Source organism: Bacillus sp. N447-1 (assembly GCF_022701035.1).
Classification (GTDB): Bacteria; Bacillota; Bacilli; order Bacillales; family Bacillaceae_G; genus Bacillus_A; species Bacillus_A cereus.
Window position 1 is genome coordinate 4,200,325 of sequence record NZ_CP065509.1, and the last position, 57,671, is coordinate 4,257,995.

Consider the following 57,671-nt stretch of genomic DNA (forward strand, 5'->3'; position numbering starts at 1 on the left):
GAAGAGCCGTTTGTGAAGGCTTCAATTATGGTTCCGAATGACTATGTTGGAGCTGTAATGGAGATTTGCCAAGGTAAACGTGGAACGTTTATTGATATGCAATATTTAGATGAAACGCGTGTTACATTAACATATGAAATCCCGTTATCAGAAATCGTATATGACTTCTTCGATCAATTGAAATCAAATACGAAAGGGTATGCATCATTTGACTACGAGTTAATTGGCTATAAGCCATCTAAACTTGTGAAAATGGATATTCTTTTAAATAATGAACAAGTGGATGCTTTATCATTTATCGTACACCGTGATTCAGCGTATGACCGTGGTAAAGTAATCGTAGAGAAATTAAAAGAATTAATTCCGAGACAACAGTTCGAAGTGCCAATTCAGGCGACTATCGGAAATAAAGTTGTAGCACGTTCTACAATTAAAGCGATGCGTAAAAACGTACTTGCAAAATGTTACGGCGGTGACATTTCTCGTAAGCGTAAACTTCTTGATAAGCAAAAAGAAGGTAAAAAACGTATGAAGTCTGTTGGCTCTGTAGAAGTACCGCAAGAGGCATTCATGGCTGTACTGAAAATGGATGACAACTAATATTTGAAATAAAAAAGAAGTCGTTTGTGCGGCTTCTTTTTTCTGTATAATTACTTTTTAGACATCTGAGCAGCTCTCATTTACAATAATGAGAGAGCTTTTTAGTTCATATAGAGTTAGGAGATTGTTAATGTCCGAAAATATTCGAAAAGATATTCAAGATAAAATACAAAATGGTAATTTTAATTGTGAAAAGGAATTGACGCTTTCTATTATTAGTGGAAAGTGGAAAGTTGTGATACTGTGGCATCTTGGTGTGGAAGGGCCGCATCGTTTCAGTGAATTACAACGGTTATTCCCAAGCATTTCTCATAAAGTTTTGTCGAACCAATTAAAAGAGTTAATGGAAGATGGGATTGTTGATCGGACAGTATATCCCGAAATTCCTCCTCGCGTTGAGTATTATATGACGGAACTAGGCATGTCACTTTTACCGATCGTTGAAATGATGTATGATTGGGGAAAAATGCGAATGGAACAAATTCGTAATACGTTAGAGAAGTAGAGAACCCTCCGGAGTGCGGAGGTTTTCTTTTTAGAAAGGTAGGAGTTATATTTGGTACAAGCTGCATACATTCATATTCCGTTTTGTCAGCACATTTGTCACTATTGTGATTTTAATAAAGTGTTTATTGAACGCCAACCGGTTGATCAATATTTAGATTATTTAGAGAAGGAAATAATAAATACGGTTCAAAAAGTTCCATTTGATAGTATGAAAACGATTTTTGTGGGTGGGGGAACTCCGACAGCGTTAAATATGGAACAGACAAAAAAATTACTCGAGATTATTAATCGTCATTTGCGTCCGTTCGCCCCGAATTGTGAATTAACATTTGAAGCGAATCCAGGAGATTTACCGAAAGAGAAGCTAAATGTACTGCTAGAAGGTGGAGTAAATCGAATTAGTTTTGGTGTGCAAACGTTCCGTGATGAACTTCTTGAGAAGATCGGGCGCAAGCATACGAGGGAAGATGCATTCCTCGCGATTCGAGAGGCACAGGAAGTAGGCTTTAAAAATATTAATGTAGATATTATTTATGCTTTGCCAGGACAGACGATAGAAGATGTAAAAGAAACATTAGATATTGCTTTTACGCTTGGTGTACAACATTTCTCGGCATATTCATTAATTGTGGAGCCAAAAACAGTGTTTTATAACTTAATGAACAAAGGAAAATTACGTCTTCCGGGTGAAGACCATGAAGCGAAAATGTATGAAATAGTAATGGATGAAATGGAGAAACACGGTTATAACCAGTATGAAATTAGTAATTTCTCAAAAGGTGACAATAAAAGTAGACATAATCTCACATACTGGAATAATGAAGAGTATTATGGATTTGGAGCTGGAGCTCATAGTTATGTGAACGGAGAACGTATTCAAAATGTTGGTCCTCTGAAGCAATATTTTAATAAAATTGATGAAACAGGATTTCCGTATTTAGATGTTCACAAAGTGACGGAGAAAGAAAGAATGGAAGAAGAGCTGTTCTTAGGGCTTCGAAAAACAAAAGGTGTTTCTAAAACGGCGTTCCGCAATAAATTTAATGTAGAGATGGATCAAGTTTTCGCGAAGCAGTTACAAAGCAACCAAGAGCAGGGATTGCTTGAAGAGGAAGATGGACATGTGCGTTTAACGCGAAAAGGAAAATTATTAGGGAATGAAGTATTCCAATCATTTTTGATTGACTAATTAAATGTTCCATAGGCGTGAAAAAGTTTCATTATTTCGTGACGTTTCCGTTGACAATTGAATGTCAATTTTGGTAAGTTATTAATAGATTTAGCACTCAAAGACAAAGAGTGCTAACAGAGGTGATGATGAGATGCTTACGGAACGTCAGCTCTTAATTTTACAAACAATTATTGATGACTTTATTGGATCAGCGCAGCCCGTTGGGTCTAGAACGTTGGCTAAAAAAGATGAAATCACATTTAGTTCAGCTACTATTCGAAATGAAATGGCGGACTTAGAAGAATTAGGCTTTATTGAAAAAACGCACAGTTCTTCTGGACGTGTTCCTTCTGAGAAAGGCTACCGATTTTATGTAGACCATCTTTTAGCGCCGCAAAACTTACCGAACGCTGAAATTGTACAAATTAAAGATTTATTTGCTGAAAGGATTTTTGAAGCGGAAAAAATTGCACAGCAATCTGCTCAAATTTTATCAGAACTTACGAATTATACGGCAATTGTTCTTGGACCGAAGTTAAGTACAAATAAACTTAAAAATGTACAAATTGTGCCGCTTGATCGTCAAACTGCAGTCGCTATTATTGTAACCGATACAGGGCATGTACAAAGTAAAACGATTACCGTTCCGGAATCTGTTGATTTATCAGATTTAGAAAAAATGGTTAATATTTTAAATGAAAAGCTATCTGGCGTACCGATGGAAGAACTTCATAATAAAATCTTTAAGGAAATTGTTACAGTTTTACGTGGGTATGTTCATAATTACGATAGTGCAATAAAAATGTTGGATGGTACATTTCAAGTTCCGTTATCGGAAAAGATATACTTTGGAGGAAAAGCAAATATGCTTTCGCAGCCAGAGTTCCATGACATTCAAAAGGTTAGATCTTTACTTACCATGATTGATAATGAAGCCGAATTTTATGACATTTTGCGTCATAAACAAGTCGGGATTCAAGTGAAAATTGGTAGGGAAAACTCTTCGACGGCTATGGAGGATTGTAGTTTAATTTCTGCAACATATTCGATCGGCGAAGAGCAACTTGGAACAATTGCTATTTTAGGTCCTACGAGAATGCAATATTCTCGTGTAATTAGTTTGTTACAGTTATTTACGAGACAATTTACTGATGGGCTTAAAAAGTAAATGAGAGTAATACATTCGCTCAAGTGATGAAATTTTCATTGCTGTGTGTAATATATAATGCTTAGGTAATCATGCTATGCATGATACCTAATACCTTTTAAGGAGGTGAATATTGTGGAAGAGCGTAACGAACAAGTGGTAGAAGAAGTAAAAGAAGCGCAAGTTGAAGAAGCTGTCACGCCAGAAAACAGTGAAGAAACTGTAGAAGAAAAAAGTGAGGCTGCTCTTTTACAAGAAAAAGTAGATGAGTTACAAGCGAAACTAACGGAAACGGAAGGTCGCACATTACGTCTACAAGCTGATTTTGAAAATTATAAGCGCCGTGTCCAAATGGATAAACAGGCTGCTGAAAAATATAGAGCACAAAGTCTAGTTTCAGACATCTTGCCAGCTCTTGATAATTTTGAAAGAGCAATGCAAGTGGAAGCGACTGATGAGCAAACGAAATCATTGTTACAAGGTATGGAGATGGTGCATCGTCAATTGTTAGAAGCGCTGACTAAAGAAGGTGTGGAAGTGATTGAAGCTGTTGGTAAACAGTTTGATCCTAATGAACACCAAGCTATTATGCAAGTGGAAGATAGTGAATTTGAATCAAACGCGGTTGTGGAAGAATTCCAAAAAGGTTATAAATTAAAAGACCGTGTGATTCGCCCATCAATGGTAAAAGTAAATCAATAATTTACATAAAACTAGGAGGATTCGCCATGAGTAAAATTATCGGTATTGACTTAGGTACAACAAACTCTTGTGTAGCTGTTATGGAAGGTGGAGAACCAAAGGTTATCCCAAATCCAGAAGGGAACCGTACAACACCTTCTGTTGTAGCTTTCAAAAATGAAGAACGTCAAGTTGGGGAAGTTGCAAAGCGCCAAGCAATTACAAACCCAAATACAATCATGTCTGTTAAACGTCATATGGGTACAGACTACAAAGTAGAAGTTGAAGGTAAAGATTATACACCTCAAGAAATTTCTGCAATCATTTTACAAAATTTAAAAGCTTCTGCTGAAGCATACTTAGGTGAAACAGTAACGAAAGCTGTTATTACAGTACCTGCATACTTCAACGATGCAGAGCGTCAAGCAACGAAAGATGCTGGTCGTATCGCTGGTTTAGAAGTTGAGCGTATCATTAACGAGCCAACAGCAGCAGCACTTGCTTACGGTTTAGAAAAACAAGACGAAGAACAAAAAATCTTAGTATATGACTTAGGTGGCGGTACATTTGACGTATCTATCCTTGAGTTAGCAGACGGCACATTCGAAGTTATTTCAACTGCTGGTGACAACCGTCTTGGTGGCGATGACTTTGACCAAGTTATCATCGATCACTTAGTAGCTGAGTTCAAAAAAGAAAATAACATTGATTTAAGCCAAGATAAAATGGCGCTTCAACGCTTGAAAGATGCAGCTGAAAAAGCGAAAAAAGATCTTTCTGGTGTAACACAAACTCAAATTTCATTACCATTCATTAGTGCTGGAGCTGCTGGTCCATTACACTTAGAATTAACGTTAACAAGAGCGAAATTCGAAGAGCTTTCAGCAGGTCTTGTTGAAAGAACATTAGAGCCAACTCGTCGTGCATTAAAAGACGCTGGTTTTGCTCCAAGCGAATTAGATAAAGTTATTCTTGTTGGTGGATCTACTCGTATCCCAGCTGTACAAGAAGCTATTAAACGTGAAACTGGTAAAGAGCCATATAAAGGTGTAAACCCTGATGAAGTTGTAGCATTAGGTGCTGCAGTTCAAGGTGGCGTACTTACTGGTGATGTAGAAGGCGTTCTATTATTAGACGTAACTCCACTTTCTTTAGGTATTGAAACTATGGGTGGCGTGTTCACGAAATTAATCGAGCGTAACACTACAATTCCAACAAGTAAGTCACAAGTATTCTCGACAGCTGCTGATAATCAACCAGCAGTAGACATTCACGTATTACAAGGTGAGCGTCCGATGTCAGCTGACAACAAAACGTTAGGTCGTTTCCAATTAACTGACCTTCCACCAGCACCACGTGGTATTCCACAAATCGAAGTAACATTCGATATTGATGCGAACGGTATCGTTAACGTACGTGCGAAAGACTTAGGAACAAGCAAAGAGCAAGCTATTACAATCCAATCTTCTTCAGGTCTTTCTGATGAAGAAGTAGAACGTATGGTACAAGAAGCGGAAGCAAATGCTGACGCTGACCAAAAACGTAAGGAAGAAGTTGAACTTCGTAATGAAGCTGACCAACTTGTATTCCAAACAGACAAAGTTGTAAAAGATTTAGAAGGTAAAGTAGATGCAGCTGAAGTTGCAAAAGCAACAGAAGCGAAAGAAGCATTACAAGCTGCAATCGAGAAAAACGAGCTTGAAGAAATTCGTGCGAAAAAAGATGCTTTACAAGAAATCGTACAACAATTAACTGTTAAATTATACGAGCAAGCTCAAGCAGCTGCTGGTCAAGCAGAAGGTGCGCAAGGTGCACAAGACGCTGGCGCGAAGAAAGACAATGTAGTTGACGCTGAGTTTGAAGAAGTAAAAGAAGACAAGTAATTCAACTGTAAACATAATAAGTAAGATGACAAAAAGTCAAAGTCAAGCGTGCCTTGACTTTGGCTTTTTTCACGAATGAGAAGCGATGTGTGAGGATCTTAAGTTTTTCGCTTTGCATACTGTAAGTGAGGAAACTTTGTTGCAAAGCACTTTCTTTCGGTGTTAAAATTACGTTTATGTGAAAGATTCGGGGGTTGTAAATTTATGAGTAAACGAGACTATTATGAGGTCCTTGGACTTAGCAAGGGCGCTTCAACAGATGAAATAAAAAAAGCGTATCGTCGTTTGGCTAAAAAATACCATCCAGACGTAAGTAAAGAAGAAAATGCAATTGAAAAGTTTAAAGAAGTACAAGAAGCATACGAAGTGTTAAGTGATGATCAAAAGCGTGCGCAGTACGATCAATTTGGTCATGCTGGTGCAAATCAAGGATTCGGTGGATTTGGCGGCGGAGGAGACTTCGGTGGTGGCTTCGGCTTTGAAGATATATTTAGTTCTTTCTTTGGCGGTGGCGGCGGCAGACGTCGTGATCCAAATGCTCCGCGCCAAGGCGCTGACTTACAATATCAAGTCACTTTAGATTTTGAAGAAGCTATTTTTGGTAAGGAATTAAATGTAGAAATTCCAGTAGAAGATCCATGTGATACTTGTAAAGGTAGTGGAGCAAAACCAGGAACTTCAAAAGAAACATGTAAACATTGTTCAGGTTCTGGTCAAGTGAGTGTTGAACAAAACACACCGTTTGGTCGTATCGTAAACCGTCAAGCTTGTGGTCATTGTTCAGGAACTGGACAAATTATTAAAGAAAAATGTACGACATGTCACGGTTCAGGTAAAGTTCGTAAACGTAAAAAAATTAATGTTAAAATTCCAGCGGGTATTGATAATGGTCAACAAATTCGTGTGTCTGGAAAAGGTGAAGCCGGCGTAAATGGCGGACCAGCAGGAGACTTATATGTTGTTGTTCATGTAAGAAATCATGAATTCTTCGAGCGTGAAGGAGACCACATTATTTGCGAAATGCCATTAACATTTGCACAAATGGCACTTGGTGCTGAAGTGGAAGTCCCTACTGTTCATGGTAAAGTGAAGCTGAAAATCCCAGCAGGAACACAAACTGGAACAGAGTTCCGCTTAAAAGGAAAAGGTGCTCCGAACGTACGTGGATACGGTCAAGGAGATCAATATGTAGTCGTTCGTGTTGTTGTACCGACGAAATTGACTTCACAGCAAAAAGATTTATTACGTGAATTTGCAGGACAAGAAGAGCAGGATGATAGTTTATTCGGAAAGCTTAAACGTGCTTTCAAAGGGGAATAATGGAAATAAAAAATGGAGTTGGTAAATTGTGAAATGGTCAGAAATTAGTATTCATACAACAGAAGAAGCAGTAGAAGCTGTCTCTCATATTTTACATGAAGCTGGTGCTAGCGGAGTTGCGATTGAGGATCCAGCGGAGTTAACGAAAGAGCGCGAGCAACAATATGGTGAAATTTATGCATTGAATCCAGATGAATATCCGGCGGAAGGTGTATTAATAAAAGCATATTTCCCGCAAACCGATTCTTTACATGAAACGATTGCAGGTGTAAAATCATCTATTGATGTGCTTCCATCTTACGACATCGAAATTGGTACTGGAAATATTACCGTTAACGAAGTCAATGAAGAAGATTGGGCTACTGCTTGGAAAAAATATTACCATCCAGTACAAATTTCTGATACATTCACAATCGTACCGACTTGGGAAGAATATACACCATCTTCTCCTGATGAAAAAATCATTGAATTAGACCCGGGTATGGCGTTTGGTACAGGAACTCATCCAACAACAACGATGTGTATCCGTGCTTTAGAAAAAACAGTACAGCCAGGTGACGCTATTATTGATGTAGGAACAGGTTCTGGTGTACTTAGTATTGCAGCAGCAAAATTAGGTGCGTCTTCTGTTCAAGCGTATGATTTAGATCCGGTTGCGGTTGAAAGTGCAGAAATGAATGTACGTTTAAATAAAACAGATGATATCGTGTCTGTTGGACAAAATAGTCTTTTAGAAGGTATTGAAGGTCCTGTTGATTTAATCGTAGCTAACTTATTAGCAGAAATTATTCTATTATTCCCTGAAGATGCAGCAAGAGTTGTGAAGTCAGGTGGATTATTTATTACATCGGGCATTATTGCTGCGAAGGAAAAAGTAATTTCTGAGGCGCTAGAAAAAGCTGGATTTACAATTGAAGAAGTGTTACGAATGGAAGATTGGGTAGCAATTATTGCACGAAATGCGTAATATAGATTTTAGTCTATAATGAAAAGGGGAGTCTCTCACTATAAGGTGAGGGACTTGCCGTTTGTTATATGAAAAATGATAACGTTTCGTTCTTTTCGTAAGTGTTGACTTACGAAAGGAACGAAACTCTACTAAGGTGATTATATGCAACGTTATTTTGTAGAAGAGAAATATGTAAATGAGACAAGTATTCGCATTGTAGGTGATGACGTACATCATATCGCAAGAGTGATGCGTATGTCAGCTGGTGATCATATTTATTGCTGTGTAAATGGAAAAACAGCAGTATGTTCAATTGATGAAATTACCAGTGAATTTATTAATACGGCTATTGTAGAATGGGTAGAGGCGTCAAGTGAACTTCCTGTTTTCGTGACGATTGCAAGTGGACTGCCAAAAGGAGACAAGCTAGAGTTAATTTTTCAAAAAGGAACTGAGCTTGGGGCAGCTGCATTCTTACCATTTCAAGCATCTCGCTCTATCGTAAAATGGGATGCGAAAAAAGCTGATAAAAAAGTTGAGCGTTTAAGAAAAATTGTGAAAGAAGCTGCGGAACAATCACATAGAAGTGAAATTCCAGAAGTACATGCTCCAGCATCATTTAAGCAATTGCTTTCAATGAGTGGTGAGTATGATGCTTGTCTTGTTGCTTACGAAGAGGAAGCAAAACAAGGCGAGAAATCTAATTTTGCGAAAGCTTTAACGACAATGAAACCAGGTCAAAAGCTATTGATTGTATTTGGCCCAGAAGGCGGTTTAGCTGAGGAAGAGATTACAGCGCTTCGTGAACATAAATTTGTACCATGTAGTTTAGGACCAAGAATTTTAAGAACAGAAACGGCGCCGTTATACGCGTTAAGTGCTGCTTCGTATCATTTTGAATTGATGGGGTGATGATCAATGTCAACTGTTGCGTTCCATACGTTAGGTTGTAAAGTAAACCACTATGAAACAGAAGCCATTTGGCAATTGTTTAAACAAGGTGGTTATGAAAGAACAGAATATGAAAAGAAAGCTGATGTATATGTTATTAACACATGTACAGTAACGAATACTGGGGACAAAAAAAGCCGTCAAGTAATCAGACGTGCTGTGCGTCAAAATCCAGATGCAGTTATTTGTGTAACGGGATGTTATGCACAAACATCTCCAGCTGAAATTATGGCGATCCCGGGTGTGGATATTGTAGTTGGTACACAGGATCGTGAAAAGATGTTAGGTTACATCGAAGAATTCCGTAAAGAGCGTCAACCAATTAATGCTGTCCGCAATATTATGAAAACACGTGTGTACGAAGAACTTGATGTACCTTATTTCACGGATCGTACACGTGCGTCTTTAAAAATACAAGAGGGTTGCAATAACTTCTGTACATTCTGTATCATTCCTTGGGCGCGCGGTTTAATGCGTTCTCGTGATGGAAAAGAAGTTATTAAACAAGCGCAACAATTAGTGGATGCAGGCTATAAAGAAATCGTATTAACGGGTATTCATACAGGTGGATACGGCGAAGACATAAAAGATTATAACTTAGCTGGATTACTTCGTGATATGGAAGCGGAAGTAGGCGGATTAAAACGTCTTCGTATTTCTTCTATTGAAGCGAGTCAAATTTCAGATGAAGTAATTGAAGTGTTAGATAAATCTGAAGTAGTTGTACGCCACTTGCATATTCCGTTGCAATCTGGTTCTAATACTGTATTAAAACGTATGCGTCGTAAATATACGATGGAATTCTTCCAAGAGCGTTTAGATCGTTTGAAAGAAGCGTTACCAGGCCTTGCGATTACATCTGACGTAATCGTTGGTTTCCCAGGTGAAACAGAAGAAGAATTCATGGAAACATACAATTTCATTAAAGAGAACCGCTTCTCTGAGTTACATGTGTTCCCTTACTCAAAACGTACAGGAACACCTGCAGCGCGCATGGAAGATCAAGTTCCTGAAGATGTGAAGAACGATCGTGTTCATCGTTTAATTGAGCTATCTAATCAATTAGCGAAAGAGTACGCATCAGCGTTTGAAGGTGAAGTGCTTGAAATCATTCCGGAAGAGCAATTTAAAGAGGGCGACCGTGAAGGGTTATATGTAGGTTATACAGATAACTACTTGAAAATTGTATTTGAAGGATCAGAAGAATTAATTGGTAAGCTAGTGAAAGTGAAAATTACGAAAGCTGGTTATCCATATAACGAAGCGCAATTTGTTCGTGTTCTTGAAGATGATGTGAAAAAAGAATCAGCTAGCGCATAAAAAGAGCGTGCAACCGGAAACGGTTTGCATGCTTTCTTTATTTGAAGCGGTTAAGTAATAGAAGGTGGGGAGGCGTTTCATGCATCCCTGTATGAAAAAAGATGAAATGATAAAAATATAGTTGTCTTCATCAGTGAAGGATACTAGTTATTTGCATAACTTTTGAAAAGGAAATGCTTCTATTCTTCTTTTATTCTGCCAAATAGTTGACCTGAAGTGATAAAATGTATTATAATCGTAAAAGACATGCTGAAGAAGTGTTTCTTTTTGCATGCTGAAGTTAGTATGTAAGTGTGATGTTTCGGAGGGAGGGAAAGAGAATGTCAAAAACAGTCGTTCGTAAAAACGAGTCTTTGGAGGATGCACTTCGCCGTTTTAAAAGATCGGTTTCTAAAACTGGTACACTTGCTGAAGCAAGAAAGCGCGAGTTTTATGAAAAACCAAGTGTAAAACGTAAGAAGAAATCTGAAGCGGCAAGAAAGCGTAAATTCTAAGAGAGGGTGTAAGTTATGAGTCTTCTCGGTCGTTTAAACGATGATATGAAACAAGCGATGAAGAATAAACAAAAAGAAAAATTAACCGTTATTCGTATGGTTAAGGCTGCTTTACAAAATGAAGGTATTAAACTGCAACATACTCTTACTGAAGAAGAGGAAATAACAGTTTTAGCTCGTGAAGTAAAACAGTATAAGGACTCCCTCCTTGAATTTAAAAAAGCTGGTCGTGAAGACCTTGTTAATAAACTGCAAAGTGAAATTCAGATTTTAAGCGCATATTTGCCAGAGCAATTAACTGAAGAAGAACTAGTTGATGTAATCAAGCAAGTTATTTCTGAAGTTGGTGCGACTTCTAAAGCAGATATGGGTAAGGTGATGACTGCTGTTATGCCGAAAGTAAAAGGTAAAACAGACGGATCACTTGTGAATAAGCTGGTTATCCAGCTATTAGCATAAAAAAACGTCTCATTTCGTATGAGACGTTTTTTTATTGTTCTGATTAAGGAGAAACGCTATATTGCTTAAAAAGCGTTTCTGTAAGTGATAGAAACCCCTCTAGTTAAAGTTTCAATTTATTATTTCCTTGTATAATTCCGATTCTACACCTATTCTTACTTCCTTGACTAAAACTTCTTTCGCGAATAAAAGCTAAGTACCGAGCCTTCTGAAACTCAGATTGAAGTTTTATAGCTTGCTCTTCAGCATAATCCTCAAAGGTAACGAAAGAGATTCTAACTATTTTAGATTTTGCATCAGTTGCATAAAATGGCTGGATATTACTGTCGGTAACTTGTTTTATAACATTCAAAACTTCTTGACCAAAGCCGATTTCCTTTCGTATTTCCTCATTTATTAATTCATTTTTTAATGAACCCTAATATTTTTTGAAATTCATATAACAACCATCTATAAAATATTCTTACTTACAACGTAACATTCAGAGTGAAGAAATTTTCTTTTTTTTTGATTTTATCCCGCATTAACGGGTAGCCCGATTGGTGAGGATTGATTATAGTTTTACTTTATCTCAGTTGTCCAATAAATGACAACTACTTATTCTATGGTCAGTATGTCACGTCCAGAACGAATTGTAACAGGTTTTTTCAAGTTTCCCACTTCTCGCTAGGCTCAATTTCTTAATGTAACTTGTACTGATATCCTGTAGAGGCGCATATTCTTGTATTAATACTTCTATTATTAAAGGTAACATCCTCTGATCCATCATTGTCCTGACAAATATGATTTCATATAGCGACTGTTTTAATTAACATGATATGAACTCTTGCAGAATATAGTTATGTTAGTGAAGTCGTTATAACACGATAGGCACTTGTGAAGAAATACATATATATGGGATGAGAGGGGGTCTTTCGAGATGAAGAAATTAGAACAAATGAAAAATTGGTTGACAAAACAAGTAGACCTACCAGTGGATGTATTAATGGATCTACCTCGGATTACTCTTGTTGGGCAAATACATATTTATATAGAAAATCATCGGGGGTTATTAGTGTTTTCAGATAAAGAAGTGCGATTGCTTTTAAAACACGGTCAATTATTAATTAAAGGACAATCCTTTGTTATTAAAACGATTCTTCCAGAAGAGCTTTTACTCGAGGGGATAATTGAGCAAGTAACATTTTTAGAAAATGAAAAAAAAGGTGATTGAAGTGAAACTTCCATTTGTGAAGTTTTTCTTCTTTATCCTGTAAAAGTTCCGTTGATAGAGACTGATTACAGTTTTACTCTGTTTTATTTTAGTACGAGCTATTTTAATGCTTCAAATAAAAAGTAGTATATCTACTTTTAGAAAGGTAGTGAAGGTGGTAAATGAAAAATAAATGGTTTATAAAGTGGCTTGGATATGTAAAAGTGCGAATTGAAGGTAGAGGAGCGGAACGGTTTGTTAATGAATGTGTACGGAGGAATTTATTAGTTTGGGATGTTAAAAAGATAGCTGATGAAACGTTAGTTTTTTGTATGTTGTTACGCGATGTGAAAAAAATAAAACCAATTTATAGAAAAAATGAATGTAAATTATATTTTATTGGACGTTATGGTTTTCCTTTTTGGAATAAACGTTTAATTAAAAACAGTGGATTTTTAATTGGTTTTTTAATTTTCTTTTTTGGTGTGATTGCAATGTCAAATATGGTTTGGAAAATTGAAATTACAGGAGCTAAACCTGAAACAGAATATATATTGATGAAAGAATTGGATAAAATGGGTATTAAAAAAGGGAAACTACAATTTCAAATGCCGAATGTAGAAGATGTACAACGCCATTTGACAGATAATATTAATGCCATTACTTGGGCGGGACTAGAAGTAAGGGGAACGACTTATCATTTTAAAATTGTTGAAAAAAACGAACCGAAGAAAGAAAAGGAACAAAGGCCGCAAAATTTAGTAGCAAAAAAAGAAGCGATTATTACAAAAACGTTTGTAGAAGTTGGAAAGCCGGTTGTACTGAAAAATGATCATGTAGAAAAAGGACAGATTCTCGTATCGGGAATATATGGTAATGAGGAAAGTCCGACGATTGTTTCAGCGAAAGGTATTGTATATGGCGAAACGTGGTATACATCTAAGGTGGATGTCCCGTTAAAGACGCAATTCCAAGTGTATACTGGTAATGTATACAATGAACATTTTCTTAAATTCGGGGATACGAAAATAAAAATATGGGGATTTCAGCATGATAAGTATAAACGCTCTCGTACTGAAAGTGTAAAGCATGATGTGAAATTATTTGGTTTTACACTGCCGATTGCATATGAAAAAGATGTTGTGAGAGAAGAGGAAGAAGCGAATCGAGAATATACAGAAAAGCAAGCGCTGAAAGTAGCGAAGGAGATGGCCGAAAAAGAACTAAAGAAAAAATTGGATGAACATGCTATGATTGTAAGTGATAAGATTTTGAGTAAAGAGGTTGAGGCGGATCAACTAAAAGTTACATTGCATTATACTGTGGTTGAAAATATTGCAGAGCCACAACCAATATCCGAATCCGATATTCAAGGAGACTGAGTAATGGCAGAACAATTAGTAGAAATGAACCAACAATTGGAAAATGCTAACGAAGCAATCGCTCTTTTTGGAGTTAATGATGCGCATTTAAAAGTAATTGAACGAGAACTGAATGTATCGATCGTAACTAGAGGAGAAACTGTTCATGTATCTGGGGCAGTTGAAACGGTGGCACTCGTAGAAAAAATCTTACAGCAATTACTTGTTGTAATTCGTAAAAGTATATCAATTTCAGAGAGAGATGTTGCGTATGCGATTCAGCTTGCACAACAAGGGAAAATTGCTCAATTTGAAGAGTTATATGAGGAAGAAATTTTCAAGACTGCAAAAGGTAAATCCATTCGTGTAAAAACAATGGGGCAAAGAAGATATATTCATGCGATGAAGAAGAATGATATTGTCTTTGGGATAGGGCCTGCAGGAACTGGAAAAACATATTTAGCTGTAGTAATGGCTGTGAGGGCTTTAAAACAAGGATATGTAAAGAAAATTATTTTAACAAGACCTGCTGTAGAAGCTGGAGAAAATTTAGGTTTTTTACCAGGGGATTTGAAAGAGAAGGTAGATCCATACTTACGCCCGTTATATGATGCTTTACATGATATTCTTGGACAAGAATATACGCAGCGTATGATGGAGCGAGGAGTAATTGAAATAGCTCCGCTTGCTTATATGAGGGGGCGTACGCTTGATGATTCATTTGTTATTTTAGATGAGGCTCAAAATACAACGGGTGCTCAAATAAAAATGTTTTTAACAAGATTAGGTTTTAGTTCTAAAATGGTTATTACAGGGGACCCTTCACAAGTAGACTTGCCAAAAGGGGTAAAATCAGGGCTATCTATAGCTGCTAATATTTTATCTGGTGTATCAGGTCTGTCATTTATTACATTAGAACAAACGGACGTTGTGAGACATCCATTGGTGCAACGTATTATTGAGGCATATGATAAAATGGAATGATCCTATTTGTCAGGATCATTTCTTTTTGTATGATAAGGTTGGCGAACGTCATATTTTTTACTATCATGAAAGATAAGGAAAATAAACTATTGGTACTAGTGTATAAAATATTGCCTCAAAGTATCGTTTGGTAGAAGAAATGAAAGCTATAAATAGTTTCACTTTATTTCTGGAGAGGAGAAGGTATTGAAATCATGTCAAGATCTCAAGAAATTTCTAAGTGGTTTCGTAATTTACAACATTCGAAAAAACTAAGTTGGATTTCTTACGTTGTGTTAGGAGCAGTGCTGTTTTTTGCGCTTATGAATAATGTAAAACCAGAACAATTAGATGTTAATATGTATTCTATTGCGAAAAAGACAATCCATTCTCCTATAAAAATCGAAGATAAAGTTACAACGGATAAAAAGAAAAAAGAAGCCGCTACAAAAGTTGAAGATCAATATACATATAAAAGTGAGTATAAACAAAACAAAGTTGATATTGTGAATGACGTCTTTGCTAAAGTGGATGAAGTGGTGCAAGAGATTAAAGCTGTTGGACCGGATGATCAAAAAAAGATGACTGATGCTGAGAAAGTGGACAAGTTAAAAAAGAAACTACCCGCTGACTTAACGAAAGAGTTATCTGATTCAAACTTACTGAATTTGATTAATGCAGATCCGAGCCAATTAGTATTAGCGAAAGATGCTGCGGTCACAGCGATTAATAGTATCATGACTGAGCATATTAAAATGGACGAATTGAAAGATGCGAAAGAACGATATGTAAGTGAGATGAATAGTGTTAATGTTGATAATGGTTTAAAAGAATCAATTAAGGCGCTAGGAAGATATGCAATTTCAGCTAACTATTTTTATGACCCAATCTTAACGAAAGAGAAGAGAAAAGCAGAGGAAGATTTAGTTCCACCTGTTTATATTCTTCAAGGACAAGTTCTTGTTAGAGAAGGTGAAACAATTTCAAGTGATGTGTATAATCAGTTGAAATTAGTTGGTTTGTTAGAAAAAGGGAACGGTTTTCAACCTTATGTTGGATTAGCGGTACTCATTGGTGTGTTACTATACTTTATGCATAAACAATTTGAATTATTTTTAAAGAGAAAAAGAGAAGATAGACCGTATGTTTTAGCGTATATTACAATTTTGTCTATCACAATCGTCTTAATGAAAATCATTAGTTTGTTTCAAAAACTTGAATACGCAGGGATTGCATATGTTGTCCCGGTTGCGATGGGAACAATACTTGTAAAACTAATGATTGGTGATCGATTTGTCTTTTTAACGAGTATGATTTTTTCTGTATGCGGAAGTATTATGTTTAATGAAGGAGTAACGAGTACATTAAATTATAGTGTAGGGATTTACGTATTGTTAAGTTCGTTATCGGTTAGTATTTTCTTGCGAGAAAAAAATCGTCGTACAATGATTTTACAAGCTGGTATACTCGTTTCTGTATTAAATGTAGTCGTATTGGCGGCGCTTTTATTATTACGTAATGGGAATTTTTCGCCTCTTGAAATTGGTACGCAATTATTAATGGCTTCACTTTCAGGGATTATATCATCCGTTTTGGCTATGGGGATTTTACCATATTTAGAAAGTGGACTTGGAATCGTATCAAGTATGAAGCTTATGGAACTATCAAGTCCAAATCATCCGCTTTTACGCAGAATTTTGTTAGAAGCGCCAGGGACATATCATCATAGTGTAATGGTAGCGAATCTTTCTGAGGCTGCTTGTGAAGCAGTTGGGGCAAATGGTGTATTAGCGCGTGTAGGGGCATATTATCATGATGTAGGAAAAACAGTACAACCGCAATTCTTTATTGAAAACCAAATGGGAATTAAAAACCCGCATGATAAATTAGATCCTGTAACGAGTAAAGATATTATAATTGCTCACGTAACGGATGGAGTAAGAATGCTCGAAGAATATCATATTCCACAAGAAATTATTGATATCGCTGGGCAACATCACGGTACAACGTTACTGAAATATTTTTATTATAAAGCTATTAAAGAAGATAAAGAAAAATATACAGAAGAGATGTTCCGTTATCCAGGTTCAAAAGCAACTTCGAAAGAATCGGCAATTGTTGGTATTGCTGATAGTGTAGAAGCTGCGGTACGTTCTATGAATCACCCAACGCCAGAACAAATTAATAATTTGGTGCAAAGTATTATTAAAGATCGACTGCAAGACGGTCAATTTAGTGAATGTGATTTGACGTTTAAGGAACTACAAATCGTTGGAAAAACGTTGTGTGAAACGTTAAATGGTATTTTCCATTCGCGTATTACATATCCGGAACCTCCGGAAGAAAAGGAGAAAGAATGAATTTGTTAATTGATTTTATTGATGAAACAGAAGAAGTAAAAGAAGAGTATATGAGTTTAATTCGTGAAGTGTTAGAAAAAGCAGCTCAAATGGAAAATATCGAGGATGGTGCGGAGGTATCGGTGACATTTGTAGATAATGAGCGCATTAGAGAAATTAATCGTGATTACCGAGATAAAGATCAACCTACAGATGTAATATCCTTTGCCATGGAAGAGATGGGAGAAGGAGAAATGGAGATTGTTGGTGCAGAGATGCCGCGCATGTTAGGGGATCTTATTATCTCTATTCCAAGGGCGAAAGAGCAAGCTGAAGAGTACGGACATTCTTTCGATCGTGAACTTGGATTTTTGGCGTTACATGGCTTTTTACATTTACTTGGTTATGATCACATGACAGAAGAAGATGAAAAAGAAATGTTCGGAAGACAAAAAGAAATTTTAGAAGCTTTTGGATTAGGACGATGAAAAAAGGAAAACTTATAGATAGTTTTGGATATGCTATAGCTGGTATATTCTTTTGTTTTCGTCATGAACGAAATATGAAAATCCATTATTTAGCCGCAGTCATTGTTATATGCTGCGGCTTTTATTTCCATATTACGAAAATAGAGTGGATGATATTACTTATTGTAATAGGGAGTGTAATGAGTTTAGAGATGGTAAATACGGCTGTGGAAAAAACGGTAGATTTAGCGACTGCCGATATTCATCCGTTTGCAAAAATTGCAAAGGATGTTGCGGCAGGAGCGGTTTTATTGTTTGCAATTATAGCTGTTATAATTGGTGCTATTATCTTTTTACCGTATATGGTATAGTTGCATTCCGAAGCTTTTATTAAGCTTTGGAAGTGCCGTAAGGGCCTTTAATGAGAGAGTGTATCTCTTCATAGCTGTGAACAGGAAGGATGCGGGAATATGAATAGTAAACAATTAATTCTAGAAGCAATCGAAGCGCGTAAACAAGCGTACGTACCATATTCTAAATTTCAAGTAGGTGCAGCATTATTAACGCGCGATGGAAAAGTGTATCGTGGATGTAATGTTGAGAATGCATCATATGGCTTATGTAATTGTGCTGAAAGAACAGCTTTATTTAAGGCCGTTTCTGAAGGGGATAACGAATTTGTAGCCATTGCGGTTGTAGCAGATACAAAGCGTCCAGTACCTCCTTGTGGAGCATGTCGACAAGTTATGGTAGAATTATGTAAACAGGATACGAAAGTATACTTATCAAACTTACATGGTGACGTTCAAGAGACGACAGTCGGAGAATTGTTACCAGGAGCATTTTTAGCGGAGGATTTACATGAATAGAAAAGGTTATAAATCAGGTTTTGTCTCTATTATTGGCAGACCGAATGTTGGAAAATCTACATTTTTAAACCGTATTATCGGCCAGAAAATTGCTATTATGAGTGATAAGCCACAAACGACTCGTAATAAAATTCAAGGTGTATATACAGAAAATGATGCACAAGTTATTTTCATTGATACACCAGGAATACATAAACCTAAACATAAATTAGGCGACTTCATGGTAAAGATGGCGCAAACGACATTAAAAGAAGTTGATATTGTTCTGTTTATGGTTAATGCAGTTGAAGGATTTGGTCGTGGTGAGGAATTCATCATTGAGAAATTAAAAGAAACGAAACAACCAGTATTTTTAGTCATTAATAAAATTGACCAACTTCATCCAGAGCAATTACTAGAGTTAATTGATCAATATCGTAAACTACATGAATTTGCAGAGATTGTACCAATTTCTGCGTTAGACGGTAATAATGTGGACGCTTTAATTGGAACAATTAAAAAGTATTTACCAGAAGGGCCACAATACTATCCAGAGAATCAAGTAACGGATCATCCGGAGAGATTTATTATTGCAGAGCTTATTCGTGAGAAAGTACTACATTTAACACGTGAAGAAGTGCCGCATTCTGTGGCTGTTGTTATCGATGCGATTCAAAAGCGTGAGGGCGGGGCAGTTTATATAAATGCAACGATTGTTGTTGAACGTGCATCACAAAAAGGAATCATCATCGGAAAACAAGGAAAAATGTTAAAAGAAGTTGGTAAGCGAGCTCGTTTTGATATTGAAGCGCTACTTGGTTCTAAAGTATTTTTGGAAGTATGGGTAAAAGTGCAAAAAGATTGGCGTAATAAAATGTCTCAGCTTCGTGACCTAGGTTTCCGCGAGGATGAGTACTAAAATAGAGTAAAGTTGTAATCAGTGGATGGTTGGTTCATCCACTGATTATTGGTTTTTATGAACTTTGATAAATTAGGAAAAATTTTTCTCACATGAAAATGGACAAAATGGGTCAATTTAATAACAACAAAGGAAATTGGTTTATAGGCTACGCTTATTGAGAAAGGTGGATTCTTATGCTAGATTTTACCTGGAAGTTTTTCTCCAAAACAGGAAGCATTGAAACGTACTTGCTTTTGAAAGAAATGGAAAAAGACGTAAACGATGAGATGGATCAACATGAAGAGGAGCTAGCGCATCTAGACTCTCCAATTTCTTGACCCGTTTTGTTCAAACCTTGGATGGTGACGAACATGTTTCAAAAAGTTGAGGGCATCGTTATCCGTACGACAGATTACGGAGAAACGAACAAAATTGTTACAATATTCTCAAGAGAACTTGGTAAGGTAAGTGCAATGGCAAGAGGGGCAAAAAAACCGAAAAGCCGATTAGCATCTGTGTCGCAATTAATGACACATGGCCATTTTCTAATTCAAATGGGATCTGGGCTTGGAACATTGCAACAAGGCGAGATTATTTCAACTATGAAAGAAATTCGCGAGGATATATTTTTAACTGCTTATGCATCATTTATTGTTGAGTTAACTGATAAAGCAACAGAAGATAAAAAACATAATCCGTATTTATTTGAAATGTTATATCAAACGTTGCATTATATGTGTGAGGGTGTTGATCCAGAAGTATTATCATTAATTTATCAAACGAAAATGCTTCCGGTATTAGGGATGCGCCCGTACTTTGATACATGTGCGATTTGTCATCAAGAAACAGACTTTGTCGCCTTCTCCGTCAGGGAAGGCGGTTTTCTGTGCTCACGTCATGCAGAGCAAGACCCATATCGTATACCGGTAGGAGAAGCTGTTCATAAATTATTACGTCTTTTCTTCCATTTCGATTTACATAGGCTCGGAAATGTATCGGTAAAGGATAGCACAAAAAAACAAATGCGTTTAGTATTGAATACATATTATGATGAATATTGCGGAATTTATTTGAAATCAAGACGTTTTTTAGAACAACTTGATAAGTTTCAAATATAATTTTGGGCCGTATACGGTCCTTTTTACATACTTTCTTTTTCGAATAGCATATTTAGTATATAATATTTAAGAGATAGTATAACTTTTTTCGTTGTGCATTAAAGGTGGTGATTATCATAGAGCTGAATAAACGGCAAGAACATATCATTCAGATTGTAAAAGATCACGGTCCTATTACAGGGGAATCAATTGCAGCGCAATTGGGTCTAACACGTGCGACGCTAAGACCAGACTTAGCAATTTTAACGATGGCTGGTTATTTAGAAGCACGTCCACGCGTAGGTTATTTTTATACGGGTAAAACTGGGGGGCAGCTATTATCTGAAGCTGTTAAGAAAATTAAAGTACAAGATTATCAATCTAGACCGGTTGTAATTGATAAAAATGTTTCCGTATATGATGCAATTTGTACGATGTTTTTAGAGGACGTTGGTACATTGTTCGTTGTAGATCAGATGACTCTATTAGTTGGTGTTGTGTCTCGTAAAGATTTATTAAGAGCGAGCTTAGGAAAGCAGGATTTAACCTCTCTTCCGGTTAATATTATCATGACAAGGATGCCAAACATTGCGATGTGTCGTAGAGAGGATTCTTTATATGATATTGCGATGGAATTAATAGAAAGACAGATTGATGCAATGCCAGTTGTAAAAGATACGAAACAAGGTTTAGAAGTGATTGGGCGAATTACAAAAACAAATATTACACGTGCGTTTGTAAATTTAGTAAATAACGAATAAGTGTAATTTGTTTAAAGTGAGGTAATGTAATGGATAATAAAATCGTATATGTCGTATCTGACTCTGTAGGGGAAACGGCTGATTTGGTTGTTCGAGCAGCAATGGGGCAATTCCCATTTGCTCCTGATATTAGACGTGTACCGTATGTAGAAGATACAGGGACATTAAAAGAAGTGATTTCGATTGCTAAGAGTAATCAAGCACTTATATGTTTTACGTTAGTTAAGCCTGATATGCGCAAGTATTTAGTAACAGAGGCTGCAAAAGAAGGGGTAGAGGCATACGATATTATCGGCCCTCTTATTGATCAAATTGAAGAAATTACGGGGCAAGTGCCGAGATATGAGCCAGGTGTTGTCCGTAGGTTAGATGAAGAATACTTTAAAAAGATTGAAGCGATTGAGTTTGCTGTGAAGTATGATGACGGCAGAGATGCACGAGGTATTTTAAAAGCAGATATCGTGTTGATTGGTGTTTCGCGTACATCAAAAACACCACTTTCCCAATATTTAGCTCATAACAAACGCTTGAAAGTTGCGAATGTACCACTCGTGCCAGAAGTTGACCCACCTGAAGAACTATATCAAGTGGCAAAAGAAAAATGTTTCGGTTTGAAAATTACGCCAGATAAGTTAAATCATATTCGAAAAGAACGATTAAAATCACTTGGATTAAGTGATGGAGCAACATATGCAAATATTAATCGTATTCAAGAAGAAATTGATCATTTTGAGGAAGTAATTAGTAAAATAAATTGCCAAGTAATCGATGTATCGAATAAAGCGATTGAAGAAACAGCAAATATTATTGTGAATGCAGTGCAAAACCAAAAAATGTTTTAGCACATTTACCAAAGGTGAATGTGCTTTTTTCGCTCGTGTGAAATATGATACCTATGGATTTTGTAATAGATTGTAGTGTAATGGTTATACTTATACTCCTTTGTCTTTTAGTATATTCAAGGTGTGAGTTTGTCATCCTGAAATGTAAGATGAAAAAATAAAGGGATATGTAGCGTAGTTGAAGAAAATATATTATAATAAAAAATTGTGATAAAAACCTATATTTTACGTTTAGACTTTAATTTTTCAGAATAAACTAGGGATAGGATTTACGAAAAAGACATGTAATTACGTTAAATCGACAAAATCTATACAAGAAAACGCACATTATGGAAGGATTCACAGAAGGGATGTAGAATACAGAAATATGCAAAACATCAACAACATATTAGTTGGTGTAGATGTATATCCCGTGAAGGCTGAAATTGTGCAAGTTGGAGCGGAATTTCATGTCGGAATTTTGTTTGTCGCATCATATGCTCATCCTTTAAGGAAATAGCAAGGCAATTGGATCATTGTAGATACTGAACAAAATGGAGTTGATTGTTATATGGATCAACATGAAAAAGTTACAGATCCCAAGATCAAACAGTATATGTGGCTTGCTACTCTTCTTGGAAAAAGGTGTATATGTATTGTTTCTAAGAGATACATTTGTAACAGATGAGCAAATGTATACAATTTTATATAGCAAGTATGTATATGCGATTTATGCAGATAAAGGACCTATAGGAAAGGTTCAAAATCGTTTATACAATGTAATCGGCAACACTTTCTAACAAGTTTAGAAAAATATTGTCGAATTATAAAGGAATTTTTTAATTTATATCGAATACAAAATACGACACGGAGATGGAGTTATGGGGAACAGAATTCCCGAAGAAGTTGTTGAACAGATTCGGACATCATCCGATATTGTAGAAGTCATTGGTGAATACGTTCAACTTAGAAAACAGGGGCGTAACTATTTCGGCCTTTGTCCATTTCATGGTGAGAATTCTCCTTCATTCTCTGTTTCATCTGATAAGCAAATTTTTCATTGCTTCGGATGTGGAGAAGGTGGAAATGTATTTTCCTTTCTAATGAAAATGGAAGGACTGGCTTTTACCGAGGCTGTTCAAAAGCTAGGCGAAAGAAATGGAATTGCGGTTGCAGAGTACACATCAGGACAAGGACAACAAGAAGACATATCTGATGACACTGTCATCATGCAACAAGCTCATGAATTATTGAAAAAGTATTATCATCATTTATTAGTAAATACGGAAGAGGGAAATGAAGCACTTTCATATTTATTAAACCGTGGTATTACGAAAGAGATGATTGAGAAGTTTGAAATTGGTTATGCATCACCTGCTTGGGATGCGGCGACGAAAATTTTACAAAAAAGAGGTTTATCGCTGTCTAGTATGGAACAAGCTGGCCTTCTAATAAGAAGTGAGAAGGATGGTAGTCATTACGATCGCTTCCGTGGAAGAGTTATGTTCCCGATCTATACGTTACAAGGTAAGGTGATAGCGTTTAGTGGAAGGGCGTTAGGGGATGACACTCCGAAATATTTAAATAGCCCTGAAACACCGATTTTTCACAAAAGTAAATTGTTGTATAACTTCCACCAAGCAAGACCGTTTATTAGAAAGCGTGGGCAAGTGGTTCTTTTTGAAGGATATGCCGATGTACTAGCTGCGGTAAAAAGTGGTGTGGAAGAAGCTGTTGCGACAATGGGAACAGCTTTAACTGAAGAACAAGCAAAACTTCTGCGACGTAACGTTGAAACTGTTGTTCTTTGCTATGATGGTGATAAAGCAGGGCGAGAAGCGACGATGAAAGCAGGGCAATTATTGCTAAAAGTTGGTTGCCAAGTGAAAGTCACATCCTTGCCAGATAAGCTTGATCCTGATGAATATGTGCAACAATATGGGACTACCGCTTTTGAAAATCTTGTGAAATCAAGTGTGAGTTTTGTTGGTTTTAAAATAAATTATTTGCGTTTAGGGAAAAATTTGCAAGATGAGTCTGGCAAAGAAGAATATGTGAAAAGTGTTTTAAAAGAGTTATCGTTGTTACAAGATGCGATGCAGGCAGAGTCATATTTGAAGTCATTATCGCAAGAATTTTCGTATTCAATGGAAACACTTTTGAATCAATTGCACCAATATCGCAAAGAACAAAAGGTACAGCAAAAACAAATAAAGCAGGTTGCTAAACCGTCTCAAGTCGTTCAAACAAAACCGAAGTTAACAGGTTTTGAAAGAGCGGAAAGAGAAATTATTTACCATATGTTGCAAAGTGCAGAAGTAGCTGTTCGTATGGAATCCCATATAGAAGATTTTCATACAGAAGAACATAAAGGGATTTTATATGAACTATACGCATATTATGAAAAGGGAAATGAACCTTCAGTCGGAACATTTTTAAGTTGGCTCTCTGATGAAAAGTTGAAAAATATTATCACTGATATTTCGACGGATGAATTTATTAATCCAGAATACACAGAAGAAGTGTTACAAGGCCATTTGGAGACGCTTAGGCGGCATCAGGAAAAACTTGAAAAGATGGAGATCATCTTTAAAGTGAAACAAATGGAAAAAACAGATCCTGTAGAGGCTGCTAAATATTATGTAGCATATTTACAAAATCAAAAAGCGAGAAAATAGCTTTTTTGATAAAGTTTTAGTATAATGAATGTTTGTATCTCGCGTAAGGAGGGGAACAGATGGCTGACAAACCAGCTCGTTCTAAACAAATTGAAACTGAAATGACCCTTGAGCAAGTGAAAGAACAACTCACTGAGCTCGGAAAAAAACGTGGCGTTCTTACATATGAAGAGATTGCAGAACGCATGAATGGATTTGAAATTGAATCCGATCAAATGGATGAATACTATGAATATTTAGGTGAACAAGGCATTGACTTAGTTGGTGATAATGACAACGAAGAAGGCCCTAATAATCGCCAAATTTCAAAAACAGAAGAAGAGTTTGACCTCAATGATTTAAGTGTACCACCAGGGGTTAAAATCAACGATCCTGTTCGTATGTATTTAAAAGAAATTGGTCGTGTAGACTTACTATCTGCAGAAGAAGAAATTCGACTTGCAACGCGTATTGAAGAAGGCGATGAAGAAGCAAAACGTCGTCTTGCAGAAGCAAACTTACGTCTTGTAGTAAGTATTGCAAAGCGCTATGTAGGCCGTGGTATGCTTTTCTTAGACTTAATTCAAGAAGGTAATATGGGTCTAATTAAAGCTGTTGAAAAGTTCGATTATCGTAAAGGTTTCAAATTTAGTACGTATGCAACTTGGTGGATTCGCCAAGCTATTACACGTGCCATTGCAGACCAAGCGCGAACAATTCGTATTCCAGTCCATATGGTTGAAACGATTAACAAGTTAATTCGTGTACAACGCCAATTATTACAAGATTTAGGTCGTGAACCGTCTCCTGAAGAGATTGGTGAAGAAATGGATCTTGCTCCAGAAAAAGTACGTGAAATCTTAAAAATTGCACAGGAGCCAGTTTCTCTTGAAACACCAATTGGTGAAGAAGATGACTCCCATTTAGGTGACTTTATTGAAGACCAAGAAGCAACATCGCCTGCGGACCATGCAGCCTATGAATTGCTAAAAGAACAATTAGAAGATGTGTTAGATACGCTAACAGATCGTGAAGAAAATGTTCTACGTCTTCGTTTCGGTTTAGATGATGGACGAACTCGTACGCTTGAAGAAGTTGGGAAAGTATTTGGCGTAACGAGAGAGCGTATCCGTCAAATTGAAGCAAAAGCACTTCGCAAATTAAGACATCCAAGCCGTAGTAAGCGTCTTAAGGATTTCTTAGAATAGGTTATTTTTTAAGTTTACTTCACCATTGTGAAGTAAACTTTTTTATTTTGTTAATTTTTGTTAAAATTTAGCTATCGGCAACGATTACAATTTCTTGTAATTTATTTTACAGAATTGTCTTTTGATTTGCAAATGCTCATTTTTCGATTTTTCGATTAATTTTGTTTATTCTATACAAAAATATATGTAGAAAAGCGAAAAATATGATGAGAAACGTTAATAATTATCGAAATAATAAGCGATATGACAATAAAAAACAATAAACTGAATTTATGGAATATTTTTAACAAGTGGTAGTTTACTCTTTTCTGATAGAGCGTTTTCAAGTACAATGGAAATGACTGAATCATCTAACTATTTAGGGGTATAGAGGGGGGAGAAGAGATATGAAACGTAATCCGCTGATTCCGTTCGCTCTTATTGCAGCATTGGGTATTATCGTTATGTTTGTATTTTCATTTCAGGGGCTAAATAAATCTAAAGAGTTAGCTGATGCAAAAAATGGCGGGAAGCCAGCACAAACGGCATCAAAACCAGAAGATATTGTGAAGCAAAGCTGTACGAGCTGCCATGGTGATCAGTTACAAGGGGCAGTTGGACCTAACTTGCAAAAAATTGGTGGGAAACTTTCAAAGGATGAAATTAAAGAAATTCTTTCGAAAGGAAAAGGCAATATGCCTGCCAATATAGTTCCAGCTGATCAAGCCGCTAAAGTAGCTGATTGGTTATCGAAGAAAAAATAAAGTTCCGTATGACAAGCCTTTTGCTTATGCAAAGGGCTTGTTTTTCTATATTTTCTAAAATACGATGAATGATAGAGCAGTGAATTGTTGTTATGGGCTTGCAACAACTACTATAAATTCATTATCATGGAGACAGACTGACAAGAGAAGGAGTAATGGAAATACATGAATGAAGTAAAGCTTTCAAAACGATTAGAAGAAGTTGTACGTGAAATACCAGTAGGATCTACAGTCGCTGATATTGGATCGGATCATGCGTATTTACCGTGTTATACAATTATAAATAATATTGCTACAAAAGCAGTTGCAGGAGAGGTTGTAGATGGACCATTTCGCTCTGCGCAAGCAACTGTAGCTGAAAGTGGTTTACAAGATAAAGTAGATGTGCGTAAAGGGAATGGATTAGCTGTTATCGCACCAGGAGAAGTAGATGTAATTACGGTTGCCGGAATGGGCGGAGCGTTAATTCGTGACATTTTAGAAAGTGGTAAAGAAAAATTAGAAGGTGTAACACGTTTAATTTTACAGCCTAATATTGCAGCGCATCATATTCGTGAATGGTTTATTGAGAATGGTTGGGAGCTTATCCATGAAAAAATCGTAAAAGAAGATGGGAAAATTTACGAAATTTTAGTAGGGGAGCGAGGAAATGTTGCAGCGCCTTACTCTGAAAATAAACAAGCTGAATTGTTTATGGGACCATTTTTAATAACAGAAAAAAGTGAAGCCTTCGTTGAAAAATGGGAAGGAGAATTAAAAAACTTCCAAAATATTTTAAAACAGTTAGAACGTGCGGCTGATTCTGAAGAAACAAAGGCGAAGCGTGGGGAAGTAGAAGCGAAAATGAAAATGATAGGGGAGGTTTTATCATGAGTAAAATTCCAAATGGCCATGAAATTATTTCTTTATTTGAAAGTATGTATCCGAAGCATTTGGCGATGGAAGGAGATAAGATTGGACTGCAGATTGGAGCGCTTAATAAACCCGTGCGGCACGTATTGATTGCGTTAGATGTAACGGAAGAAGTTGTGGATGAAGCAATTCAATTAGGGGCAAATGTCATTATTGCTCATCATCCTTTAATTTTTAACCCGTTAAAAGCGATTCATACAGATAAGGCGTATGGGAAAATTATTGAAAAGTGTATTAAAAATGATATTGCAATCTATGCAGCGCATACAAATGTGGATGTTGCTAAGGGCGGGGTAAATGATTTACTTGCTGAGGCGTTAGGATTGCAAAATACAGAAGTTTTGGCACCGACATATGCAGAAGAAATGAAAAAAGTTGTTGTGTTTGTGCCAGTCACTCATGCAGAAGAAGTAAGGAATGCATTAGGAGACGCAGGTGCTGGTCATATCGGCAATTATAGCCACTGTACGTTTAGTAGCGAGGGTACAGGCACATTTGTACCTCAAGAGGGGACAAATCCTTATATCGGGGAAACTGGACAGTTAGAACGTGTAGAAGAAGTGCGAATCGAAACGATTATTCCAGCTTCATTACAGCGGAAAGTGATTAAAGCAATGGTAACGGCGCACCCTTATGAAGAAGTAGCATACGATGTGTATCCGCTTGATAATAAAGGTGAAACGTTAGGCCTAGGAAAAATAGGATACTTACAAGAAGAAATGACGCTTGGTCAATTTGCAGAACATGTGAAACAATCATTAGACGTGAAGGGCGCAAGAGTTGTCGGTAAGTTAGACGATAAAGTGCGTAAAGTAGCTGTACTTGGTGGAGATGGTAATAAATATATAAACCAAGCGAAATTTAAAGGAGCAGATGTATATGTAACTGGTGACATGTACTATCATGTTGCTCATGATGCGATGATGCTCGGTTTAAATATAGTTGACCCAGGACATAATGTTGAAAAAGTAATGAAACAAGGTGTACAAAAGCAATTACAAGAAAAAGTGGATGCAAAGAAACTCAATGTACACATTCATGCTTCGCAGTTACATACAGATCCATTTATATTTGTATAAGAAAAATAAAAACCGTTGCTCATGCAAGCAACGGTTTTTATTATTGTTCTTTTTTCACTTTCACGCGAGGTAATATTTTTTGTAACGGTACTTTTCGAACTCTTTCCCATGTAGCGGGATTCATTGGGTTATATTGCTCTAAGAAAGCGATAACTTCTTTCGTAATTGGCGTTGGAGTAGAAGCACCTGCTGTAACAGCTACGTTTTCTACACCTTGTAGCCACTCTAATTGAATTTCGCTTACATCAGCAACTCGATATGCTTTTGTACCCGCGATTTCTTGTGATACTTGTGCTAAGCGATTTGAATTGTTACTTTTCGGATCACCAACAACAATTGTTAAGTCTGCAACATCAGCTTGTTTAGCGACAGCTTCTTGGCGAACTTGAGTTGCTAAACAAATTTCTTTATGGAATTCTGCTGTTGGGAATTTTTTTTGAATGTCCTCCATTAAATGTTGAACATCCCATTGACTCATCGTTGTTTGATTTGTTACTAAAATTTTATCTGTTGGGATTTCTAATGTTTTTAAATCATCGGCTCTTTCGATAAGGTGAACGATGTCAGGTGCAATACCAACTGCGCCTTCTGGCTCTGGATGATTTTTTTTACCGATATAAATGACATGATACCCTTCCGCTTTCTTAGCTTCGATAAGGTCATGCGTCTTGGTAACATCTGGGCAAGTAGCATCGATTGTTGTTAAACCTTTTTCTTTTGCGCGTTGTTTAACTTCTGGAGAAACACCGTGTGCAGTGAAAATAACAGTACCAGAATCAATTTTATCTAAAATTTCTAAGCGACTTGGACCGTCTAATGTGATGATTCCATCTTCTTCAAAAGCGTCTGTAACATGTTTATTGTGAACAATCATACCTAAAATATAAATGGGTCTCGGCAATGATTTATCTAATGCGGCGTTACGTGCAATTACCATTGCATCGACAACACCGTAGCAATAACCACGAGGGGAAATTTTAACAATTTTCATATGAGTAATCCTCTCCTTCTAAACAAGGGATACTTTTGTGCATAGTCTTTTACATTATAAAGGAGGAGTGGATAGAAAACAAAGGATTGTTACACATATAGTTTTGGTTTTGTTGCTGTTTGTTGAACTGGTTCTTTCGGTAACTCTTTTTCTATTACAGGTTCAATCACTATTTTCTTTCGTTTTCGTTTCTTTTTTTGAGGTGCAGGAGGCGGACTTTCTACTTCAACTGGCTCTGTTACATTTTCCGTTTGATTTTCTTCCGTGCTTTTTCCAGAGGTGAGGATTTTAACAATGCTTGGTAGACTACGCATAATAGGACCGTACTGTTCGACGACAGGACCTACAGATTGAACGACTTGGGATACTTTTTCGATGTTATTTATCATATTAGTTGGATTTGAAATTAAGTTCGAAAAAAAACTGCCGATGCCACTGCTTGCTGTTGCCGCAGCTGTAGTTGTGCCCCCGCGCGTTTCAGTTGATTCATACATTTGAGGCGGTATCATTTGCTCAGGATATTGCTGCATGTATGGTTGATATTGTGGATGTTGCTGCGGATATTGTTGTTGGTATTGCTGCGGATATTGCTGTTGATATTGGGGCGGTGGTGGTTGCTGATGCATCATCGGTTGCCCTTCCATTTGTCGGTAAGGTGGAACCATTTGCATAAAAGGCTCGGTTGGATCGTGTTTTTTAAAAAGCTTAGCAAGAAAACCTTTCTTTTTTTGTGCCATTGGTGGTAGTTGTGGAATTGGATATGGTGTATAAGGTTGCTGCCCTGGATTCGGATACATTTGCCTTGTAGGGGATTTCGGAAACATGTGAGAAATCCTCCTTTCTTCAGTTAGGTATATACACATACAATATGCAATAAAAGGGAAGAAGGTTAGTTTTTGAAGTGAAAACCTAAACTAAAGATGGATTTTACTTGTAGATTTCGATATAATGTAGACTTGACTGATTTGTGCGCGCAGTAGAAATTTTAGAAAGAAGGTGTAACTTATGACACAACAAACTTTTACACAGTATGATTTTAAACCATTTTTAATAGATGCAGTTCGTGAACTACGCTTTACAGAGCCGACAGGAATTCAGCAGAAAATTTTCCCAGTCGTGAAAAAAGGTGTAAGTGTAATTGGACAATCCCAAACAGGTTCTGGGAAAACACATGCATACTTACTTCCTACATTAAACAGAATTAATGCAAGTCGTGAAGAAGTACAACTTGTTATTACAGCGCCTACTCGTGAGTTAGCACAACAAATTTACGAAGAAATCGTGAAATTAACAAAGTTTTGTGCGGAAGACCAAATGATTACAGCACGTTGTTTAATTGGTGGAACTGATAAACAACGTTCAATTGAGAAATTGAAAAAACAACCTCATATCGTAGTTGGGACACCAGGACGTATTAAAGACTTAGTTGAAGAACAAGCATTATTTGTTCATAAAGCAAATACGATTATTGTCGATGAAGCAGACTTAATGCTTGATATGGGATTCATTCATGATGTAGACAAAATTGCAGCACGCATGCCTAAAAACTTGCAAATGTTAGTTTTCTCTGCAACAATTCCTCAAAAACTAAAACCGTTTCTGAAGAAATATATGGAGAATCCAGAGCATATTCATATCAATCCAAAACAAGTTGCAGCTGGAAACATTGAACACTATTTAGTGCCTTCTAAACATCGTAATAAAATTGATTTAGTGCATAAAATGCTACTTCAATTTAAACCGTATTTAGCAGTTGTTTTCACGAATACGAAAAAGATGGCAGACCAAGTTGCTGATGGATTAATGGAACGTGGCTTAAAAGTTGGACGAATTCATGGGGATTTATCACCACGTGATCGTAAAAAAATGATGAAACAAATTCGTGACCTTGAATTCCAATATATTGTTGCGACTGATTTAGCAGCACGTGGTATTGATATTGAAGGGATTAGCCATGTTATTAACTATGAGCTACCATCAGATTTAGATTTCTTCGTTCACCGCGTTGGAAGAACAGCACGTGCGGGGCATTCTGGTATTGCAGTGACGATTTATGATCCAGCAAACGAAGAAGCGTTAGATAGCTTAGAAAAACAACGTCATATCGAGTTTAAACATGTAGATTTACGTGGAGATGAGTGGGCAGATTTAGGTGAGCGTCGTCGTCGTAAGAGCCGTAAAAAACCAAATGACGAACTTGATGTTATGGCAACGAAAGTTATTAAAAAACCGAAAAAAGTAAAACCAAACTATAAACGTAAACTTGCAACAGAACGTGACAAAGTGAAGAGAAAATATAGCAATAAAAAAAGATAAGGGGTTTCCCTTATCTTTTTTTAATCCCGCTAATTTAAATGAAGAGTATAGTCTGTCTAAATAGTCATATGAATTTGTGTAGTGCGTCTTTTGTGAACAAACAATTCACTACATATTTCTACAAATTATGCTATCATTATATCTATTGTATATTGAAGAGGTGATTGTATGTTAAAGATTGGATCTCATGTTTCTATGAGTGGTAAGAAAATGTTATTAGCAGCAAGTGAAGAGGCTGTTTCATACGGTGCAACAACGTTTATGATTTATACAGGTGCACCGCAAAATACACGAAGAAAACCAATTGAAGAATTGAACATAGAAGCAGGAAGAAAACATATGGAGCTGAACGGAATTGAGGAAATTATCGTCCATGCGCCGTATATTATTAATGTTGGGAATACGACGAAGCCAGAAACATTCCAATTAGGCGTAGACTTTCTTCGCATGGAAATTGAAAGAACATCGGCATTAGGTGTAGCGAAACAAATTGTTCTTCACCCAGGAGCGCACGTTGGTGCTGGAGCAGATGCTGGTATTCAACAAATTATTAAAGGGCTTAATGAAGTGTTAACGCCAGAACAGACGGTTAACATTGCGTTAGAGACGATGGCAGGAAAAGGAACAGAATGCGGTCGTAGCTTTGAAGAAATTGCAAAGATTATTGATGGTGTAAAATATAATGAAAAGCTATCCGTATGCTTTGATACGTGTCATACGCACGATGCAGGATATGATATTGTAAATGACTTTGACGGCGTATTAAACGAATTTGATAAGATCGTTGGTATAGATCGTTTACAAGTACTTCATATTAATGATAGTAAAAATGTACGCGGAGCAGGAAAAGACCGTCATGAAAACATTGGATTTGGTCACATTGGGTATAAAGCATTGCATCACATTGTACATCATCCACAGTTAATGCATGTACCAAAAATTCTTGAAACACCGTATGTAGGGGAAGATAAAAAAGATAAGAAGCCACCATATAAATTGGAAATCGAAATGCTGAAAAACGGCACTTTTGATGAAGGGCTTCTTGAAAAAATTAAAGCGCAATAAGGAGGGGAAATCCCCTCCTTATTTTAGTAGTTGCTGAAATAATGTATTTACTTGTTGGGCAGTGGCAGGGGAAGTTACTTTTGCGATCTGTTTTAAGAGCTCTAGTCGCTCGTTGTTATCGTAAATATTAATATTTTTACCCTTCATAAGTAAAACGATTTGGTCAGCTTGTGCGGCTGTAATAGGAACTTCGTATTCTTTGCTATATTTTAATAACTCTTTTGTAGAAATATGATTTAATTTTTTATTAACAATTTGTTTAATGAGGTTCATCTTATTATCCTCCTTCACGCGTTCTTCTATCGAAATATATGAGCATGTAGCTTGTACATATTCGTATGGAGTTTCTTTTTTCATGAGGAAAAGAAGCGTATGTTATAATATAAGGACGAAACTACAGAAAAAGAGTACAGGGAGGGCTTATGGAGCAAAAGCAACATCGAAAAGAAAGTGTTATTCATCTCATTTATCGTTTAGTTATGATTATTTTTGGAGCAGCATGCGCGGCGGTGGCGATTGAACTATTTTTAATGCCAAATAAAATTATTGATGGTGGAATTATTGGTATTTCTCTTATATTAGATTATCTTACTCCTAACATTTGGTGGTTAAGTTTTTCTACTTTAGTCGTTGTTCTCAATATCCCATTTATGTATTCCGGTTATAAGCAAATTGGAAAAACATTTATGTTATCTTCGACATTTGGTATTGTAGCGTTAGCTTTCATTGAGTCAACGTTACATGCGGTGCCACCATTTACAACAGAACCTATTTTAGCGACAGTGTTTGGTGGGCTTATTTTAGGTCTTGGTGTAGGACTTGTAATTCGTCATGGTGGGTCGTTAGATGGAACTGAAATTATGGGGATTTTATTAACGAAGAAACTACCGTTCTCTGTTGGTGAATTCGTAATGTTTGTGAACTTATTTATTTTTGCATGGGCAGCATTTGTGTTTGGTGTGGAACAAGCGATGTATTCTGTTATGACGTACTATATCGCATTTAAAACAATCGATACAGTAATTCAAGGGCTAGATGAAACGAAGGCGGTTTTAATTGTATCTGATCAATATGAGGAAGTATCAAACGCGATTTTGCATCGTCTTGGCCGTGGAACGACAAAGCTTGTAGCAAAAGGTGGTTACACGGATAAAGAAAAAGAAGTTATTTATGCAGTTGTAACGCGTCTAGAAGTGACGAAATTAAAGTCAATTGTGCATGAAATTGATGAAAATGCGTTTGTTACGATTATGAGCACGCAAGAGACAAATGGTGGTAAGTTTAAATCGGCTATTCACTAAAAGTTTATAGGAATATTTTTTGAAAGCAGAGAATTTTTCTCTGCTTTTTGTTATAATAGTAAGGTTTCTTGAAAAAATAGATATATTTTAGGCAGATTGGTTTACAACTATAATAAGCTGTACTATAATTCAAATAGATATAAATCGGAATCATTCTGAATTAAAATAGGTGAGATGCTATGAATAATATATTAGAAATTGAAGGTTTAACATTCCGATATGAAGATCGGAATGTGTTAGAAAATATTAATTTGCAAGTTCCGAAGGGAGCTTTTTTAGGTTTAGTGGGACCGAATGGTTCAGGTAAATCAACTTTACTTAAGTGTTTATTAGGCGTTTTAAAGCCAAAAGAAGGAAGCATACGCGTGTTTGGCGTTGATAGTAAGAAGTTTAAGGAATGGAACAAAGTTGGTTATGTATCCCAAAAGGCAAATAGTTTCAATTCTGGTTTTCCAGCAACTGTTTCTGAAGTTGTCTCAATGGGACTTGTTTCGAAAAAAGGGCTTTTTCGCTTTTTTACAAAAGAGGATAAAAAAAAGGTAGAAAAAGCAATTGCTGATGTAGGGATGAGTGAGTTTCAAGGTCGTAACATTGGAGAGCTTTCTGGTGGACAGCAACAGCGTGTATTTATTGCTCGTGCGCTCGTTAGTGATCCTGAATTGCTTATTTTGGACGAGCCTACTGTTGGAATCGATGTGAAAAATGTGGAAAGTTTTTACGAAATATTAGAGGATTTAAACAAAAGGCTCGGGATCACATTAATTCTTGTTACTCATGATATGGGAGCTGTTACTGAAAAAGTAACACATGTTGCATGCCTAAACCAACATCTACATTTCCATGGAAATGTAGAGAAGTTCCGAGAGTTAGAAGATGCAGAAATGTCCGTCTTATATGGACATCATGTTCATCGTTTAGAACACGAACATGAGCATCACGGGAGGATATAATGATACAAGATTTTTTACAATATGACTTTTTACGTAATTCTTTATACGCAGGTATTTTAATTGGACTTGTTGCACCGCTAATTGGTGTGTTTGTTGTTATTCGTCGTTTATCTCTTATTGCGGATGCATTAAGTCACGTGACGTTATCGGGTATTGCAGCAAGTTTATTACTTGAAAAAACCATTTTTACAGGTGGATTTTTAAACCCCTTATATATGGGGATGATTTTCTCGATTGGTGGAGCGCTACTAATCGAAAAGTTACGAACTGTATATAAGCACTATCAAGAATTAGCAATTCCAATTATCCTTTCGGCAGGGATGGGGGTTGGAGTTATTTTCATTTCACTTGCAAATGGATTTAACACAGACTTATTTAGTTATTTATTTGGTAGTGTCAGTGCTGTAACAAGTACAGATTTAATTATTATTGGGATTGTAGCAATTGTTGTTGTTGCGACAATTATTTTATTATATAAAGAGCTGTTTCTATTATCATTTGATGAGGAATACGCAGTATCAACTGGTTTAAGAGCGAAATGGATTCACTTTATTTTCATTATATTAGTTGCTCTTGTCATTGCAGTATCAATGCGTGTAGTGGGGGTTCTTCTCGTATCATCATTAATGACATTACCAGTTGCAGCAAGTATTCGTATTGCTAAAGGATTTAAACAAACAATTTTCTTTTCCATTTTATTTGGTGAAATTGCAGTAATTGGTGGAATGTTTGCTTCGTATCAACTTGATCTAGCGCCAGGTGGTACAATTGTTATGATAGCAGTTCTTATTTTAATCGGTGCGATTTTATGGAAGAAGAAAAAAACTGCATAAAGTAGGGATAGGTATGAATCTAACAGAAGCTTTACGCCTAATGAAAGAAAAAGGATATAAACATACTGGAAAAAGAGAAGAGATGCTCAGATTATTTGCAGCACATAATCGTTATTTAACTGCGAAAGACGTTTTAGAACATATGAAAGACGATTATCCAGGGCTTAGTTTTGATACGATTTATCGTAACTTAACAGTTTTTGCTGAGATTGGTGTTTTAGAACAAACGGAATTAAATGGCGAAAAACATTTTCGTTTTACTTGTTCTATTATGGAACATCATCATCATTTTATTTGTTTGGATTGTGGGGGGACGAAAGAGATTACTTCCTGCCCAATGGATTTTATGAATAAAGATTTTACTGGTTATGAAGTAACGGGTCATAAGTTTGAAATATATGGTCGTTGTCCAAAATGTGCAAAGTAAAAGCTCGTCGGTTATGTAACTGACGAGCTTTTTTACGTAGAAAAGAAGGTTGCTCACAAATATTGTGGCAACCTTCTTTTTATTGTTCTTGTGTCTCTTTTTCTTTTTCTCGTTCAGCAGCCATTTCAGCAGCAATTACGTCGATTTCTTTTTTCAGTTCTTCTACCATTGTTTCTTCTGGTACTTTACGAACGACTTGCCCTTTACGGAATAATAATCCCTCTCCACGTGCACCGGCAATACCGATATCAGCTTCACGAGCTTCACCAGGGCCATTTACAGCGCAACCAAGTACTGCAACTTTAATTGGTACTTGAAGTGTAGAGATGTATTCTTCCACTTCGTTAGCAATGCTAATTAAATCGATTTCAATACGACCACAAGTTGGACAAGAGATAAGTGTTGCTGCATTAGACGCAAGACCGAATGATTTTAATAATTCGCGAGCAACTTTTACTTCTTCAACTGGATCAGCACTTAATGAAATACGTAGTGTATTTCCGATGCCTTTATTTAAGATTGCTCCAAGACCAGCAGCACTTTTTACAGTTCCGGCAAACAATGTTCCAGATTCTGTAATACCTAAATGTAATGGATAATCAAAAGCACGAGCAGCTTTCTCGTATGCCTCGATTGCTAAGTTAACATCAGAGGCTTTCATAGATACGATAATATCGTGGAAATCTAAGTCCTCTAAAATTTTAATATGATGTAGCGCGCTCTCAACCATACCATCTGCAGTTGGGTACCCGTACTTTTCTAAAATGTGTCGCTCTAATGAACCAGCGTTTACACCGATACGGATTGGAATACCGCGCTCTTTTGCTGCATTTACAACAGCTTCTACTTTATGGCGACGACCAATATTACCTGGATTGATACGTACTTTATCGATGCCACCTTCAATTGCTTTTAAAGCAAGGCGATAATCAAAATGAATATCAGCAACAAGTGGAATGTTGATTTGTTTTTTTATATCAGCAATAGCATCTGCTGCGCGTTCATCTGGAACGGCGACGCGGACGACTTGACAGCCGGCTTCTTCTAAACGCTTGATTTCAGCAACTGTTGCTTCAACATCATGTGTTTTTGTTGTTGTCATACTTTGTATAATTAATTCATTATTACCGCCGATTGTTAAATTACCGACTTTAACTGGACGTGTTTTTGTACGATGAGTCATTTCATTCACGAATAGATCGCTCTCCTTATAAAAGAAGTTTCTTATTTAGTCCCTCATATCAATGATAGTATACGTGATATAGGGCTATAGAAACCGAAGTACTCGGTTTCACTTTTACTATTGTATCAGCGCCTTTATGTAATTGACAAGGATTAAGTGATAGCTTATTGATATAACGGGAATTTATAAGACTTTCCAATTTGTATTTTTGTAGCAGATGTACTTTTGTTTAATTGTTTAAAGTCGTCAATGACTTTTTCTATGGAAGGAATTTTTTTCTTGTTAATTTGTTCTGTAATAGAAAGAACTGTCTCACCAGTTTTTACTTCAATTGTTTTATAAGATACATCCGTTTCTTTTTCTGTTTTGTTCGCTTTATTTTGTTGACTGTCTGTGTTTTCTTTTTTAATTGTTTGAGCAGCAGTTGTTTTTTTATATGAACTTAACATCGGTAAAGTACCGATTTTTATATCGTAATAAAATATATAACCGAGAACAAGCACGAATAGGAATATACCTAATCTCTTCATATTCTTCACTCCTTTGCTAGGAATATATGCTTGTCCAAAAAAAAAATGCCTATTTAGGCATTTTTTATTTTTCTTTCGGTTTGGGTACCTCTTTAATCGTTAAGTATAGAACGATTAAAACAACAGCGATATAAATGAACGTTGCTCCAGGTACGACGATTTTGAATAAATCCATAATCATGAAGAAAATGGTTGGGATCGTGTAGCTGTATGCAGTTAGTGTCCAAACTTGTTTATAGGATAGTTTACGTTGACCGCTCATAGCAGAACCGATGAACGCAAGTAAAGTCACGCCTACAAAAGTGATGAATAATTGGAATAGGTACACTAAGAATCCAATAACAAATAATAAAATTGGATAAATATTATCGAATAAAGAAATAAATTCTTGTAGATCTTTTTTCTCAAGAGATGCACCTAACAAATCGTTATAAGAATACGTTTGTGTTTGACCATTTCCCATAGAGACTACTTTATCTTTTAAAACAAATAAACCTGTTTTATTTTGATATTTTTCTAGGTCTGTTGAATTTGGATCAAATACGAAAAGTGTATTTCCTTCTTCTTTTTCAATAGGTTGATCAATATCGGCTTTTAGTTCGCCATTTTCGATTTTAAAATCAGGTAAATCTTTATCGATGACTTGATTTACCATGCCAACACCATCCTGGATAAAACTACCGTACAAAAAAGTTCTTGGAATAGTAGTAATTAAGCAAAGTAGCATAATATACAAAATGGTTTTACCGATTTTTTGAAAACGGAATAGCGCCATATCTTTAGGCGAGTATATGCTTTTTACGAATTGGGTAAATATGGACATAGATTCACTTCCTTTATGTATGTATAAAATCATTGTAACGTAGGAATCTAGAGAATCTCAAGATATATTATATTTACATATAGTGGAGATAACTAAATTTCTTTTATTAACTTTCTTCTTTTAAATAAGAAAAATACAATTGACACTTTTCTTTTCTATATGGTAAATTTATCTTACATTTCTTAAAGAGCATATCCGATAGGAATTCCTCTATTTGATATGTTGTTACATACATAATTGTGGACCCTTAGCTCAGCTGGTTAGAGCAGACGGCTCATAACCGTCCGGTCGTAGGTTCGAGTCCTACAGGGTCCATATCCATTTCGCATGTTTATTATGTTAGCAGGAAGCTTCCTTGTAGAAGGAAGCTTTTTTTACGGAATATATGAGCATTTTAATTGAAAAGAAGTGGGAATTTTGCTACTTTAATGATAGCAAGACAATGTGATTTATTTGTTTGCACCCTATGGCAATTAGGGTAGAATGAAGTTGTATGTCACTTAAGTGGCAATACATAAACTGGGAGGAATATAACAATGGCAAAACACGAATTACCAAATTTACCTTATGCGTATGATGCTTTAGAGCCTCACTTTGACAAAGAAACAATGAACATCCATCATACAAAACATCACAACACGTACATTACAAACTTAAACGCTGCTTTAGAAGGTCATGCAGAATTAGCTGACAAAAGCGTAGAAGAATTAGTTGCAAACTTAAACGAAGTACCAGAAGCAATCCGTACAGCAGTACGTAACAATGGTGGCGGACATGCTAACCATACATTCTTCTGGACAATCCTATCTCCAAACGGCGGAGGACAACCTGTAGGTGAACTTGCAACTGCAATTGAAGCAAAATTCGGTAGCTTCGATGCATTCAAAGAAGAATTCGCAAAAGCTGGCGCAACTCGCTTCGGTTCTGGTTGGGCTTGGTTAGTAGTAAACAATGGTGAGTTAGAAGTAACAAGCACTCCAAACCAAGATTCTCCTTTAACTGAAGGTAAAACTCCAGTTATCGGTTTAGATGTTTGGGAGCATGCTTACTACTTAAACTACCAAAACCGTCGTCCAGACTACATCGGCGCATTCTGGAACGTTGTAGATTGGAACGCTGCTGAAAAACGTTACCAAGAAGCAAAATAATCGTAATAAATATAGAAAAAGCTAGGGGAGAGCTCCTAGCTTTTTTCTATGCTTTCCTTTTACATAATTGGGCTTGTCTTTGGAAGACTAGAACATGAAGTAAAGGAGAGTTGTGTATGAAATGGAAACATATAATTGGTGACGTTGAAGTGAATCGGGATTTAGTGTTATTACTCCTTATAGGAGGTTTATACACGCTCGCAATTTCTTTATCGAATACGTTTGTAAATATTTATTTATGGAAACAAACACAAAATTATGTGAATCTTGGCTTGTATAATTTAGCCAGCGTGGTATTACAGCCTCTCACATTTCTTGTAGGGGGAAAATTAGCGAAACGTATCGATCGCTCGATTTTATTACGAATAGGAGTAGGGACGCTCGCAATTTTTTTTATTGTTGTCTTAGTAGCAGGGAAAAGTGCTTCTCAGTATATTTTATTAATGGGGGCTCTTTTAGGAGTAGGATACGGTTTTTACTGGTTGGCTTTTAACTTATTGACATTTGAAATTACAGAACCAGAAACAAGAGATTTCTTTAATGGGTTTCTTGGACTTCTTACATCCTTCTCTGGAATGATTGGACCAATAGCAGCAGGATACACAATTTCACGTATGGAGAAATGGAGTGGCTATACTGTTATATTCTTTCTTTCATTAGTTCTATTTGCAATTGCTGTCGTCTTAAGCTTCTTTTTATCTAAAAGAGAATGTGAAGGGCGTTATGAAATCGTGCAAGTATTGAAAGAACGACGGATTGATAAAAATTGGGGAAAGATTACACGAGCTCATTTTTTCCAAGGATTGAGAGAAGGAACATTTATTTTTGTCATTTCAGTATATGTTTATTTAGCAACTAATAGTGAGTTTGCATTAGGGAAATACAGTTTAGTGAACTCTGCTGTATCCTTTGTATGTTATTACTTAGTTGCTCGTATGTTAAAGAAGGAGTGGCGAAAAAAAGCAATTTTACTTGGAGGCATTATTTTATATGCTGTCGTCTTTTTAGTTATTTTCAATGTTACATACACGAAATTACTTATTTATGCGGCATGTATTGCAATTGCATATCCTATTTTACTTGTTCCGTACGGATCAATGACATATGACGTAATTGGTAGAGCGAAAAATGCGAGAGAATGGCGTGTGGAATATGTCGTTGTTCGGGAGCTATGGTTAAACGCCGGAAGAATCTGTTCCATTTTAAGTTTTTTATGTGCTGTACTATTCTTTCCACCTGAAAAAAGTTTACCTTACTTATTATGTATTTTAGGTGCTGGACATTTTCTTATTTATTTTGCAGTTAAAAATGTCAAATATGATGAGGGAAATGCGAGTAAAGCAAGTGTTGTAACGCAAGGGAACGCGCAAAACCAAACTGAACCAGAAGGTTAACTTCTCGTTTGTTTTATGCTAGAATAGAAAAAGATGTAAGACAGCAGTGAGGACACCTGTATGAAGGTGTCCCTTTCACATTACATAGCTGTTGGTAGAGGGGGTTTGTATGAGCAAGAAGCAGAAGCAAAATAAGAAAAAGACCCACGTTCCTTTTCGGTTAAACGTGCTGTTTTTCTGCGTGTTTTTAATGTTCTCCGCTGTTATTGTAAGGCTCGGATATGTACAAATTGTTCGCGGTGAAGAATATAAGAATGAAGTGGAGAAGAAAGAAAACTCAACGATAAGTAATCCTGTACCGCGTGGGAAAATATTTGACCGTTATGGGCGACCTGTAGTAGATAATGCAGCCATTCGTACTATTACATTTACAAAAATGAAAGGATCAACTGCAGAAGATCGCTTAGAAACAGCGAAAAAGCTAGCAGATTTGATTGAAGTACCGACAGATAAATTAACGGATCGCGATAAAAAAGATTATTGGCTTGCTATGCATAAAGAGGAAGCTAAAGAAAAAATTACGAATAAAGATCGTCAAGAGTTTAAAGATAAAAAAATTGATGATAAAGAATTAGACGAGCGCCAGCGAAGTCGTGTAACAGAAGAAGAGATTAATCAATTATCCGCAAAAGATCTAGAAATACTAGCGATTAAGAGTAAGATGGATGGCGGATATGCAATGACACCTCAAGTTCTTAAGAAAAATGCAACAGATGAAGAATATGCGATTATTAGTGAAAATTTAGCGCAATTACCGGGAGTAGATACAAGTGTTGATTGGGAACGAAAATATGCATATGATGGTGATTTGTTCCGAAGTGTACTTGGTGGTGTAACAACTTCTGACGAAGGTTTACCGAGAGAAAGACTAGATTACTATCTTGTTCGTGATTATAACCGAAATGACCGAGTAGGGAAAAGTTATCTTGAACAACAGTATGAAGATAGTCTGCACGGTACGAAAGCAGAAGTTAGAAATGTTACAGATAAAAACGGTAATATTTTAGAAACGATTAATGTATCAAAAGGACAAAGCGGTAATGACTTGAACTTAACAATTGATATGGAATTACAAAAGCGCGTGGAAGATATTCTTGCGAAGAATTTAATGAGGTTTAAAGGAAGCGAACCTCTTTTAGATCGCGCATTCGTTGTAATGATGAACCCAAAAAATGGTGAAGTTTTATCTATGGCGGGGAAACAATTAGTTAACGAAGATGGCCAAACGAAAGTAAATGACTTTGCATTAGGTACCATGACAAGTTCTTATCCGATGGGATCAACTGTAAAAGGTGCAACAGTACTTACTGGATATCAAACTGGTGCGATTCAACCAGGGGCAGTACAATTGGATGAACCAATTAAATTAAAAGGTACACCTACGAAGTCGTCTTGGAAAACGATGGGATACATTAATGACCTGACAGCTTTAAAAATGTCTTCTAACGTTTATATGTTTAAAACAGCGATGAATATCGCCGGTGTTCAGTATGTGAGAGGTGGTACGTTAGATATACCTCAAAAAGCATTTGATACGATGCGTTATTATTTCGGACAGTTTGGACTTGGTGTAAAAACAGGAATTGATTTACCGAATGAATCTGCTGGTCAGATGGGTAGAAGTAGTCAACCAGGTTTCTTACTAGATTTATCAATTGGACAGTATGATACGTATACACCGCTTCAATTAGCGCAATATATTTCGACGATTGCCAATGGCGGATATCGTATGCAACCACAAGTTGTAAAAGAAATTCGTCAACCGGCAGTGAAACCGGATGAAGTTGGGAAAGTTGTTCAATCTATGGAACCGAAAGTATTAAATCGTGTTGATATGCCAGAATCGCAAATTAAACGTGTTCAAGAAGGATTTAGACAAGTGTATAATGATTCAGGTGGTACAGCTACAAAATACTTTACAGGTGCAAAATATAAAGCGGCAGGGAAGACAGGTACCGCGCAAACTGTGTATGGCGGAGATAAAGAGATTGGTAGAAAGGCAAACGGTGAACGTGTGGAAACATATAACTTAACATTAGTAGGTTATGCGCCACTTGAAGATCCAGAAGTAGCATTCTCTGTTGTCGTTCCGTGGGTACATGATGATAAGACTGGTATTAATGGATATATTGGTCGTGAAATTATGGACGCTTACTTTGATTTGAAAAACAAAGAAGTAAATGGTGAAGCTCCAAAAGATGATAAAGACAATAAAAATAAAGAGCAAGATGATGAATAAAAAAGTTGTAAAAAAGCACACTATCTGAAAAGATAGTGTGCTTTTTTTTATGGTTTATGCATATCGTGTAATAAATGTGGACAAGTATACAACATTGAAAAAAACGCGGCCGTATAAATGATACTTGTATATGGTGGGATAGGGGATAAATATTTTATAGGGAAATCATCAGAGGAAATGAATAGCTACTACTGAATTAAAATTGTACCGTATGTTGATTTTTGTGGAACTTTACAAAACTTTTACAAACAATTAAAACCGAATTAATAGTTTAGCAGTATTCTTATATCTGTAATCCTGTTATTTCCGGTTACTTCTAGGAGGAAGAACACGTGAAATGGATGCGTACACCGATTAAAGTTTTCGTATTATCAATATGGTTCCTCTGTTGTGAAATGTCTACTGCATTTGCTTTAAATGATACGGGAGAAGTGAGAGTTGATGGATCCTCAACGGTTTTTCCTATTATAGAAGCAGTAGCGGAGGAATATACAAAGGTGCATCCAGACGTGAAAATTTCCATCAGTATTTCTGGAACTGGGGGAGGATTTAATCGTTTCAGTAAAGGAGAAGTAGATATAAATAATGCTTCGAGAGTAATGAAACAAGTCGAGAAAAATGAAATGAAGAAAAACTCTATTCAGTTCACACCTTTTGAGGTTGCTAACGACGGTCTTACGATTGTTGTGAATCGCCATAATACATGGGTAGACGATATGTCAGTAGACGAGTTACGACTACTTTGGAGTGAAGATGGAAGAGAGAAGCGATGGTCACAAATTCATTCAACATGGCCACGTGAACAAGTGAAGTTTTATGCACCAGGCGTAGACTCTGGTACGTATGATTATTTTCAAAATGTCATCTTACAAAATCATCGCATTGTAAAAAAAGTCTCTTTGTCTGAAGATGATCAAGTTATTATACAAGGGGTAATGAATGATAAACATGCCATTGCTTTTGTAGGATATGCTTATTATATGGCTAATCGAGATAAGGTGAAAGCAATAAAAGTAAATGGTGTATTTCCGACGAAAGAGACCATTCAATCAGGTAAGTATAAGCCGTTATCTAGGCCGCTACTTACTTATGTGAATAATGCATCTATCCGAAATAAAATGAATGTAGCAAACTATGTTGAGTTTATGATTCAGCATGTCGGTAACCTCGCTGAAGAGGTCGGATATGTAAAATTAAGAAAAGAAAAATACAATGAACAGCTGCGTATGTTAACAGAAATAAAAAGGTAATGTCAGGGTGGAAAGGGGTTTTCATCTTTGGCTCATAATGACAAAAGTCAAATTACATTTTCTGTACAACATTTGATTGAAAGAAATACAAAACAAAGAAAAAAAACGCAGCGAATCAATCGAATAGTGCCTTTATTACTAAAAATAATTGCTAGTGTTTCTATTGTGACGACACTTGGAATTGTTTTTACGCTCTCTAATGAAACAATCATGTTTTTTCAAAAAATATCATTATACTCCTTTTTAACGGAGAAAGAATGGTTACCATTTTTTGAAGATCCTAAATTCGGTATATTACCACTTATATGTGGAACGTTCCTTGTAACAGCAATTGCTATGTTTGTAGCAATTCCTATCGGTTTAGCGTGTGCCGTATTTTTAAGCGAATATGCTTCAAATAGTGCACGGAAAATATTAAAGCCGATGTTAGAGCTATTAGCAGGTATCCCGACAATTGTATATGGTTTTTTTGCATTAACAGTTGTTACACCGCTTTTACAAAGGATTATACCAGATTTACAGTTTTTTAATGCGATTAGTCCAGGAATCGTTATCGGATTTATGATGATGCCTACAATTGCATCTCTATCTGAAGACGCGATGAGAGCTGTGGCGAAAGGGACGAAAGAAGCTTCATTAGCACTCGGAGCGACGCGGTTTGAAATGGTAAAACAAGTGGTGTTTCCGTCCGCTTTTACAGGGATTATGGCAGCAATTATATTAGCAGCTTCTCGTGCAATTGGTGAAACGATGATCGTTGTAATTGCAGCAGGATCCACACCAAATGTATCGCTTGATCCGACACATTCTATTCAAACGTTAACAGCCTATATTGTGCAAGTAAGTTTAGGTGATGCTCCGCATGGAACGATTACGTATTACAGCATGTATGCTGTAGGCGCAACGTTATTTTTGTTTACCTTTATTATGAACATCATTTCGCAGTCAATTATGCGCCGTTTTAGGAGGATGACATAATATGCGAATGTTGAATCATAAAAAAATACAAAAAAATATGGCATCACGCTTTTTAAAAGATCGAATTTACAAATTGTTATTTTATATAGCAATTTTATTTTCAATCGTAATTTTGTTTTTGTTACTGTTTCAAATTGTTGAAAAAGGTATAAGGTATCTTTCAATAGATTTCTTTACAAATTTCGCTTCACGTAATCCGAAAGAAGCTGGTATTGCTGCAGCTTTGTCAGGGACAATATTATTTATGAGTATTGTTATACCTGTTTCTTTTATATTTGGAGTTGGAACAGCACTTTATTTAGAGCAATATGCGAAGGAATCTCTATTTAAAAAAATAATAGAGATTAATAATCAAACGTTGGCAGGAGTACCATCCGTTGTATTTGGATTGCTTGGTTTAACTATTTTTGTATATGCTCTTCATTTAGGAGAGAGTATAGTTGCAGCAGCATTGACGATGAGTCTACTCGTTTTACCAACAGTTGTTGTGGCGAGTCAAGAAGCAATTCGATCAGTACCAAGTGTTTTATTAGAGGGTTCTTACGGATTAGGTGCTACGAAGTGGCAAACGATGTATCAAATTGTATTGCCATATGCTTTCCCAGGGATTATAACGGGCTGTACGTTAGCGATATCAAGAGCAATTGGAGAGGCTGCACCACTATTAGTTATTGGGGCACTTGCGTTTGCAAATTATGTTCCATTTAGTATGTTTGATAGATTTACAGTTCTACCAATTCAAATTTTTAATTGGATGAGTAGGCCACAAGAAGAATTTCAGTATGTAGCAGCAGCTGGGATGATTGTTTTGTTAGGTTTGTTGCTATTTATCAATATATTTGTTTTATGGTTACGAAATCGAAAATAAGTTGGAAGTGGATGAAAGGGGAATTCAAATGGTAGCAACAGTAGTAAATGTACAGGTGAAAAACGAAGAGAAAATCGAGACTGCGCCAAAGAAGGTAGTATTTGATACGAAAAATTTAAATTTATGGTACGGGGAAGACCATGCTTTAAAAGATATTAATTTAAGTATTCATGAGAATGAAGTTACAGCCATTATCGGTCCAAGTGGCTGTGGTAAATCAACTTACTTAAAAACATTAAATCGCATGGTAGAGTTAGTACCGATCGTTCGAACTACAGGTGTAATTGAGTATAGAGAACGCAATATATTTGATAAATCATATCCAGTTGAAGAATTAAGAACGCATGTAGGAATGGTGTTCCAAAAGCCAAATCCATTTCCAAAATCTATTTATGAGAATGTAACATACGGTCCAAAAATCCATGGTATTCGTGACAAAAAGACATTAGATGAAATTGTTGAAAAAAGTTTACGTGGAGCAGCGATTTGGGATGAGTTAAAAGATCGTTTGCACGATAATGCATACGGTTTATCTGGTGGACAGCAACAGCGTCTATGCATCGCACGCTGCTTAGCTATTGAGCCAGACGTTATTTTAATGGATGAGCCAACATCGGCATTAGACCCAATTTCAACATTAAAAGTAGAAGAATTAATTCAAGAGCTAAAGAAAGATTTTAGTATTGTTATCGTAACGCATAATATGCAACAAGCAGCGCGTATTTCAGACAAAACAGCTTTCTTCTTAAGCGGGGAAGTTGTGGAGTATACAGATACAAACAAATTATTTACGACTCCTTCAGATAAGCGTACAGAAGATTATATTACAGGTCGCTTTGGTTGATATCGTTTCAAAGCTAAGAGCAAATGCCCTCTTAACAGAGGGCATTTCTTATTTTATCTTACTGTTAATAAAGAAGTAATACTTCTCCTTATCTTAAGTTTTATTACAAGCGTAAGAGGCTATGTAGGAGATTTACCCCGCTATTTGCGGGCAGTAAGACCCCCACCTTAAAATTTAGCGAAAGCAAAGAAGTTAGGGAGGGGATCTTGCTGCCTATCAAATCCCGATTGATGAGGGTTGATTAAAGTTTCACTTTTATATAATGGCACATAATATTGAGGGGGAAGAAAAATGGTAAGAGAACAGTTTCAAGGTGATTTAAAAGCGTTACAGCAAAAGGTGATTGAGCTTGGAGAATTAGCAAATGCGGCTTTATTGATTGCTATGGAAGGTCTGCATACAAGAGATGTAGAGAAAGCGTTAGAGGTCATTGATGGTGATTACCGCATGGATAATTTAGAAGAGGAAATAAACGATCTTGCGCTTATGCTCATTACGAAGCAGCAACCTGTAGCAAGTGACTTAAGAAGGATTTTTATTTCAATTAAAACAGCGACAGATTTAGAGCGCATTGCAGATCATGCTGTTAATATTGCAAAGGCTACAATTCGTCTTGGGGAAAAAGAAGTGGCTGTTAGTTTGCACAACCTAGATGAAATGTTTGCGGTTGCAAATGAGATGTTGCATTTAGCGTTAGAAGCATATGAACAAGAAAATTTAACTTTTGCGAAACAAATTGCTGAAATGGATGATTCCGTTGATGAAATATATGGAAAAGCAATTCGTGAGTTTATATCTTCAGTTCCGGAACAACCAGAAGCAATTACGCAAATTACACAATTATCATTTGTCGCGAGATATATTGAGCGTGTAGCAGATCATATTACAAATATTGCTGAAAATGTCTTTTATTTAGTAAAAGGAAAGCATTATTTATTGAATGAGTAGGAAAAAAAGCAGGTGATGAGAAATCACCTGCTTTTTTTAGTCAAAACATGACAAAAAAAGCTCGTTGTTTCCTTTAGTTTATGATGATAAGATGTATCATAATGTAATGGAAAAATTAGTATATATGTTTGTCGTTAATAAGTATTATTTACGAATTTATAGTAAGCGCTTTCTTGTTGTTTGAAATGTACGTTTTTATAGGTTAGAAATTTAATTATATAGTCTTCTAAATGAGGATGTGTTTAACTAATCAAGTTTATGCTGCTAGTTCATGTGGGATAGGGAATATACATATGGTATATGGAGTTACTGAACATTATATAAGTGGAGGCTGAAGTATATGAAGGGGGTTATTTTAGCTGGAGGAAAAGGAAGGCGCCTTAGACCATTAACATGTAATACTCCAAAGCCGATGTTACCATTATTAGAAAAACCAGTTTTAGAATATAATATTGAGTTATTACGCCAGCATGGTATTCGTGAAATTGCAATTACTGTTCAATATATGAGTACGACCATTAAGCAATATTTTGGTGACGGTAGTAAATGGGGAGTTAACTTGTATTATTTTGAAGACTCTCCTCCGCTTGGCACAGCAGGGAGTATTAAACAAGCAGAACAATTTTTAGATGAAACATTTGTTGTGATAAGCGGGGATGCATTAACTGACTTTCAATTATCAGAAGGAATTAGGTTTCATGAACAAAAGAAAAGAATGGTAACAATGTTTGTGAAAGAAGTAGAAAATCCACTCTCATTTGGATTGGTTGTAATGAATAAAGACCAGGAGGTTACACGATATATAGAAAAGCCGGGCTGGAATGAGGTAGTATCTAATGTTGTGAATACAGGCATATATATTATGGAGCCAGAAGTCTTTTCTTACATACCGCCTAGGCAATTTTTTGATTTCAGTCATGATGTGTTTCCGTTATTGGCAAACAAAAATGTGTTATTCGCATATTTGTCAGAAGGTTATTGGTTAGATATCGGCACATTTAATCAATATCGACAAGCACAATTTGATTTGTTAACGAAAAAGTTACAAGTACCTATTCCTTATACAGAAGTATTACCGATGGTATGGATGGGAGAAGGGGTGACGATTGGTAAAGGGACGAAAATTCATGGCCCCTCTTTTATTGGAGAAGGAGCAAAGATTGGTACAGGAGCTGTAATTGAGCCATATTCTATTATTGGGAAAAATAGTATCGTTTCAAATTATTCTCATCTGCAAAAAAGTATTGTTTTTGCAAATGCCCACATTGGGAAGTATTGTGAACTATTAGAAACGACAATAGGAGAGCGTACAATAGTTGAAGATGATGTTACACTGTTTCAAAAAAGTGTTGTAGCGGATCACTGTCATATCGGAAGAAGTACGGTAATTAAGCAAAAAGGAAAACTATGGCCTTATAAGGCGATTGATAGTCATTCGATAGTAGGAGCGGCTGGTATTCAAGAGAGTGAAATGAGTGCAGGGTGGTTACAAAAAAGCCGCATTGTAGGAAGAGGGAATGTTGAAATTACTCCCCAGTTTATCGTGAAGATTGCGATGGCGTATGGTTCTCTTTTTAAAAAAGGAGAAAGTATATTAATTGGAAGTCAAGAAAATATAGAAACAACCTCTTATAAAAATTTATTTTTACATGCTATTCATGGTATAGGGATTCATACGATGGAATGTAAAGAAATGAACGAGTCACTTTTTCAATATAGTGTTCACCAGTTGCAATGTGCAGGTGGTGTTTTCATTCAAGTGGAGAATGAGAATGAGATTGTTATAAAGTTATACGGTCAAGCTGGCATGCCGTTAACGTATAAGCAGCAAAAAGAGATAGAACAAGTATATATGTCCGAATTGTTTTATTACGTGCATGAGAAAGAAATGGGGCGTAATAAGCTCGTTCATGTTTCTATGAATGAGTATATAGAAGTTATATTGGAGCATATTGATATCGAGAAAATACAGATGCAGAAGTTTCATCTTCTTATTAATAAGAGAAATGATACGTTGCAACATTTACTCATGCTCTTTCTGCAAAGACTTGGTTGTACAGTTACATGGATTTATGCAAGCGAACAAAAAGATCATGTGAAAGCTTTGATGAAATCAAGTAAAGCGAATATGGCTCTTATGTTTTCTGAGCAAGGAAATCATTTCGAGTTATACGATAAACATAGTAATATTTACCAAGGTACAGATTTGGAAGAGGTAGATATTCCAGATTTCTTACTCGAATCGACAGGAAATATTTACCCAATGTCTTTGAAGTTAGGAGAATGTTATCTTCTATTTTATACGCAGGATGAAAGAAAGTCGTTTCAAGTAAGGTGGAAGCGAGATATTTTATATCGGATTGGAAAATTATTCGAGCTAATAGCATTGCAAGGAAAAACGTTTCTCAGCATAGTAGAGCAATCACCTCCGCTCTATTTACTTTATGATGAAGTGGTATGTTCATGGAATGAAAAAGGGGAAATTATGAGGAAATTATTGGATGATATAGAAAGGAAGGGAGAAGGTATATTTGAAGGAGTACAGTTCAAATATACTGAAAAAGAGTGGTCTTATATCGTTTCTGACACAAAACAACCAAAATTTTTGGTGTATTCACATGCTAGAAACCCAGTAATAGCAAGGGAAAATATGAAAAATCTTATAGAAAAAATTAGACAATATCAAAAGGTGTAGAATTTTTATTTTAAAAGTGGTATTATAGTATAGTCTGATTTAAGTTATTAGTACTGGAGGGAAATAAGAATGCGTGTGAATATTACTCTAGCATGTACAGAATGCGGAGATCGTAACTATATCTCAAAGAAAAATAAACGTAACAACGCTGAGCGTATCGAGCTTAAAAAGTATTGCAAGCGTGACAAGAAGTCTACGTTACACCGTGAAACAAAGTAAGCAGTAGGAATATTTTCCTACTGTTTCTTTTTTTATTCGATTCCTATGTTAAAAGTGATACACTATCAGCATAGAGTAAAGTGTCACTGTAAGGGGGAGAATGTGTGAAAGCAGAGAAAGTACGTTTACGTAAACAAATAATAGAACACATGAATTCTTTATCAGAAGAACAGTATACAACTTTATCAGAACAGATTGCATTTTCGTTGTATGCGCAAAAAGAGTGGGTTGAAGCTAAAACAATTGGAATTACTCTTTCAATGGAAAATGAAGTGAATACATATCCTATTATCGAAAAAGCTTGGGAAGAAGGAAAGAAAGTTGTAGTTCCTAAGTGTAATAAAGGAACTAGAACGATGTCCTTCCGGCAAATTAATAATTTTGATCAATTAGAAACGGTGTATATGAATTTACGTGAACCGATTCCCGGGCTTACGGAAGAAGTGAATATGGATGAAATTGATCTTCAAATTGTCCCAGGCGTAGCTTATACAGAACGAGGAGAGCGAATTGGGTACGGCGGTGGCTATTATGATCGTTATCTCGTGCATTATAAAGGGAAAACGCTGTCATTAGCGTATGATTTTCAAATGGTAAAACACATTCCAGTAGAGCCATTTGATAAAAACATAGAAAAAATTATTACAGAAAAAGGAACACTGCTTATAAATAAGCTTGTATAGACAAATAAAAATTGACGAGACTTTTTCTTCTTGATTATAATAAAATATGTGAACGTTTTCTTATTATAATTTTTTATAGTAAGTGAGCATAGAGGGTGATGAAATGGTATCTATTTATGATATTCAGCAATTGCTAAAGAAATTTGGTACGATTATTTATACGGGAGATCGAATTGCAGATTTACAATTAATGCAAGATGAATTGCGTGAATTAAATCAATCACAGCTAATCGATCCACAAGACTATCAAACAGCTTTATTTTTATTGAAGCAAGAAATTCAAAAAGAGCTAAATAAGAATTAGATAAAGGTAGGTAAGCAACATGGAAGAGAAATGGTTAGTTGGTGTTGACCTTGGTGGTACAACGATTAAATTAGCATTTATTAATGTATACGGTGAAATTTTACATAAGTGGGAAATCCCTACGAATACAGGTGAGCAAGGAAAACATATTACACTTGATGTTGCGAAAGCAATTGATAAAAAGCTAGAAGAATTAGGCGAATTGAAGAGCAAATTAATTGGTATTGGTATGGGAGCTCCTGGTCCTGTACATGTGGCGTCTGGAATGATTTATGAAGCGGTTAATTTAGGATGGAAAAACTATCCGCTAAAAGATTTATTAGAAGTAGAAACAGGATTACCTGTTGTTATTGATAATGATGCAAACTTAGCAGCGCTTGGTGAAATGTGGAAAGGTGCTGGTGAAGGTGCAAAAGATTTAATCTGTATGACACTTGGTACGGGCGTTGGTGGTGGTGTAATCGCCAATGGTGAGATTGTACACGGCGTGAGTGGTGCTGCTGGTGAAATTGGACATATTACAGTCGTTACAGAAAATGCTTTCCCATGTAATTGCGGGAAGTCTGGTTGCTTAGAAACAGTAGCATCTGCGACAGGTATTGTACGTGTTGCTATGCAAAAAATACAAGAGACTAATAAAGAGAGCATGTTGCGTTCTATGTTAGCTGAAGAAGGACGTATTACATCAAAAGATGTCTTTGAAGCACTTGGACAAGGTGATGAATTAGCAGGTGAAGTAGTAGAAAAAGTAGCTTCTTATTTAGGATTAGCTGTAGCGAACCTTTCTAGTACATTGAACCCAGAGAAAATTGTTATTGGTGGAGGCGTGTCTAAAGCTGGAGATGCGTTATTAGAACCAATTCAACGCTATTTCGAGCAATACGCTTTCTCACGTGCTGTAAAGAGCACGAAGTTAGCTATTGCAACACTTGGTAATGATGCAGGTGTTATCGGAGGAGCTTGGCTTGTAAAAAAGCACAAATACGAAGCGAAGATGATATAAGTTGTGAAATATGAAAAGAGGAAGGGGGAACCCTTCCTCTTTTTGTGTAAAATCTCGATGAAGAATAAAGTGTAAACGAATTAAGCTGCTGGTGGATACCCGTTATATAGAACAGTCATGATCGTAAACCATCCGAAAACGAGTACAGTTGCAATTGCAAAGCCGCTTGCGAAAAAGTTTTTTTCACGAAGTGTTCTAAGCGTAGCAAATACAGCTAACAGAGTGACAAGTGTAAAAATAATAACAAGGCCCATACAATATCCTCCTCTGTCTACCCATTTCTTATTATGAGTTTTTGGAATATTTACTCTTTTATATTGTACATGTTTTAAAAATAATTGTCGAGATAGCATCCTTTCTTTTCCTCAGAGAAAGAAATGTTGTATCATTAAAAGTAAGTTTAACAACTGGAGGAGATTTTCATATGAAATGGATACAAATGCCGTTAGGCCCATTACAAACAAATGCTTATATTTTAATGAACGATCAAAAAGAGTGCATTATCTTTGACCCTGGTCATGAAGGTGAAAAGCTCGTTACATATTTACAAGAAGAACAATTAAAACCATTGGCTGTTTTATTAACACATGCTCACTTTGATCATATCGGTGCTGTTGATGCCGTAAGAGACGCTTTTCATATTCCTGTGTACGTACATAAAGAAGAAGCAGATTGGTTAGGAGATGCAACTGTAAACGGCTCTCAAATTTTTATGATGAACCGCAGTATTACAGCAAAACCAGCGGATCATATTATTGATGCAGAAGGTACATTAACAATTGGATCATTTAATTTTGAAATTTTTGAGACACCAGGACATTCTCCAGGAAGTATTTCTTATTATAGTAAAGAAGCGAATGCTGTATTCTCAGGAGATGTATTGTTCCAAATGAGCATTGGAAGAACAGATTTGCCTGGTGGAAGTTTTGCTGAATTAATTGGAAGTATTGAAGAGAAATTATTTGTATTACCAGATGAAACAGCGGTGTTATGTGGACATGGTCCAGAAACAAGCATTGGCTTTGAAAAAGAAAATAATCCGTTTTTACAATAAGGAGTCATTATGGGAATGGAGCTCATTTTAAGAGAATGGATGGGGAAAGAAAAGGATTATTCAATTTCATATAGTACGTATATGAACCTTGTATTGTATACGGAGGGTCATGGATATTATATGAAAGAACGTGAAAAGATTGGAAGACAAGGGGATTTTTTTACAAGTAGCAATGTATCCTCTGTTTTTGCAAAAACTTTTGCTAAACTTTTTATTCGTCTTGTTGAAAATGGTGAAGTTGCTTCGAATATTTGTGAGGTTGGTGGGGGAACTGGAAAGTTTGCCTATGATGTTTTACAAGAATGGAAGCAATTATCTCCAAAAACCTTTATTGATTTAAACTATTCAATGATTGAAGTGAGCCCTTTTCATAGGAAATTACAGCAGGAGCAACTTGGCTCATTTTCTAATGTATCGTACTATACCTCCTATAGTGAAATGGGAGATTCTTTCGAGGGAATTCTTTTTTCGAATGAGTTGTTTGATGCATTTCCTGTTGAAGTAATTGAGAAAAGAAATGGTATATTGTATGAAGTACGTATTACATATACAGAGGAAGGAAACCTTTCAGAAGTATGTAGGCCGTTAAATAAAAGAATTGGTCGCTATTTATTGAAATATAATATTCATATTGCTGAAGGGCAACGTTTTGAAGTACCAATTGTTATGGAGGAGTATATAAAAGAAATTTCGAAATGGTTTCAAAAAGGTATATGTATTACAGTTGATTACGGATACACAAAAGAAGAATGGATGCATCCAGCACACCGCGAAGGAAGTTTGCGAGGATATTATCAGCATAAGCTAATGCGTAACCCACTAGCGCATCCAGGTGAAATGGATCTTACTACTCATGTTCATTGGGACGAGCTAAAGGAGATGTTTAGTATGCAAGGAATGAGTGCAGTATGGCATAAGAAACAATCTGAGTTCTTGTTAGCTGCGGGGATATTAGAACAGCTTACGAGCCATCAAGACACGAATCCTTTTTCTGAAACGCAAAAACAAAATCGAGCAGTTCGTTCTATGATTTTAAATGGAGGAGTAGGGAGTTCGTTTGATGTTGTTATACATACAAAAGATATGCAACATTTACATTTGGATCAGTATGTAACAATATAAAAAACAAGACACAGTATATACTGTGTCTTGTTTTTTAATACGACTTATGTAGTATTATATATTTCCTCTCATGATATATATTTATATTAAAGATATGAGATGAAAAATATAGAATACGTTCTTTTTCTGCGATTATTAGTCCCTAACCTAATAATACACGAACGAGTTGAATGATTGTTTCATTTTCTACTTTGTAATAAATTTCCAATCCTTTTCTTTCACTAGAAACGATTTTAGCGCTTTTTAATTTTGCTAAATGCTGTGAAATTGTAGATTGTGGCATGTTTAAGCCAGTATACATTGTAGAAACGTTGCTTGGACCGCGCTCGATTAATCCTTTTACGATACATAAACGAACAGGATGAGCTAGCACTTTTAATAATTCTGCATTACTTTCATATAGTTCTAATTCTTTTTGAAAGGTTTCTAACATGTTCTTTTCCACCTCCGTGTGAGCTATTATACCATACTATACATACCAAAAATTTAAAGAAAAGAAAATAGTTGTTGCAGAAAAAAAGTCCTAAAGTAAAGAAATTGTAAGAAAAGAGACCCGGATGTAAATAAAATAGGTAAATTAGCATGTTTTTGTAAAATGACATTTTTGGGTGAAAATTTCGATGCGTTTTAAAAATTGAAAGATATAGATATATTTGTAACACAATTTTATCATGATTTTCTTATTCTTTCAAATGAATATACGAAATTTTTAAAATAATATGACAAAGGAATTATAATGATATATATAGAATATAAAACAGGTTAAAAGAAAAGAAGCTGAATGTCATTCGCTTCTTTATGGTGATAATGAAATATTTGATTACGGCTGATAAATCTTAGGATGATCAAGTCATTAGTCATTTATTCTAAAATTCATCTTTTAGCAACGTTAAAAATCTGTGATTCCATATGTTCTCATAAAAATCAATTGTCTCTTTTGCGGACATAAAAGGATTATTCAACGTAGAGGTTGTTTTCTGTATCATAAAGTTTTCGTATCCTAGTCCGTGGGCAAACTTAATCGTTGCATCCATACAGTACTCTGTTTGGGCGCCACAAAATTCAATGCGATTTACAGATAATTGATCTAAAATTTCTTTTAAGTTTGTTTTATAAAATGAATTTGCATGTGTTTTTCTTACAAAAAAATCTTGTTCTTGAACATCTAGATCGGTATGAATAGCCCAAAGTTCTTTCTCGGGTACTAAATCATCATCACAATGTTGAACAAAAAGGATTGGTTTATTTAATTTTCTATATGAAGAAATTCTTTTATTTACTTTTGTTAGTAAGTTCTGTAAATCAAATAAATGCTCCTCGCTATAACATACGCCATTTTGTAAATCGATAACGATTAAAATATCTGCACAAGTATCCATTATTTTCACCCCTTTTTATTTCTTAATATATCAATTAATCCATTATTTAGAAATAGATGATATACTTTTATTTTTTATGGACTATAAGAAAAGAAGAAATTCAAATGAATATAACTAAACCGCATAAAAAGAAGATATGAAAACCTAATCTCATATCTTCTTTTTCTCTATGCATTTACAGGTTCTTCTACATAAGAAAGGGCATTTTCAAAATCGGATATTAAATCGTTAACATTTTCAAGACCGACTGATAACCGAAGTAATGAATTAGAGATTCCTCTTTTATCACGAGC

At 36.0% G+C, this 57,671-nt stretch carries 61 protein-coding genes and 1 tRNA gene (2 of these 62 only partly in view); 52 read left to right on the top strand and 10 right to left on the bottom strand.

Annotated features, from left to right (window positions below; translation table 11 throughout):
- The 30 genes from lepA to IQ781_RS21465 form a co-directional block, all read left to right on the top strand.
- Window positions 1-600 carry the 3' end of an elongation factor 4 gene (lepA, locus tag IQ781_RS21320; RefSeq protein ID WP_001030951.1) on the top strand. It extends 1,224 nt beyond the left edge of the window, so the window shows 600 of its 1,824 coding nt (coding positions 1,225-1,824); its start codon lies beyond the left edge, outside the window; it ends in the stop codon at window positions 598-600.
- 130 nt (window positions 601-730) lie between these two features.
- Window positions 731-1,105 carry a winged helix-turn-helix transcriptional regulator gene (locus IQ781_RS21325; protein ID WP_001293539.1) on the top strand — a complete coding sequence of 125 codons (375 nt, stop codon included), beginning with the start codon at window positions 731-733 and terminating at the stop codon, window positions 1,103-1,105.
- Between the two features lie 51 nt (window positions 1,106-1,156).
- On the top strand, window positions 1,157-2,296 hold the full coding sequence (gene hemW / locus IQ781_RS21330) for a radical SAM family heme chaperone HemW (RefSeq protein ID WP_000249433.1): 1,140 nt from the start codon (window positions 1,157-1,159) through the stop codon (window positions 2,294-2,296).
- 133 nt (window positions 2,297-2,429) lie between these two features.
- Complete coding sequence (hrcA, locus tag IQ781_RS21335) at window positions 2,430-3,446, top strand: heat-inducible transcriptional repressor HrcA (protein WP_000954941.1); 1,017 nt, start codon at window positions 2,430-2,432, stop codon at window positions 3,444-3,446.
- A 114-nt stretch (window positions 3,447-3,560) separates the two neighbouring features.
- Window positions 3,561-4,127: a nucleotide exchange factor GrpE gene (gene grpE / locus IQ781_RS21340; protein WP_000392711.1), complete on the top strand. Its 567-nt coding sequence runs from the start codon at window positions 3,561-3,563 to the stop codon at window positions 4,125-4,127.
- Between the two features lie 26 nt (window positions 4,128-4,153).
- Entirely contained in the window at window positions 4,154-5,989 is a 1,836-nt protein-coding gene (dnaK, locus tag IQ781_RS21345; protein ID WP_000034700.1) for a chaperone protein DnaK, read from the top strand.
- Between the two features lie 204 nt (window positions 5,990-6,193).
- Complete coding sequence (dnaJ, locus tag IQ781_RS21350; RefSeq protein WP_000043946.1) at window positions 6,194-7,309, top strand: chaperone protein DnaJ; 1,116 nt, start codon at window positions 6,194-6,196, stop codon at window positions 7,307-7,309.
- Between the two features lie 28 nt (window positions 7,310-7,337).
- On the top strand, window positions 7,338-8,276 hold the full coding sequence (prmA, locus tag IQ781_RS21355; protein WP_000872097.1) for a 50S ribosomal protein L11 methyltransferase: 939 nt from the start codon (window positions 7,338-7,340) through the stop codon (window positions 8,274-8,276).
- Between the two features lie 144 nt (window positions 8,277-8,420).
- Window positions 8,421-9,170, top strand: a complete 750-nt coding sequence (locus IQ781_RS21360; RefSeq protein ID WP_001190154.1) for a 16S rRNA (uracil(1498)-N(3))-methyltransferase — start codon at window positions 8,421-8,423, stop codon at window positions 9,168-9,170.
- Between the two features lie 6 nt (window positions 9,171-9,176).
- Entirely contained in the window at window positions 9,177-10,529 is a 1,353-nt protein-coding gene (gene mtaB, locus IQ781_RS21365; protein WP_000108680.1) for a tRNA (N(6)-L-threonylcarbamoyladenosine(37)-C(2))-methylthiotransferase MtaB, read from the top strand.
- 320 nt (window positions 10,530-10,849) lie between these two features.
- Window positions 10,850-11,023, top strand: coding sequence for a 30S ribosomal protein S21 (gene rpsU, locus IQ781_RS21370; RefSeq protein ID WP_000048061.1), 174 nt, complete (start codon window positions 10,850-10,852; stop codon window positions 11,021-11,023).
- Window positions 11,024-11,038: 15 nt separating this feature from the next.
- Window positions 11,039-11,482 carry a GatB/YqeY domain-containing protein gene (locus IQ781_RS21375; RefSeq protein ID WP_000054562.1) on the top strand — a complete coding sequence of 148 codons (444 nt, stop codon included), beginning with the start codon at window positions 11,039-11,041 and terminating at the stop codon, window positions 11,480-11,482.
- 919 nt (window positions 11,483-12,401) lie between these two features.
- On the top strand, window positions 12,402-12,695 hold the full coding sequence (gene yqfC / locus IQ781_RS21380) for a sporulation protein YqfC (protein ID WP_000732269.1): 294 nt from the start codon (window positions 12,402-12,404) through the stop codon (window positions 12,693-12,695).
- A 161-nt stretch (window positions 12,696-12,856) separates the two neighbouring features.
- Complete coding sequence (gene yqfD / locus IQ781_RS21385; RefSeq protein ID WP_000792498.1) at window positions 12,857-14,056, top strand: sporulation protein YqfD; 1,200 nt, start codon at window positions 12,857-12,859, stop codon at window positions 14,054-14,056.
- A 3-nt stretch (window positions 14,057-14,059) separates the two neighbouring features.
- Window positions 14,060-15,019, top strand: a complete 960-nt coding sequence (locus tag IQ781_RS21390; protein ID WP_000840501.1) for a PhoH family protein — start codon at window positions 14,060-14,062, stop codon at window positions 15,017-15,019.
- 194 nt (window positions 15,020-15,213) lie between these two features.
- Window positions 15,214-17,358: an HD family phosphohydrolase gene (locus IQ781_RS21395; RefSeq protein WP_000091510.1), complete on the top strand. Its 2,145-nt coding sequence runs from the start codon at window positions 15,214-15,216 to the stop codon at window positions 17,356-17,358.
- Window positions 17,355-17,825: an rRNA maturation RNase YbeY gene (gene ybeY / locus IQ781_RS21400; RefSeq protein WP_001050397.1), complete on the top strand. Its 471-nt coding sequence runs from the start codon at window positions 17,355-17,357 to the stop codon at window positions 17,823-17,825. The genes IQ781_RS21395 and ybeY overlap by 4 nt, the downstream gene beginning before the upstream one ends.
- Complete coding sequence (locus tag IQ781_RS21405) at window positions 17,822-18,175, top strand: diacylglycerol kinase family protein (protein ID WP_000715464.1); 354 nt, start codon at window positions 17,822-17,824, stop codon at window positions 18,173-18,175. The genes ybeY and IQ781_RS21405 overlap by 4 nt, the downstream gene beginning before the upstream one ends.
- Window positions 18,176-18,274: 99 nt before the next feature.
- Window positions 18,275-18,673, top strand: a complete 399-nt coding sequence (locus IQ781_RS21410; protein WP_001086283.1) for a cytidine deaminase — start codon at window positions 18,275-18,277, stop codon at window positions 18,671-18,673.
- On the top strand, window positions 18,666-19,571 hold the full coding sequence (gene era / locus IQ781_RS21415; protein WP_001080230.1) for a GTPase Era: 906 nt from the start codon (window positions 18,666-18,668) through the stop codon (window positions 19,569-19,571). Before IQ781_RS21410 ends, era begins: the two co-directional genes overlap by 8 nt.
- A gap of 176 nt (window positions 19,572-19,747) precedes the next feature.
- Window positions 19,748-19,891 (top strand): YqzL family protein, encoded by a 144-nt coding sequence (locus IQ781_RS21420; protein ID WP_000883924.1) that lies wholly within the window; start codon window positions 19,748-19,750, stop codon window positions 19,889-19,891.
- Window positions 19,892-19,924: 33 nt separating this feature from the next.
- Window positions 19,925-20,671, top strand: coding sequence for a DNA repair protein RecO (recO, locus tag IQ781_RS21425; protein ID WP_000487009.1), 747 nt, complete (start codon window positions 19,925-19,927; stop codon window positions 20,669-20,671).
- 107 nt (window positions 20,672-20,778) lie between these two features.
- Complete coding sequence (ccpN, locus tag IQ781_RS21430) at window positions 20,779-21,411, top strand: transcriptional regulator CcpN (protein ID WP_000583756.1); 633 nt, start codon at window positions 20,779-20,781, stop codon at window positions 21,409-21,411.
- A gap of 29 nt (window positions 21,412-21,440) precedes the next feature.
- A complete protein-coding gene (locus IQ781_RS21435) occupies window positions 21,441-22,253 on the top strand; it encodes a pyruvate, water dikinase regulatory protein (RefSeq protein ID WP_000368936.1) in 813 nt (270 codons plus the stop codon).
- A 635-nt stretch (window positions 22,254-22,888) separates the two neighbouring features.
- Window positions 22,889-23,032: a hypothetical protein gene (locus tag IQ781_RS21440; protein WP_000479733.1), complete on the top strand. Its 144-nt coding sequence runs from the start codon at window positions 22,889-22,891 to the stop codon at window positions 23,030-23,032.
- An 81-nt stretch (window positions 23,033-23,113) separates the two neighbouring features.
- On the top strand, window positions 23,114-24,910 hold the full coding sequence (dnaG, locus tag IQ781_RS21445) for a DNA primase (RefSeq protein ID WP_000528221.1): 1,797 nt from the start codon (window positions 23,114-23,116) through the stop codon (window positions 24,908-24,910).
- Window positions 24,911-24,969: 59 nt separating this feature from the next.
- Window positions 24,970-26,097 (top strand): RNA polymerase sigma factor RpoD, encoded by a 1,128-nt coding sequence (gene rpoD, locus IQ781_RS21450; protein ID WP_000764065.1) that lies wholly within the window; start codon window positions 24,970-24,972, stop codon window positions 26,095-26,097.
- Between the two features lie 386 nt (window positions 26,098-26,483).
- Window positions 26,484-26,840 carry a cytochrome c550 gene (gene cccA / locus IQ781_RS21455; RefSeq protein ID WP_000828141.1) on the top strand — a complete coding sequence of 119 codons (357 nt, stop codon included), beginning with the start codon at window positions 26,484-26,486 and terminating at the stop codon, window positions 26,838-26,840.
- Between the two features lie 165 nt (window positions 26,841-27,005).
- Window positions 27,006-27,713: a tRNA (adenine(22)-N(1))-methyltransferase gene (locus IQ781_RS21460; RefSeq protein WP_001006542.1), complete on the top strand. Its 708-nt coding sequence runs from the start codon at window positions 27,006-27,008 to the stop codon at window positions 27,711-27,713.
- Window positions 27,710-28,831: a Nif3-like dinuclear metal center hexameric protein gene (locus tag IQ781_RS21465; RefSeq protein WP_000036243.1), complete on the top strand. Its 1,122-nt coding sequence runs from the start codon at window positions 27,710-27,712 to the stop codon at window positions 28,829-28,831. Before IQ781_RS21460 ends, IQ781_RS21465 begins: the two co-directional genes overlap by 4 nt.
- 40 nt (window positions 28,832-28,871) lie before the next feature.
- Here the strand turns inward: IQ781_RS21465 and IQ781_RS21470 are convergent, their stop codons facing one another.
- Complete coding sequence (locus IQ781_RS21470; RefSeq protein WP_000706662.1) at window positions 28,872-29,822, bottom strand: 4-hydroxy-3-methylbut-2-enyl diphosphate reductase; 951 nt, start codon at window positions 29,820-29,822, stop codon at window positions 28,872-28,874.
- A gap of 89 nt (window positions 29,823-29,911) precedes the next feature.
- Entirely contained in the window at window positions 29,912-30,646 is a 735-nt protein-coding gene (locus IQ781_RS21475) for a YqfQ family protein (protein WP_000484167.1), read from the bottom strand.
- 181 nt (window positions 30,647-30,827) lie between these two features.
- Between IQ781_RS21475 and IQ781_RS21480 the strand changes: the two genes are divergently transcribed.
- Both IQ781_RS21480 and IQ781_RS21485 read left to right on the top strand, forming a co-directional pair.
- Window positions 30,828-32,138, top strand: a complete 1,311-nt coding sequence (locus IQ781_RS21480) for a DEAD/DEAH box helicase (RefSeq protein ID WP_000194017.1) — start codon at window positions 30,828-30,830, stop codon at window positions 32,136-32,138.
- 168 nt (window positions 32,139-32,306) lie between these two features.
- Window positions 32,307-33,203: a deoxyribonuclease IV gene (locus tag IQ781_RS21485; RefSeq protein ID WP_000912460.1), complete on the top strand. Its 897-nt coding sequence runs from the start codon at window positions 32,307-32,309 to the stop codon at window positions 33,201-33,203.
- A gap of 18 nt (window positions 33,204-33,221) precedes the next feature.
- Here the strand turns inward: IQ781_RS21485 and IQ781_RS21490 are convergent, their stop codons facing one another.
- Entirely contained in the window at window positions 33,222-33,476 is a 255-nt protein-coding gene (locus IQ781_RS21490) for a DUF2624 domain-containing protein (RefSeq protein ID WP_001048954.1), read from the bottom strand.
- Between the two features lie 149 nt (window positions 33,477-33,625).
- On the opposite strand from IQ781_RS21490, the gene IQ781_RS21495 reads away from it, so the two are divergent.
- The 4 genes from IQ781_RS21495 (at window position 33,626) to IQ781_RS21510 (ending at window position 36,714) form a co-directional block, all read left to right on the top strand.
- Window positions 33,626-34,504, top strand: a complete 879-nt coding sequence (locus IQ781_RS21495; RefSeq protein ID WP_000435963.1) for a YitT family protein — start codon at window positions 33,626-33,628, stop codon at window positions 34,502-34,504.
- Between the two features lie 179 nt (window positions 34,505-34,683).
- Window positions 34,684-35,454 (top strand): metal ABC transporter ATP-binding protein, encoded by a 771-nt coding sequence (locus tag IQ781_RS21500; protein WP_001059662.1) that lies wholly within the window; start codon window positions 34,684-34,686, stop codon window positions 35,452-35,454.
- On the top strand, window positions 35,454-36,287 hold the full coding sequence (locus IQ781_RS21505) for a metal ABC transporter permease (protein WP_000613815.1): 834 nt from the start codon (window positions 35,454-35,456) through the stop codon (window positions 36,285-36,287). Before IQ781_RS21500 ends, IQ781_RS21505 begins: the two co-directional genes overlap by 1 nt.
- A 13-nt stretch (window positions 36,288-36,300) precedes the next feature.
- Window positions 36,301-36,714, top strand: a complete 414-nt coding sequence (locus tag IQ781_RS21510; protein ID WP_001054516.1) for a Fur family transcriptional regulator — start codon at window positions 36,301-36,303, stop codon at window positions 36,712-36,714.
- A 79-nt stretch (window positions 36,715-36,793) separates the two neighbouring features.
- Here IQ781_RS21510 and ispG read toward each other — a convergent pair whose 3' ends face one another.
- The 3 genes from ispG to yqgB form a co-directional block, all read right to left on the bottom strand.
- Entirely contained in the window at window positions 36,794-37,897 is a 1,104-nt protein-coding gene (gene ispG, locus IQ781_RS21515; RefSeq protein WP_153577907.1) for a flavodoxin-dependent (E)-4-hydroxy-3-methylbut-2-enyl-diphosphate synthase, read from the bottom strand.
- Window positions 37,898-38,061: 164 nt separating this feature from the next.
- Window positions 38,062-38,427 carry a protein YqfZ gene (gene yqfZ / locus IQ781_RS21520; RefSeq protein ID WP_000825414.1) on the bottom strand — a complete coding sequence of 122 codons (366 nt, stop codon included), beginning with the start codon at window positions 38,425-38,427 and terminating at the stop codon, window positions 38,062-38,064.
- Between the two features lie 64 nt (window positions 38,428-38,491).
- Complete coding sequence (gene yqgB / locus IQ781_RS21525) at window positions 38,492-39,250, bottom strand: protein YqgB (RefSeq protein WP_000021898.1); 759 nt, start codon at window positions 39,248-39,250, stop codon at window positions 38,492-38,494.
- A gap of 241 nt (window positions 39,251-39,491) precedes the next feature.
- Between yqgB and IQ781_RS21530 the strand changes: the two genes are divergently transcribed.
- The 14 genes from IQ781_RS21530 to glcK all read left to right on the top strand — a co-directional run bounded on the left by IQ781_RS21530 (window position 39,492) and on the right by glcK (window position 53,823).
- Window positions 39,492-39,565: transfer RNA gene (locus IQ781_RS21530), tRNA-Ile, on the top strand.
- A 221-nt stretch (window positions 39,566-39,786) separates the two neighbouring features.
- Entirely contained in the window at window positions 39,787-40,398 is a 612-nt protein-coding gene (gene sodA, locus IQ781_RS21535; RefSeq protein ID WP_001052031.1) for a superoxide dismutase [Mn], read from the top strand.
- A 116-nt stretch (window positions 40,399-40,514) separates the two neighbouring features.
- Window positions 40,515-41,792 carry an MFS transporter gene (locus tag IQ781_RS21540; protein WP_000871384.1) on the top strand — a complete coding sequence of 426 codons (1,278 nt, stop codon included), beginning with the start codon at window positions 40,515-40,517 and terminating at the stop codon, window positions 41,790-41,792.
- Window positions 41,793-41,901: 109 nt separating this feature from the next.
- The gene (locus IQ781_RS21545; RefSeq protein WP_000038987.1) at window positions 41,902-44,031 is read left to right on the top strand and encodes a peptidoglycan D,D-transpeptidase FtsI family protein; all 2,130 of its coding nucleotides are present in this window, start codon (window positions 41,902-41,904) and stop codon (window positions 44,029-44,031) included.
- A 332-nt stretch (window positions 44,032-44,363) separates the two neighbouring features.
- Window positions 44,364-45,281, top strand: coding sequence for a PstS family phosphate ABC transporter substrate-binding protein (locus IQ781_RS21550; RefSeq protein ID WP_065382012.1), 918 nt, complete (start codon window positions 44,364-44,366; stop codon window positions 45,279-45,281).
- Between the two features lie 27 nt (window positions 45,282-45,308).
- Window positions 45,309-46,259, top strand: coding sequence for a phosphate ABC transporter permease subunit PstC (gene pstC / locus IQ781_RS21555; protein ID WP_000940918.1), 951 nt, complete (start codon window positions 45,309-45,311; stop codon window positions 46,257-46,259).
- A gap of 1 nt (window position 46,260) precedes the next feature.
- Window positions 46,261-47,127, top strand: a complete 867-nt coding sequence (gene pstA / locus IQ781_RS21560; protein WP_088362565.1) for a phosphate ABC transporter permease PstA — start codon at window positions 46,261-46,263, stop codon at window positions 47,125-47,127.
- A 28-nt stretch (window positions 47,128-47,155) separates the two neighbouring features.
- Window positions 47,156-47,971 carry a phosphate ABC transporter ATP-binding protein gene (gene pstB, locus IQ781_RS21565; RefSeq protein ID WP_000226686.1) on the top strand — a complete coding sequence of 272 codons (816 nt, stop codon included), beginning with the start codon at window positions 47,156-47,158 and terminating at the stop codon, window positions 47,969-47,971.
- A 291-nt stretch (window positions 47,972-48,262) separates the two neighbouring features.
- Window positions 48,263-48,919 carry a phosphate signaling complex protein PhoU gene (gene phoU, locus IQ781_RS21570; RefSeq protein ID WP_000251240.1) on the top strand — a complete coding sequence of 219 codons (657 nt, stop codon included), beginning with the start codon at window positions 48,263-48,265 and terminating at the stop codon, window positions 48,917-48,919.
- 340 nt (window positions 48,920-49,259) lie between these two features.
- Entirely contained in the window at window positions 49,260-51,614 is a 2,355-nt protein-coding gene (locus tag IQ781_RS21575; protein ID WP_139846669.1) for a sugar phosphate nucleotidyltransferase, read from the top strand.
- Window positions 51,615-51,683: 69 nt separating this feature from the next.
- Entirely contained in the window at window positions 51,684-51,833 is a 150-nt protein-coding gene (gene rpmG / locus IQ781_RS21580; RefSeq protein ID WP_001265616.1) for a 50S ribosomal protein L33, read from the top strand.
- Between the two features lie 104 nt (window positions 51,834-51,937).
- Complete coding sequence (locus IQ781_RS21585) at window positions 51,938-52,516, top strand: 5-formyltetrahydrofolate cyclo-ligase (RefSeq protein ID WP_000642750.1); 579 nt, start codon at window positions 51,938-51,940, stop codon at window positions 52,514-52,516.
- A 103-nt stretch (window positions 52,517-52,619) separates the two neighbouring features.
- Window positions 52,620-52,820, top strand: coding sequence for a YqgQ family protein (locus IQ781_RS21590; RefSeq protein WP_000253699.1), 201 nt, complete (start codon window positions 52,620-52,622; stop codon window positions 52,818-52,820).
- A gap of 19 nt (window positions 52,821-52,839) precedes the next feature.
- Window positions 52,840-53,823 carry a glucokinase gene (glcK, locus tag IQ781_RS21595; RefSeq protein WP_000391701.1) on the top strand — a complete coding sequence of 328 codons (984 nt, stop codon included), beginning with the start codon at window positions 52,840-52,842 and terminating at the stop codon, window positions 53,821-53,823.
- An 80-nt stretch (window positions 53,824-53,903) separates the two neighbouring features.
- Here the strand turns inward: glcK and IQ781_RS21600 are convergent, their stop codons facing one another.
- Entirely contained in the window at window positions 53,904-54,077 is a 174-nt protein-coding gene (locus tag IQ781_RS21600) for a DUF2759 domain-containing protein (protein ID WP_000524852.1), read from the bottom strand.
- A 170-nt stretch (window positions 54,078-54,247) separates the two neighbouring features.
- On the opposite strand from IQ781_RS21600, the gene IQ781_RS21605 reads away from it, so the two are divergent.
- Entirely contained in the window at window positions 54,248-54,877 is a 630-nt protein-coding gene (locus tag IQ781_RS21605) for an MBL fold metallo-hydrolase (RefSeq protein ID WP_000871225.1), read from the top strand.
- A gap of 9 nt (window positions 54,878-54,886) precedes the next feature.
- Window positions 54,887-55,999, top strand: coding sequence for a class I SAM-dependent methyltransferase (locus tag IQ781_RS21610; RefSeq protein WP_000525149.1), 1,113 nt, complete (start codon window positions 54,887-54,889; stop codon window positions 55,997-55,999).
- Between the two features lie 142 nt (window positions 56,000-56,141).
- Here the strand turns inward: IQ781_RS21610 and IQ781_RS21615 are convergent, their stop codons facing one another.
- From IQ781_RS21615 to metC, 3 genes are all read right to left on the bottom strand, one after another.
- Window positions 56,142-56,432 carry an ArsR/SmtB family transcription factor gene (locus IQ781_RS21615; protein WP_000894377.1) on the bottom strand — a complete coding sequence of 97 codons (291 nt, stop codon included), beginning with the start codon at window positions 56,430-56,432 and terminating at the stop codon, window positions 56,142-56,144.
- A 433-nt stretch (window positions 56,433-56,865) separates the two neighbouring features.
- Complete coding sequence (locus IQ781_RS21620) at window positions 56,866-57,378, bottom strand: cysteine hydrolase family protein (RefSeq protein WP_000379158.1); 513 nt, start codon at window positions 57,376-57,378, stop codon at window positions 56,866-56,868.
- 167 nt (window positions 57,379-57,545) lie between these two features.
- Window positions 57,546-57,671 carry the final stretch of a cystathionine beta-lyase gene (gene metC, locus IQ781_RS21625; protein WP_139846670.1) on the bottom strand. The gene runs 1,038 nt beyond the window's last position, so the window shows 126 of its 1,164 coding nt (coding positions 1,039-1,164); the start codon falls outside the window, past its right edge — the gene reads right to left on this strand; it ends in the stop codon at window positions 57,546-57,548.

Coding starts and splice junctions, on each gene's coding strand:
- IQ781_RS21485 (WP_000912460.1), top strand. CDS start 32,307: ATGTTAAAGATTGGATCTCATGTTTCTATGAGTGGTAAGAAAATGTTA.
- ispG (WP_153577907.1), bottom strand. CDS start 37,897: ATGACTCATCGTACAAAAACACGTCCAGTTAAAGTCGGTAATTTAACA.
- IQ781_RS21590 (WP_000253699.1), top strand. CDS start 52,620: ATGGTATCTATTTATGATATTCAGCAATTGCTAAAGAAATTTGGTACG.
- IQ781_RS21495 (WP_000435963.1), top strand. CDS start 33,626: ATGGAGCAAAAGCAACATCGAAAAGAAAGTGTTATTCATCTCATTTAT.
- IQ781_RS21460 (WP_001006542.1), top strand. CDS start 27,006: ATGAATGAAGTAAAGCTTTCAAAACGATTAGAAGAAGTTGTACGTGAA.
- recO (WP_000487009.1), top strand. CDS start 19,925: ATGTTTCAAAAAGTTGAGGGCATCGTTATCCGTACGACAGATTACGGA.
- dnaJ (WP_000043946.1), top strand. CDS start 6,194: ATGAGTAAACGAGACTATTATGAGGTCCTTGGACTTAGCAAGGGCGCT.
- pstA (WP_088362565.1), top strand. CDS start 46,261: ATGCGAATGTTGAATCATAAAAAAATACAAAAAAATATGGCATCACGC.
- IQ781_RS21620 (WP_000379158.1), bottom strand. CDS start 57,378: ATGGATACTTGTGCAGATATTTTAATCGTTATCGATTTACAAAATGGC.
- pstB (WP_000226686.1), top strand. CDS start 47,156: ATGGTAGCAACAGTAGTAAATGTACAGGTGAAAAACGAAGAGAAAATC.
- IQ781_RS21605 (WP_000871225.1), top strand. CDS start 54,248: ATGAAATGGATACAAATGCCGTTAGGCCCATTACAAACAAATGCTTAT.
- cccA (WP_000828141.1), top strand. CDS start 26,484: ATGAAACGTAATCCGCTGATTCCGTTCGCTCTTATTGCAGCATTGGGT.
- IQ781_RS21610 (WP_000525149.1), top strand. CDS start 54,887: ATGGGAATGGAGCTCATTTTAAGAGAATGGATGGGGAAAGAAAAGGAT.
- era (WP_001080230.1), top strand. CDS start 18,666: ATGAATAGAAAAGGTTATAAATCAGGTTTTGTCTCTATTATTGGCAGA.
- IQ781_RS21390 (WP_000840501.1), top strand. CDS start 14,060: ATGGCAGAACAATTAGTAGAAATGAACCAACAATTGGAAAATGCTAAC.
- mtaB (WP_000108680.1), top strand. CDS start 9,177: ATGTCAACTGTTGCGTTCCATACGTTAGGTTGTAAAGTAAACCACTAT.
- IQ781_RS21465 (WP_000036243.1), top strand. CDS start 27,710: ATGAGTAAAATTCCAAATGGCCATGAAATTATTTCTTTATTTGAAAGT.
- yqfD (WP_000792498.1), top strand. CDS start 12,857: ATGAAAAATAAATGGTTTATAAAGTGGCTTGGATATGTAAAAGTGCGA.
- IQ781_RS21500 (WP_001059662.1), top strand. CDS start 34,684: ATGAATAATATATTAGAAATTGAAGGTTTAACATTCCGATATGAAGAT.
- glcK (WP_000391701.1), top strand. CDS start 52,840: ATGGAAGAGAAATGGTTAGTTGGTGTTGACCTTGGTGGTACAACGATT.
- IQ781_RS21470 (WP_000706662.1), bottom strand. CDS start 29,822: ATGAAAATTGTTAAAATTTCCCCTCGTGGTTATTGCTACGGTGTTGTC.
- IQ781_RS21405 (WP_000715464.1), top strand. CDS start 17,822: ATGAAAAAAGGAAAACTTATAGATAGTTTTGGATATGCTATAGCTGGT.
- IQ781_RS21375 (WP_000054562.1), top strand. CDS start 11,039: ATGAGTCTTCTCGGTCGTTTAAACGATGATATGAAACAAGCGATGAAG.
- IQ781_RS21540 (WP_000871384.1), top strand. CDS start 40,515: ATGAAATGGAAACATATAATTGGTGACGTTGAAGTGAATCGGGATTTA.
- IQ781_RS21490 (WP_001048954.1), bottom strand. CDS start 33,476: ATGAACCTCATTAAACAAATTGTTAATAAAAAATTAAATCATATTTCT.
- IQ781_RS21325 (WP_001293539.1), top strand. CDS start 731: ATGTCCGAAAATATTCGAAAAGATATTCAAGATAAAATACAAAATGGT.
- rpsU (WP_000048061.1), top strand. CDS start 10,850: ATGTCAAAAACAGTCGTTCGTAAAAACGAGTCTTTGGAGGATGCACTT.
- sodA (WP_001052031.1), top strand. CDS start 39,787: ATGGCAAAACACGAATTACCAAATTTACCTTATGCGTATGATGCTTTA.
- rpoD (WP_000764065.1), top strand. CDS start 24,970: ATGGCTGACAAACCAGCTCGTTCTAAACAAATTGAAACTGAAATGACC.
- IQ781_RS21410 (WP_001086283.1), top strand. CDS start 18,275: ATGAATAGTAAACAATTAATTCTAGAAGCAATCGAAGCGCGTAAACAA.
- IQ781_RS21600 (WP_000524852.1), bottom strand. CDS start 54,077: ATGGGCCTTGTTATTATTTTTACACTTGTCACTCTGTTAGCTGTATTT.
- IQ781_RS21475 (WP_000484167.1), bottom strand. CDS start 30,646: ATGTTTCCGAAATCCCCTACAAGGCAAATGTATCCGAATCCAGGGCAG.
- hrcA (WP_000954941.1), top strand. CDS start 2,430: ATGCTTACGGAACGTCAGCTCTTAATTTTACAAACAATTATTGATGAC.
- IQ781_RS21575 (WP_139846669.1), top strand. CDS start 49,260: ATGAAGGGGGTTATTTTAGCTGGAGGAAAAGGAAGGCGCCTTAGACCA.
- yqgB (WP_000021898.1), bottom strand. CDS start 39,250: ATGTCCATATTTACCCAATTCGTAAAAAGCATATACTCGCCTAAAGAT.
- yqfZ (WP_000825414.1), bottom strand. CDS start 38,427: ATGAAGAGATTAGGTATATTCCTATTCGTGCTTGTTCTCGGTTATATA.
- IQ781_RS21510 (WP_001054516.1), top strand. CDS start 36,301: ATGAATCTAACAGAAGCTTTACGCCTAATGAAAGAAAAAGGATATAAA.
- phoU (WP_000251240.1), top strand. CDS start 48,263: ATGGTAAGAGAACAGTTTCAAGGTGATTTAAAAGCGTTACAGCAAAAG.
- dnaG (WP_000528221.1), top strand. CDS start 23,114: ATGGGGAACAGAATTCCCGAAGAAGTTGTTGAACAGATTCGGACATCA.
- IQ781_RS21420 (WP_000883924.1), top strand. CDS start 19,748: ATGCTAGATTTTACCTGGAAGTTTTTCTCCAAAACAGGAAGCATTGAA.
- IQ781_RS21360 (WP_001190154.1), top strand. CDS start 8,421: ATGCAACGTTATTTTGTAGAAGAGAAATATGTAAATGAGACAAGTATT.
- yqfC (WP_000732269.1), top strand. CDS start 12,402: ATGAAGAAATTAGAACAAATGAAAAATTGGTTGACAAAACAAGTAGAC.
- dnaK (WP_000034700.1), top strand. CDS start 4,154: ATGAGTAAAATTATCGGTATTGACTTAGGTACAACAAACTCTTGTGTA.
- IQ781_RS21545 (WP_000038987.1), top strand. CDS start 41,902: ATGAGCAAGAAGCAGAAGCAAAATAAGAAAAAGACCCACGTTCCTTTT.
- rpmG (WP_001265616.1), top strand. CDS start 51,684: ATGCGTGTGAATATTACTCTAGCATGTACAGAATGCGGAGATCGTAAC.
- IQ781_RS21480 (WP_000194017.1), top strand. CDS start 30,828: ATGACACAACAAACTTTTACACAGTATGATTTTAAACCATTTTTAATA.
- IQ781_RS21395 (WP_000091510.1), top strand. CDS start 15,214: ATGTCAAGATCTCAAGAAATTTCTAAGTGGTTTCGTAATTTACAACAT.
- IQ781_RS21615 (WP_000894377.1), bottom strand. CDS start 56,432: ATGTTAGAAACCTTTCAAAAAGAATTAGAACTATATGAAAGTAATGCA.
- ybeY (WP_001050397.1), top strand. CDS start 17,355: ATGAATTTGTTAATTGATTTTATTGATGAAACAGAAGAAGTAAAAGAA.
- IQ781_RS21505 (WP_000613815.1), top strand. CDS start 35,454: ATGATACAAGATTTTTTACAATATGACTTTTTACGTAATTCTTTATAC.
- IQ781_RS21435 (WP_000368936.1), top strand. CDS start 21,441: ATGGATAATAAAATCGTATATGTCGTATCTGACTCTGTAGGGGAAACG.